The sequence below is a fragment of the Frigoribacterium sp. CFBP9029 genome, assembly GCF_034045305.1.
Taxonomy (GTDB): domain Bacteria; phylum Actinomycetota; class Actinomycetes; order Actinomycetales; family Microbacteriaceae; genus Frigoribacterium.
Window position 1 is genome coordinate 143,753 of the sequence record NZ_JAXCWB010000005.1, and the last position, 56,133, is coordinate 199,885.

A 56,133-nucleotide genomic window follows, 5' to 3' on the forward strand; every position below is an offset into this window, starting at 1 on the left:
CGTCCTGGGTGTCGGTGTCGATGATGGTGATCGGGGTGTCGGTGACGGGGTCGCCGGTGTCGTCGGTGATGGTGCCGACGATGTCGACCGTGTCCGGTTCGGGGTCGACGGGTGCGGCGGGCTGTTCGAGTTCGAGGGGCGGGTTGGGGTCGCCGGCTGCGGGGGTGGTGAATTCGATGGGGCGGTCGGTGTCGCCGTCGACGATGATCGTGTAGTCGGTCTCGGGGGCGAGGTCGGGTGCTTCGAAGGTGCCGGTGTCGTCGGTGGTGGTCTCGATGGCGACGTCCTGGGTGTCGGTGTCGATGATGGTGATCGGGGTGTCGGTGACGGGGTCGCCGGTGTCGTCGGTGATGGTGCCGACGATGTCGACCGTGTCCGGCTCGGGGTCGACGGGTGCGGTCGTGGCCGAGAAGGCGAAGTCGAGGTCGGCACGGTCGCCCGCGACCAGCGAGAAGTCCTGCGTCGTCGCACCCGACGAGCCGTCGGGCGGAGTGATCGTGACGGTGTAGCCGGGTGCCGCGGTCAGGGCGGGGAAGGCGTAGCGCCCGTCGGCGTCGGTCGTCGTCGTCGCGACGACGCGTCCGGTGGCGTCCGCGACCGTCACCGCGCCTCCTTCGTACGGCGTCGTCGTGCCGTCGACGGTGCTCTGCGCGACACCGGATGCGGCGAACGTCTTCGTCGCGAACCAGGTCTGGTAGATCGGTCGCCCCGAGCGCTGCTGGTACGTGATGGTCAGACTCGACAGCGCGACGGTCGGGCTGAACCAGCCGGTGGCGCCCTCGGTGTCCGCGGCTGCGGCGTTGCCGGTCAGGGTCGCGGTGGCCGGATCCCAGCTCGGCACGTCGCCGGTGCCGCCGCCGGCGCACGAGGGGCTGCCGGCGAGTCCGCACGAGTTGTAGACGCCCTGGAACCCCAGGGCGTCGGAACCGACGGGCGCTCCCTCGGCGTCCAGCGCGGTGATCGTCGCCTGGTCGGCGTCGACGTCGCCCAGCACGAACGACCAGCCGGCCGTGGGGGTGGCCGAGGCGAAGGTGTACGTGGTGACCGAGGCGGCCTGCGGGGTGGGGGAGTCGCGCATGGGTCTGAGGTTCAGGTACGTGGTGCCGCGGCTGGTGCCGTACTCGAGGCCGGGCGGGGTGTTCGGACCCTGCCAGCCGCTCGCACCGCTCGGGACGGTCGCCGACGAGGCGTTCGTGGTGAACGACGTCGCGGGGAACCCGCCGTCGAGTGTCATGGTGCCGACCGAGCCGGTGCCGGACGCCAGGCGCTCGACCGTGAAGTCCCCCCAGTCGCCGCCTTGCGCCGCGGAGGCGGTGGTCACCCCGCCGAGCGCCGTCGCGACCGAGACGAGGACGGCGACGCCTGCGGCGGCCATGCGGCGTCCCGTGCCGCGGAGGGGTGATCCCGAGCCGAGGAGGCGCGGTTCGGCTGGTGCGGACTTCTCGCGGCTCAAGGATGCTCCCGTCGGGAGCGACCCCCGGCCGCCCCAGTCTGCGACGCGTCCTGATACGCGCCACGAAACCGACGTTAGTTCAATTCCTGCCGGAGCGCGCGCCCCCCGGCCGATGGACGACGACGCGGCACCGTCGACCGCACCCGCGAGGGTGAGGCGCACGGTGCCGCTCGTCGTCAGACGTCGTCCTGGGGTGCTACGAGTGCTTCTTCACCTTCGAGACCGCGTCCTCCGCGTGGCTGGCGACGTCGCGCTTGCCCTTCTTGTCGGCGCGCTTCTCCTTGAGGGAGCGGACCGCCGTCTTCGCGCTGTCCTTCTTCGCTGATTTCTCTGCCATGGTGTCGCCTCCGTACCTGGACCTCCATGGCCCGGTCGCTGGAGCCTAGGCGTGCGGGCGGCCGCGGGGCGCACCGGCAGGCGGGTTGGCAGCTTCGGGGCCTCGCCGTGTCGGCGGCTGCCGCTACCGTAGTCCCCGCCCGAGCACCCCGCCCGATCCCCGAGAGACCGACATGAGCGACGACCTCACCGCCCCTGCGACCGTGCGTCCGCCCGGTGCGGCCCTCACCCGCAGCGAGCGTCTCGACGACCTCCCCTTCACCTCGAAGCACCGACGTCTGCTGGCTGGCTCCGGCATCGGCTGGGCCCTCGACGCGCTCGACGTCGGGCTGCTCTCGTTCGTCATCGCGCAGCTGGCCGTGGTGTGGAGCGACCAGGCCGGGCAGCTCGCCTGGGTCGCCTCGGCCGGGTTCGCCGGCATGGCGATCGGGGCGGCCGTCGGCGGCTCCCTCGCCGACCGCCTCGGCCGCAAGACGGTCTTCGCCCTGACCCTGCTGCTCTATGGGCTGGCCACCGGCCTGTCGGCGCTGTCGTGGTCGGTCGGCGTGCTGCTCGTGCTGCGCTTCGTCGTCGGGCTCGGTCTGGGCTCCGAGCTGCCCGTCGCCTCGACGCTCGTCAGCGAATTCTCGCCGCGACGCATCCGCGGCAGGGTCGTCGTGCTGCTCGAGGCGTTCTGGGCCGTCGGCTCGATCGGCGCCGCCCTCGTGGGGTACCTGGTCATCCCGACCAGCGACGACGGCTGGCGCTGGGCGCTGCTGATCGGGGCCGCGCCCGCCCTCTACGCGGTCTTCGTGCGGCTCCGCATGCCCGAGTCGGTGCGTTTCCTCGAATCGAAGGGCCGGCATGCCGAGGCCGAGCGCACCGTCCGCGGCTTCGAGGAGGCCGCGGGGGTGCCGGCACCAGCCCAGCCGGCCACCGAGCCGCCCGCGGCCGTCAGCAGGCCGACCCGCGCCTCCTTGGCACAGCTCTTCGGGGCGGGCATGGCGCGTCGCACGGTCGCGATCTGGGTCGTCTGGTTCATGACGAACTTCTCGTACTACGGTGCCTTCGTCTGGCTGCCGACCCTGCTCGTCGCCGCCGGGTTCCCGCTCGTGCGGTCGTTCGAGTACGTGCTGATCATCACGCTCGCGCAGCTGCCGGGCTACGCGGTCTCGGCCTGGCTGATCGAGAGGTGGGGGCGTCGAGGCACCCTCGCGTCGTTCCTGCTGGGGTCGGCGGTGGCCGCCGGGTTCTTCGGCTTCGGAGCGGTCAGCGGCAGCGTCGCGCAGATCCTGATCTCGGGCATGCTCCTGTCGTTCTTCAACCTCGGCGCGTGGGGAGCGCTCTACGCCGTGACCCCCGAGCTCTACCCGACGGCCCTGCGCGGCACGGGCGCCGGGTGGGCCGCTGGGGTGGGGCGCATCGCGTCGATCGTCGCGCCGCTCTCGGTGCCGCCCGTGCTCGCCCTCGGGGGTCCGCCCACGCTCTTCGTGCTGTTCGGTGCGGTGTTCGTGGTCGGCGCGCTGGCCGCGACGCAGCTGCCCGAGCTGCGCGGAACCCGGTTGGCGGAATGAGCGCCCGACGGCGGCCCACTCGGTCGCGGCGGCCGCTCGGGCGTCGCCGTCCGCTGACGCGGCGGAGGGCTCTCGGACTCCTCGTGGTGCTGCTGGCCGGGGTCGTCCTCGTGGCGTTCCCGCGCCTCCTCGGCGACGGGGCGGGCGTCGATCCGGCGGGTGGATCCGCCGGTGGCCCAGGAGGCGCGGGTCGAGAGGCCGTCCCGACCAGCGTCCCGTCCGGTGCGGCCGAGGCCGTCGTCGAGCGCGTGGTCGACGGCGACACCGTGGTCGTCCGGGTGCGGGGCGAGCGTGAGCGGATCCGGCTGATCGGCGTCGACACCCCGGAGACCGTCAAGCCCGACGCGCCCGTCGACTGCTTCGGGCCCGAGGCGAGCGCCGAGACGACCGAGCGGCTGCCCGAGGGGGCCACGATCTGGCTCGAGTCGGACGCCTCGCAGGGCGACGCCGACCGGTACGACCGGCTGCTGCGCTACGTCTGGTCGCCCGACGGCACGATGCTCAACGAGCACCTCATCGCCGACGGCTTCGGACGCGAAGACACCTACGACGACCCGTACCGCTACCGAGACCGGTTCGTGGCGGCCGAGGCCCGTGCCGAACGCGACCGCACCGGGCTCTGGGGCGCCTGCCGCTGACGCGAGTGCGTGCGTGCGTGCTCGTGCGCGTGCCCGCTCGTGCGTGTGCGTGTGCGTGCTCGTGCCCGCTCGCGTGCGTGCCGGTGCTCGCGCGTGCGTTTGGCCCCCCGGGTTCGGCGGGTTCCCGTCATCCGCGGCGGGTCAGCGCTGACCCGCCCCCGATGACACCGACCCGCCGATACCCGGTTCGCCGGCCCGCCGCAGTCCGGGCCACCAGAATCGATCGCCCAGCAGGAAGACCAGGGCGGGCACGAGCACGGTCCGCACGACGAGCGTGTCGAGCAGCACGCCGATGCAGACGATCACGCCCACCTGCGTCAGCGCCACCACGGGCAGCACCCCGAGCACGGCGAAGACGGCCGCGAGCAGGATGCCCGCGCTGGTGATCACGGCCCCCGTCGAGGCGAGGGCGCGCACCATGCCCTCGCGGGTGCCGTGCACCAGCGCCTCCTCGCGGGCCCGGGTCGTCAGGAAGATGTTGTAGTCGACCCCGAGCGCGACCAGGAACAGGAACGCGTACAACGTCACGGCGGTGTCGAGCGCCGGGAACCCCAGCACGTTCTGGAACAGCCACGTCGACGCCCCGAGGCTCGCGAAGAACGTCGCCAGCACCGACGCGATCAGCAGCACGGGCGCGACGAGCGAGCGCAGCAGCAGCGCGAGGATGACGAACACGATCGCGAGGATGATCGGCGCGATCAGGTCGATGTCGGCCTGCGCGGCGACCTTCGTGTCGAAGGCGGTCGCGTCGCTGCCGCCGACCAGTGCTTCTGACACGGCCCCGTCGCCCGCGCCAGCACCGTCGCCCGCGCCCGCGCCGTCGGCGTACGCCGTCCGCAGCCGGTCGATCGTCGCGAAGGCCTCGTCGCTCTCGGGCTCGGCCGTCAGCTGCAGATCGATGCGGGTCAGCCCGTCCGACGATTCTCCGGTGGTCGCGGACTCGACGCCCGCGGTGTCGGCGGCCAGCGCCGTGGCGGCGTCGGCCGAGTCCGTCGGCACGAGCACGACCGTCTGGCTGGTCAACCCGGCCGAGAACGACTCGTCGACGATCACCTGCGCCGACACGGACTCGGGGTCGCCGAGCAGCTGGTCGGTCTGCGACAGTCCGACGGCGTAGCCGCCGAGCCCGAGGCAGAGCACGCCGATGCCCGCCACGGCCGACACGGCCACGACGGCCGGACGACGTGAGACGCCGCGACCGAGTCGATCCCAGAAGCCGCGGCGCGGGGCCGCGTGGTGGGTCGCGCCTCCTGCAGTCGTCTGCGGGTGGTCGACGGCCTCCGAGGAGGCGCGGGGCACGAAGGGCCAGAAGAGCCCGCGACCGCAGACCACCAGTGCCGCCGGCAGCGCCACGAGGGCGAAGACGATGGCGATGACGACGCCGACCGCGCAGGCGAAGCCGAGGGCGCGGTTGCCCGACAGCGACGCGAGCAGAAGGGTCAGCAGGCTCAGGGCGACCGTGCCGCCGCTCGCGGCGATCGCGGGCCCGGCGCTCGTGACGGCGGTGCGCATGGCGCGGTGCCGGTCGGGTTCGCGCAGCAGCTCCTCGCGGTAGCGGGCGACGAGCAGCAGGGCGTAGTTCGTGCCGGCGCCGAAGACGAGCACCGAGAGGATCCCCGAGATCGACGCGTCGATGGTGATGCCCAGGGGCTCGGCCAGGGCGGCGGCGACACGACCGGCGAGCGCGTCGGCGGCGCCGACGACGGCGAGGGGGACGATCCAGAGCACGGGGCTGCGGTAGGTGACGATCAGCAGCAGGGCGACCACGATCACGGTGACGAGCAGCAGCCGGAAGTCGGCGCCGGCGAACGCGTTCGCGATGTCGTCCTGGAACCCGATCGGACCGGTCAGCGACGCCTCGAGGCCGGCGGGGAGTTCGGCGCCGGCCGCGTCGCGGAGCGCCGTCGCCGTGCCCGCGACGTCGGCGTCGGCTTCGTCGGCGTCGAGCGGCACGGCGATCAGCGCGGCCGTCCCGTCGTCGCTGATCTGGGGCCGGACGGCCTGCGGGGCGGTCGACAGCTCGGCGAGGGCGGAGGCGCGGGCCGAGATCGCGGCGAGCGCCCGGTCGTCGAGGGTGTCGCCCCCGTCGCTGAAGACGAGGATGCCGACGGTCGTGTCCGAGCTCGGGAACCGGTCGAGCAGGGCGGTCACCTCGGCGGACTGGCTGGAGGCGGGCACGCCCGAGGGAGGCGCGGCGTCGCCCTCGCTCGACGGCAGGAAGGCGAAGAGGAGGGCCACGGCCACCGCGGTGGCGACCAGGACGGCCCAGGCGGTCCGACGGCCGCTGACGAATCGGGCGAGTGTGCGCACGGAGAATCCTTCGGTCACTGAATGTCTTAGCGGCTAAGACTATTGCAGATCACAGGGGCGTGCGCCACAATCGAGATGCAGGAGGTCCGATGCCCGACCCGACCCACCCCACGACGTCCCCCGTGCCCGCCGGGCGGGCAGCGCGCGACGACGCCGCGCAGCCCTTGCCGCCCGACGGGCCCCGCCCGGCCGACCGGCAGGGGCGGCCCGACCGCTCGCCGCTGGCCGACGACATCGTCACCCACATGCAGCGCCTCACGACCGAGTCGCAGAAGGTGGCGCAGGCCTTCGCGACCCAGCACGGTCTCGGGCACATCGACCTCGAGGCGCTGCTGCACGTCATGCAGGCCGAGCGCGGCGGCGACCCCGTCACGGCGGGGCGGCTCGGCGAACTGCTCGGCGTCACGTCGGGCGCCGCCACCGGGGTCATCGACCGTCTCGAACGCGTCGGGCATGTGCAGCGCAGCCGCGACGACGTCGATCGTCGCCGCGTGCTCGTCCGCTACTCCGACCGCGCGCGTGCCGTGGCGGGCGCCTTCTTCGGGCCGCTCGGCGTCATGAGCGACCGCGTCATGTCCGAATTCGACGAGGGGGAGCTCGAGACGGTCCGCCGGTTCCTCGACGGGATGTCGGGGGCTATGGCCGAGCGTGCGCGCGAGGTGGGCGGCGGCGCGCAGCCGACCCGCGCCTCCTCGGCTGGTGTCGCCGGCAGCGGGTAACGTCGTCCGGGAACTCGGAAGGCAGGTGGCACGTGACCGACCACGTCTCGGCGCTCGACCTCTTCTCGATCGGCATCGGCCCGTCGAGCTCGCACACCGTGGGGCCCATGCGGGCAGCCCGGCAGTTCCTGCTGGCCGTCGAGGCCGATGGGCGTCTGACCGACGTCGCACGGGTCGAGGCCGTGCTCTACGGCTCGCTCGCCGCGACCGGTCTCGGGCACGGCACCCCGTCGGCGGTGCTGGCCGGTCTCGCGGGCATGGACCCCGAGTCGTGCGACCCCGACGTGGTCACCGGCATGCAGGCCTCGGTCGAGCACGGCGGCGGTCTACGGCTGCTGGGTCGTCACCAGATCGCGTTCGCCCCCAACGACCTCCGCATGGCGCCGCTCACGCGCATGCCCCGTCACCCCAACGCCCTGAGCGTCGAGGCCTTCGACGTCGAGGGCTCGAGCATCGCCCGCGAGGTCTACTTCTCGGTCGGCGGCGGCTTCGTCGTCCGCGACGGCGACGACGAGCACGCGGTGCCGACGGCCGAGGCGCCCTTCGCCTTCGTCGACGCCGACGACCTCCTCCGGCTCTGCGACGCCGAGGGGGCGTCGATCGCCGAGCTGGCCTGGCGCAACGAGGTCGCGCTGCACGGTGCCGAGGCGGCCTCGGCCGGTCTCGACGCGCGGTGGGCCGCGATGCGGGCCTGCGTCGACGCCGGTCTCGAGGCGACGGGGGTGCTCCCGGGCTGGATGAAGGTGCCGCGGCGTGCCCGGCAGTTCGCGTCGATGCTCCGTCAGCACGAAGAGCGGGCGACGAGCTACGCCCTCGGCGGCTCCGCGATCGACCAGGGCCGCGCCTCCTCGCTGCTGGCCTCCGATCTGCCCGCTCAATGGCTGCAGGCCTACGCGATGGCCGTGAACGAAGAGAACGCCGGCGGCGGGCGCGTCGTCACGGCGCCGACCAACGGGGCGGCCGGCATCATCCCGGCGGTGGCGTACTACGCGATGCGGTTCCACGGGGCGACCGACCACGAGCTCGCGCGCACCTACCTGCTGACCGCTGCCGCGATCGGGTCGCTCTACAAGCGCAACGCCTCGATCTCGGGTGCGGAGGCCGGCTGCCAGGGCGAGGTCGGGTCGGCGTCGTCGATGGCCGCCGGTGCGTTGACGGCGCTGCTCGGCGGCACCCCGCGCCAGATCGAGAACGCCGCCGAGATCGCGATGGAGCATCACCTCGGCCTCACCTGCGACCCCGTCGGCGGGTTCGTGCAGGTGCCGTGCATCGAGCGCAACGCGATCGCCGCCGGCACGGCCGTAGCGGCGACCCGCATGGCGCTGCTCGGCGACGGCAGTCACGTCGTCAGCCTCGACACCGTGATCGAGACGATGCGCCAGACCGGTCGCGACATGAAGGACAGCTACAAGGAGACGAGCCGGGCGGGTCTCGCGGTCAACGTCATCGAGTGCTGAGTTCGTGCTGAGTCGCGTCCCGCACGCCGTCATCGAGTGCTGAGTTCGTGCTGAGTCGCGTCCCGCACGCCCATGAACCGCGTTCGCGACGATGAACCGCGATATATCCCGGTTCATCTTCGCGAACGCGGTTCTTCGTCACCGGTCGCCGGGCCGAGTCGACCCACGCCGAGCCGTCCAGCCGAGGAGGCGCGGGTGATGTCGGCGGCCGCCGCTAGCCTCGTCGCATGACACCGCCTCGCCGCTCCGCCGCCCGTTCCGTCGCGTCGGTCGAGCACGGCACCGACGCCCCGCGCCTCGACCCGGTCGACCCGCGCGGCCTCGTCGACGTCGGCTCGGACGGCACTGACACCGGCACCGGCACCGGCACCGGCACCGGCACTGGCACCGACCACCCCAGCACCGATCTGCCCGGGCCGCACGACTCGCGCGAGCTCGAGCGCTACGTCGGCGCCGACCTGACCGACCGAGACCTCGAGGGCACGTCGTTCAGCGAGTGCGTCTTCGAGTCGCCCCGCCTCGGCGCCGCCCGGCTGCGCGGGGCGCGCTTCGTCGAGTCGGTGCTCAGCGACTCCTTCGCCCCCGAGCTCGCGGCGTCGCGCAGCACCTGGCACGACGTGCGGGTCGAGCGACCGCGGTGGGGGTCGGCCGAGCTGTTCGACGCCGACCTGCGGTCGGTCCGCATCGTCGGCGGCAAGATCGACTACCTCAATCTGCGCGGCGCGCGCCTGACCGACGTCGTCATCGAGGGGTGCAGCATCGGCGAACTCGACCTCGGCGGGGTCACGGCGCTGCGGGTCGCGTTCGTCGACTGCCGGGTCGGCACGCTCGACGTCACCCGCGCCTCCTTGGCTCATACCGACCTGCGCACGACGTCGTTCTCGCGCATCGACGGTCTCGCCGGTCTCAGCGGCGCCACGATCGACGACGATCAGCTGTCGATGCTCGCCCCCGTCCTCGCCGCGCATCTGGGGCTCGTCGTCGACTGACCGGGGGCGGCGTATTGCCCTGTGCTACGCCCACGTCGAACACCCGGGGTCGCCGGGGGCCCCCGGTGCTATCGTCGCAGGCAGAGCAACGCGCTCCGGGGTCAGTGCAAATCTGAACCGGCGGTCACAGTCCGCGACCCGAGGCACCTCCTCACCGAGGCGCCGAGGTTGAACCGGTGGAATCCCGGTACCGACGGTCATAGTCCGGATGAGAGGCAGCGCGGGCCCGACCACTCGTCAGCGAGCGGTGGGCCGTTGCGACCCTGCGTCGCGTCCCCGGAGTTCACCACGACCGGAGGACGACATGACACGCACCACCGCAACCGCCGCGCGATGCGCCGCGACGGCGTTCGACGGACCCGTGGGGGCTCAGCCCCTCACCGGGTCCCCCGCGATCGTGCGCGGGGCGGTGCGCTGACGTGTTCACCGGTCTGGTCGAAGAGCTCGGCAGCGTCGTCCGCATCGACGATCAGGGCGACAGCGTGCGGTTGACCGTGCGCGGCCCTCTCGCGGTCGCCGACGCCGACCACGGCGACAGCATCTCGGTCAGCGGGGTGTGCCTCACCGTGGTCGAGCACGACGACGAGACGTTCACCGCCGACGTCATGCGGCAGACCCTCGTCATGAGCACCATCGGGTCCTTCGGCCCCGGCGACGCGGTCAACCTCGAGCGGGCGGCACGGGTCGGCGACCGCCTCGGCGGGCACATCGTGCAGGGCCACATCGACGGCACCGCGCGGGTCGTCGAGATCGAAGACGGCGAGGCCTGGCGTCGCGTGCGCTTCGACCTCGCCGACGATCTCGCACCGCTCCTGGTCGACAAGGGGTCCGTCACGCTCGACGGGGTCAGCCTCACGGTCAGCGCCATCAGCGAGCCGGGGGCCCCGAGCGGGTGGTTCGAGGTCAGCCTCATCCCCGAGACGCTCGCCGTGACGACGCTCGGCGCCAAGACCGTCGGCGACGCCGTCAACGTCGAGACCGACGTGCTGGCCCGGCACGTCCGTCGCATGCTCCGGCTCGACGCGCTCGCAGCGCCGGTCACGCCGGTCACGCCGGTCACGCCTGCCGCGCCTCCCGCACCTTCCGAGTCCGCCGCACCCGCCGCACCCGACCACCTCACCGCTACCGACCCGACCGCCGGCGAGGCCCGACCGTGACCGGGCTGCCGACCGCGACGACCGAGGAGGCGCGGGTCGGCCCGACCACACCCCTCGCGTCGATCGAGACCGCGCTCGAGCACCTGCGGCGCGGTCGACCCGTCATCGTGGTCGACGACGAGTCGCGTGAGAACGAGGGCGACGTCGTCCTCTCGGCCGAGCTCGCCTCGCAGGAGTGGCTGGCCTGGACGGTGCGCGTCTCGTCGGGCTTCGTCTGCGCCCCGATGACGAACGCCGAGGCCGACCGGCTCGACCTGCCCCCGATGGTCGCCCGCAACGAGGACGACCGCGGCACGGCCTACACGGTCAGCGTCGACGCGGCGACCGGCGTGACCACCGGGATCAGCGCCTCCGACCGGGCCACGACCCTGCGCGTCCTCGCGTCGGCGTCGAGCGTGCGCGACGACCTGCACCGCCCCGGTCACGTCATCCCGCTGCGGGCACGCGACGGGGGAGTCCGCGAGCGCGACGGCCACACCGAGGCCTCGGTCGATCTGATGAAGGCGGCGGGGCTGCGCCCGGTGGCCGCCATCAGCGAGATCGTGGCCGACGACGGCGAGATGATGCGCCTCCCCGGCCTGCTCGAGCTCGGAACCCGCGAGGGCGTCCCCGTCATCACCATCGCCGAGCTGATCCTGTGGCTCGGCGACCGGGACCTCTCGGCTCCCGACTCGACCGGCACCACCGACATCACCGGCACCACCGACACTCTCACCGAAGGAGACCGCGCATGAGCGGCGAAGGCTCACCCACCGAACTCGAGGTCGACGGGACGGGCGTGCGCGTCACGATCGTCGCCGGCACCTGGCACCAGACGATCAGCGACGGCCTGCTGGCCGGGGCGCTCGCCGCGGCCGAGCGACTGGGCGCCACGGCCACCGTGCTGCGCGTGCCGGGCAGCTTCGAGCTGCCGGTCGTCGCGAAGGCGGCCCTCGAGTCCGGGGCCGACGCGGTCGTGGCGCTCGGCGTGATCATCCGCGGGGGCACGCCGCACTTCGAGTACGTGTCGGACGCCGCGACCTCCGGGCTCCTGCGGGTCAGCCTCGACACGGGCAAGCCCGTCGGTTTCGGGGTGCTCACCCTCGACGACGAGCAGCAGGGGCTCGATCGCGCCGGTCTGCCCGGCTCGAAGGAGGACAAGGGCGCCGAGGCCGCCCACGCCGCCATCGCCACCGCCGTGCAGCTGCGAGCCCTGGCCGCGCCCCGGTCCTGACGGCCGAGGGCTGGGCCCGAGGCCCTGACCCCCAGGCCCTGACCCCCAGGCCCTGACCCCCAGGCCCTGACCCCGAGGGTCAGGGCCCGAGGGCCATGCCCTCGTGGACTAGGCGAGCACCTCGTCGAAGAAGGCGCGCATCTGCGCCCACGAGCGTCGATCGGCCACGGCCTGGTACTGCGCCCCGTGCTCGGGCGAGTCGACCTCGGGCACGGCGAACGCGTGCATGGCGCCGCTGTAGGTCACGATCTGCCAGTCGGGTGCGCCCGCGTTCCGCAGCTCGTCCTCGAACGCGACGACGGCCTCGTCGGGGACGACCGGGTCGGCCGAGCCCGTCATCACGAGAATCGGCGCGCTGACCGCACCGGGCAGCGCGGGTGCACCGGTCGACAGGCCGCCGTGGAACGCCGCGACCCCGGCCACGGGCGCCCCGGCCCGGGCGAGTTCGAGCGCGGCCGATCCGCCGAAGCAGTAGCCCATCACGGCGATGCGCTCGGGGTCCACACCGGGCTCTGCGCGCAGTCGTTCGAGGCTGGCGAGGAGGCGTGCGCGGAGGGCCGGCACGTCGCCGTACCAGCGGCCCGCCTCGGCGGCGGCGCCGTCGGGCCCGGGGCGGACGCCCTGGCCGTAGACGTCTCCGGCGAGGGCGACGTAGCCGAGCCGCGCGAGCATCTGCGCGCGCACCTTGACGTGGTCGACGACACCGAACCAGTCGTGCAGCACGAGCACTGCGGGGCGCAGCTCCGACTCCGAGGAGGCGCGGGGCGGCGTCGCGAGGAACCCTTCGAGATCGGTCGCTCCGTCCCGGTACACGACGTCGCCCGATTCGACGCCTCCCGGGTCGGGCACCGTCGCAAGCAGTCGTTCGAGATCAGGGGAGAGGGGGGTCAGGGGTGCTTCGCTGTCGGTCACGCCGTCACGGTACTCCGGCCCGCTCGACCGTCGCCGCGCCGCCTCGGCACACAGCCGGCTGAACCCCGACGCGCCCGCCCGGTTCCTCCTCGGCACGGCAGCGGCAGCGGCTCGCAGGGGCCGCGCGTCGCGTCAGCCGACGAGCCGGGTGACCGCCTGCCGCACGACCTCGCAGCGGCGTTCGTGCGGCCCGGTGTGCAGATTCGACGCGTCGGGGGTGACGAACCAGGCGAGCACGAGGCCGAAGACCATCGTCAGCAGCTCGTCGGCATCCCACTCGGAGGGGATCGCGCCGGCCTGCTGAGCCTCACGGACCGCCCGTCGACGGTCTTCGAGCTGATCGTGGTCGACGACGCCGGGGCTGGGCAGCGACACCCCCTCGATCTGCCCCCAGAGCAGCAGGCGGGCGTCGTCGGGGTGGGTGGCGAGGTGGTCGTAGAGGCGGGAGGCCCAGCGGGGCAGATCGTGGGCGTCGAAGGGGATGGCGGCGAGCCAGCGATCGATGCTCTCACCGAGTGTCGCGTCGAACAGCTCGCGCTTGGTGGCGAAGTGCGCGTAGAGCCGTTCTTTGCTCGCCTCGGCCTCGCGGGCGATGGTGTCGATGCGGGCCCCGGCGAGACCTCGGGCGGCGAACTCCGACCGCGCGGCCTCGAGCAGGCGCTCTCGCGGAGGTGTGGGGCGACGGGGCATCCCCAGATCATATGGCCGTCGGGCGGTGCCCTGTGCACGACCCGGAGCGGCCGAGGAGGCGCGGTGTCAGCGGCCGCCGCCGGTCGCGTCGGCCGAGCGTGCCATCGGCACGTGCGGGATCTCGTCTTCGATGAACTCGGCGCCGTCGAGCACGAACCCGAACCGCGCGTACCAGTCGGCGAGGTGCGCCTGGGCGTCGAGCCGCACGAGTCGCCCCGCGCACCGGTCGAGCGCCAGGCCCATCAGCTGGGCGGCCAGCCCGCGACCTCGCGCCGTCGCAGCGGTGGCGACCCGCCCGATGCGACGGTCGTCGCCGTCGTGCAGCAGGCGCAGGGTGGCCGCCACCCGGCCGTCGACCTCGGCCCAGAGCATCGTGGCGTCGGGCTCGAGGTCGCGCCCGTCGAGCTCGGGGTAGGCGCACCGCTGTTCGACGACGAAGACGTCGACGCGCAGCTTCAGCAGCTCGTAGAGGGTGACGGGCGGCATGTCGGCGAGGGGCGCGGTGTGGAGGGTGACGTTCACGGGATCAGGGTATCGGCGGCCCCCGACACCGCGAGCGCGACGTCCTCTTCTCCCGGTGACGCGCCTCCTGTACCCCCGCCTCGTACCCCGATCCCCTGGGCGGGTGTGTCGTTCCGGCGGCGGACGGTGCCAGCGGGTGAAGCTGACGGGGGTAGACGGGTGATTCTCCCCCCTGGGCCTCACGTCCCGGCCCGTGGCGTGATGGTGTTGTAGGTCGTCCGGACCGACCCACCCGGCCCGACCGATCAGACCCGACCCGACCCGACCCGACCCGACCCATCCGACTCCGACCGACCGACCCCCGCGCGAACGCGATCGCGCCCCGTGGAAGACGCATGTCCCCCGACCACTCCGACCCCCTCACCCCGTCCGACCCGGTGGCGCCGTCCGACCCGGCCGCCCCCGCCGTCGACCCGACCGATCCGATCGATGTCCTCGACGCGGGTGATCTGGCGAGATCCGCTGGTGAGCCACGCACGAGGGTGGTGGTCTTCGGCGACGTGCTCGACGACGTCATCGTCACCGCCGCGACGCCGGCGGCGACGGGCACGGACACGGAGGCGCTGATCCGGCACCGCGCGGGTGGCGCCGCGGCGAACACGGCGGCGTGGCTCGGTTCGCTCGGCGGCGAGGTCGACTTCGTCGGGAGGGTCGGGGTCTCCGACCGGCACCGGCACGCGCAGCTGCTGGCGGACGCCGGCGTGCTGCCCCGGCTGAGCTACGACGCCCACGACTCGACCGGCACGGTCGTCATCACCGTCGAGGGCGAGGTGTCGTCGATGTTCACCGACCGGGGGGCGAGCGCCGCACTCGATCCCGACGACGTCCCCGACGAACTGCTCGAGTCCGCGGCCGTGCTGCACGTCACCGGCTACTCGGTGGTCCACTCGCGCACTCCAGTACCGCTCCGCCGCCTCATGACCAGAGCGCGCGAGGCGGGCGTGGCGGTCTCCGTCGACCCGGGCAGCAGCGGTTTCATCGGCCGGTTCGGCGTCGCGGCGTTCCTCGACGCCATCGAAGGAGCCGACCTGTTCTTCGCGAGCCCGGCCGAGGGTCGGCTGCTGACCGGTCTCGACGACGAGCACGGGATCGCCACGGCCCTCGCCGAGCGCTTCGGCGTGGTCTGCCTCGTGCAGGACGACGGAGGCGCGGTGCTGGCCCGACACGGACGCTCGGTCGTCGACGTGCCCTCGGTGACGACCCGCGTGGTCGACCCCGTGGGAGTGGGCGACGCGTTCGCCGCCGGGTTCATCGACTCGTGGCGGACGACTCGCAAGCCGGGCGTCGCAGCCCGTCGGGGCGCCCGCGCCGCGGCCCGGGCCTTCGCCGTCGCCGGAGGCCGCCCGCCCGCCTGACGCCGACGGCGTCGGTGCGCGGCCCCCCCGGGCGTCGGTGCGCGGCTCGGCCCCGGCGTCGGTGCGCGGCCCCGCCCGGCCTCAGTGCGCCGTCTCGGCCCGGACGGTGAGGGTCTGCACCCGGGGCGGGGCCTCGGGCGTGAGACGGATCTCGAAGCGCAGCAGACCCCGTGACCCGGCCCGTCGCCAGACCAGGTGCGAGGGCGCCTTCGACTCGTCGTCGGCAAGGGGCTCCGCCGAGGTCGGCGCGAGGCCGCCGACCGACTCGACGGCCTCGCCCCAGGTGCGTCGGCGTCGCTCGAGGGGGATGTCGAGCTCGATGTTCTCGGCGAGCCAGTCGCCCGGTTCGCCGCCGCCGAGCACCAGCTCCTCGACCGCGTCGCGGGCGGCGAGGGTCTCGGGCCACGGCCGCACGCGGCTGCCGACCCCGGTGCCCTGCGCGGCCGTCTCGGCGAGCAGGCCGTCGAGCGCGAGCGTGATCGGCACCGACACCTGGGCGTAGGTCGCGTTCTCGAATCCGACGGCACCGACGCCGGTGGCGGGGTGCCAGCGCATGTGCGCAGAGAATCCGGGGTAGCCGCCGGAGTGCGAGACGATCGTGCCGTGGTCGGGGTGCTGCTCGACGAAGAGGCCGAGGCCGTAGCCGCCCGGGTGCGCGCCCAGCCCCGGGACGAAGCGCTGCAGCTGCTGCATCTCGCGTCGGGAGGCGCGCGACAGGATGCCGTCGAGGTCGCCCTCGCCGTCGGGGTCGAACGCCGAGCCGAGCCAGCGGGCCCAACGAGCGAGATCGTCGGTGGTGCTGAAGAGACCGCCGATCGGCGAGAAGGCGCCGGGGCCCGAGAACGGCAGAGGCTCCCAGCCGTCGCCGACGCGTCGGTGTCCGATCGCCAGACCGCCGGCGGCGGGCACGTCGTTCGTGAAGCCGGTGGAGTCGAGACCGAGCGGCGCCAGGACGTCCTGCTCGACGACCTCGCGGTACGGGCGACCCGAGGCCTCGGCGACGACACGGCCCAGCAGGGCGTATCCGAGGTTCGAGTAGGCGAACGCGGTGCCGGGGACGCTGTCGAAGCTCAGCCCGCGACGCAGCAGCGCGTCGAGGCCCTCGTCGGTCAGCGACTCCTGTCGGTCGCCCCACGGGTCGTCGGTCGGGAACCCGGCCGACATCGTCGCGAGCATCCTCAGCGTGGGCACGGGCGAGTCGGCGGTCGGCAGGGCGACGTCGGCGAAGGCGGGCACCCAGTCGGTCACGGGTGCGTCGAGGTCGAGGGCCCCGGTGTCGCGGAGCGCCAGCAGCACCGTCGCCGTGAAGCTCTTCGTGCACGAGGCGATGCGGTACGCGGTGTCCGGCCCGGGCGCGGCACCGTCCGCGCCGTCACCGCCGAGCGTCCCGGAGGCGCCCCGGTGGGTCACCCCGTGCCGGTCGAAGGTCGCCCAGACCGCGCTCGGCGCCTTCCGCTCCGCCCGCCGGGCGGCGAACACCGCATCGATCCCGGAGGCGCGGGTCGGCTCGGTCACGACTGCTCACCCTCGGACGACGTGCGACGCATCGTCTCGTACGCGTCCAGAGCGGCACGTCGCGAGGCCTTGAGATCGACGAGCGGCTCGGGGTAGTCCTCGTCGTCGATCTCGGGCACCCACTGCCGGATGTAGTCGCGGTGCTTGTCGAACTTCGTCGCCTGCAGCTCGGGGTTGAACACCCGGAAGTACGGTGCCGCATCCGCGCCCGAACCGGCGGTCCACTGCCAGTTGGCGGGGTTGTTGGCCTCGTCCGCGTCGACGAGAGTGTCCCAGAACCAGGCCTCGCCGACGCGCCAGTCGACGAGCATGTTCTTGATCAGGAAGCTCGCGGTGACCATGCGCACCCGGTTGTGCATCCAGCCGGTCGTCCAGAGCTGGCGCATGCCGGCGTCGACCAGGGGGATGCCCGTGCGGCCCTGACGCCAGGAGTCGATCTCGCTCTCGGGCACGTCGGCCCACGGGAAGCGGTCGAACTCGGGTCGGTAGCTGACCGTCGCGAGATCGGGCGAGGTGAACAGGATCGTGTGGTTGAACTCGCGCCAGACGACCTCGCGGAGGAACGACTGGGCGCGCTCGCGCGATGCGTCGGGCAGCGCCCCGCGCATCCGGTGCCAGATCTGGAACGGGCTGATCTCGCCGAACCGGAGGCGCGGCGACAGTCGACTCGTCGCCTCCTGCGCCGGGAAGTCGCGGTCCCCGTAGTCGGCCAGCGCGCCGGTCGCGAACGCCTCGAGCGTGTCGTGGGCTGCGGCCTCGCCAGGGGTCCAGGTGTCTCGGAGACCCGCGGCCCAGTCGGGTCGGGTCGGGAGGAGGCCCCAGTCGTCGAGCGGGTCGCTCGCGACGTCGGCGGGCGAGGTCAGGGCATCGGGCTCGTCGAGGGGGTGACGCGGCTCGGGTCGGTCGAGGCAGGCGCGGTAGAACGGCGTGAAGACCTTGAAGGGCTGCCCCTGCCCGGTCTGGATCGTCCAGGGCTCGAACAGGAGGTTGGCCTGGAAGCTGTCGGCGACGAGACCGCGGTCGCGCAGCGAGGTCTTCAGCCCGGCGTCGGCGTCGCGCGCAGCCTTGCCGTAGCGGCGGTTCCAGTAGACGGCCCCGGCCGACACGTCGTCCACCAGGCGCGGGATCTCGACCGCCGCGGCGCCCCGACGGAGGGTCAGACTCGAGCCCTTGGCTCGCAGATCGGCGTCGAGGGCGGTGAGGCTGTGGTGCAGCCACCATCGTGAGGCGCCGCCGAGGGGTCGGATGCCCTCGGTGTCGTCGTCGAGCAGGTAGAGCACCACCACGGGCTCGCCCCGGTCGACGGCGGCGTTCAGCGCCGGGTTGTCGGCGAGGCGGAGGTCGTCGCGCAGCCAGACGATCGAAGGGGTGCTCATGCGGGGTGCTCCTGATCGGCGCGGGTGGCCGAGCCGTCGCCGAGTCGGAGCCTCGTGCACAGGTCGGTGAGGGTGACGAGCTCGTCGTGGTCGAGGCTGCCGCCGACGCGGCGACGGATGGTCGCGGCGTGGCTGATCGCCGTGCGCCGGTAGAGCTCGTAACCGGAGTCGGTGAGGGCGACGATGATGCCGCGAGCGTCGCCCGGGTCGCTGAGCTTCTCGACGATGCCCCGGGCGGTGAGCCGGTCGACCAGTCGACTGATGCTCGGCTGGGTGAGCAGGAGGTGCCGGGTCAGATCGCGGATGCGGGCGCGCCGCTCGGGCTGACTCGACAGGTTGAACAGCACGTCGTACTCGTTGAACGAGATCTCCTGCGTCGGGAAGCAGTCGGTGAGTTCGCGCATCACGCTCACCTGCGCCCGGAAGAGCGCCTCCCAGGCGCCGACGGCCACGGATGTCTCGCTCATCTCTACCTCGCGTTCGTTTCCGTCGAGTCTACGAAAGCGCGGGGGTGTCCGTCCGCCACCGACGGTGCACGACAGAGGGCCGGTCGCCCAGTGGCGACCGGCCCTCATCCCTTGCACCGAGAGTGTCCTGCGATCTCATTCCACCTCGGCCGCCACAGCAAACGGCCTCGGTTCGATCAACCTATAACGAATCGGTAACGGCGGTCTAGCCCTGAAGCCAAGGATCAGCTGGGAACACGACCCGTCGCCGGTCGACCGGGCACGAGGCGCCGCCGGGTCGACTCAGAAGACGTCGGGCGACGGTGTCGAGGCGTGGCGGATCGACACGTCGGCGTGGCGGTCGAAGCGGTAGCCGGCCCCGCGGACGGTGCGGACGATGTCCTCGAAGGCGCCGAGCTTCGAGCGGAGGCGGCGGACGTGCACGTCGATGGTGCGCTCGTTCGGCACCTCGTCGTCGCCGTCGGCCCAGAGGCTCGAGATCAGCTCGGCGCGCTCGATGGTGCGGCCCTCGCGCAGCACGAGGTACTGCAGCAGCTCGAACTCCTTGTAGGTCAGCGGTGCGACGTCGCCGTCGAGCAGCAGGCGCTTGCGCGAGATGTCGACGACCACGCCGCCGCGGGCACCGGGCTCGTCGTCCTCCTCGACCTCCTGACGACGTGCGGCGAGCGCCGACGGGTCGTGCAGCGCCAGGCGCACGACGTCGACGTCGCGTCCGCCCGATCCGGTCGGTGCGAGGGCGACCGCGGCGTGGGTCTCGGCCGAGGGGGCGATCGAGGCCACGAGCGCCTTCAGCTGCGAGACGATGTCGCCGAGGTCGGTGCCGTCCGCGGCGGCCTTCAGCTCGTCGATGCCGACGTAGAGCACGAAGCCGCGTGCCTCCTGGCCCTCGGGCAGTGCCCGTGCTCGCCGCGCAGCGGGAGGTGCGACGGCCGCCGGGGCCGTCGCCTCGACGGAGTCGTCCACCGGCGGGACGGCGTTCAGGTGCCGGGCGGGGGCGATGGTGCGGGCGGAGGGGGCGGCGACGGGGCGGTCGAGGGTGAGGGACATGGGTACGCGGATCCTTGCGTGCGGGTGAGCGGTACCTCGGCGACGGTGACGCCATCGTTCGTCGCGGGTATCGCTCGGTTCGTGTCGGTGTCCGCTGCCGGTCAGGCGGTCGGCGGACGGTCGATGTCGTGACATCGGGGGGATGCGCGTCGGAGTGGTGACGCGGATGCATCCGGGAGTCGACGGCTCAGCAGCGGGGTGGGGCTGCGAGCTCAGCGTGCTGCGGAGGCAGCGACGGCGACTCGGCGAGGTGTGGCCGGATCAGGCACACATTCGACACAGGACGGCGTGCATCGGCATCATCATGCCGGTGCTCCCGGGGGCCTCAACGGAGGTCGGGATGAACACGCTGTCAGTCATGGGTTGATTGTGTTACAGCGTGCGTCGCGCTGTCAAGCACCATGCGGCGGGCGGCCTGGCGGGCCCGGGGGCCGCAGCCGGCGCGACGACGACGAACCGCGCCTCCGGAGGTCGGAGACGCGGTCCGGAAGCCCGCAGGAGGCGCGGGTCGGGAGGTCGGGTCAGGCGAGGCCGTAGAGGCGGTCGCCCGCGTCGCCCAGCCCGGGCACGATGTAGCCCTGCTCGTTCAGCCGCTCGTCGACGGCGCCGAGCACGACGTGCACGTCGCGGCCGGCCATGGCCTTCTCGACGGCGGCGAGGCCCTCGGGTGCGGCGAGGATGCAGACGGCCGTGACGTCGACGGCGCCGCGGTCGAGCAGGTAGTCGATCGCCGCGATCAGCGAGCCGCCCGTGGCGAGCATCGGGTCGAGCACGAAGCACTGGCGGTTCGAGAGGTCGTCGGGCAGGCGCTCGGCGTACGTGGTCGGCTCGAGCGTCTCCTCGTCGCGCACCATGCCGAGGAACCCCACCTCGGCCGTCGGCACCAGCTTGGTCATGCCCTCGAGCATGCCGAGACCGGCGCGGAGGATCGGCACGACGAGCGGCCGGGGCTGGCTGATCTCGAGACCGGTCGTCGGGCCGACGGGGGTGACGATGTCGACGGGCGAGGTGCGCACGTCGCGCGTGGCCTCGTACGCCAGCAGGGTGACGAGCTCTTCGGTCAGGGCCCGGAAGGTCGGTGCCGGCGTGCGCTTGTCGCGGAGCACGGTCAGCTTGTGGGTGATCAGGGGATGGTCCGCTACGTGCACTCGCATAGGCTCAACGGTAGCGGAGTCGACCGGCCCGCACCCGCCCGCCGAGAGGTCGCCGCCGCGTGATCGCGCATCCCCCCGAGTTCGACGTCTGGATGGGCCTGGCGCTCGCCGAGGCCGACGCCTGCCGCGTGTCGGACGACGTGCCCGTCGGTGCGGTCGTCGTCGACGCGTCGGGGGCCGTGATCGGCACCGGTCGCAACGAGCGCGAACTGCGCCAGGACCCGACGGCCCACGCCGAGGTGCTCGCCCTCCGCGACGCCGCACGCGCCACCGGCGACTGGCAGCTGACCGGCGTCACCCTCGTGGTCACGCTCGAGCCGTGCCCGATGTGCGCGGGGGCGATCCTCGCGGCGCGGGTGCCGCGCGTCGTCTTCGGCGCCTGGGACGACAAGGCGGGCGCGACCGGCAGCGTCTACGACATCGCGCGCGATCGTCGGCTGCCGCACCGCTCGGAGGTCGTCGCGGGCGTGCGCGAACCCGAGTGCCGGGCCCGCCTCGACGACTTCTTCGCCGCGCGCCGCTGAGTCCGTCTCGCCGGGGGAGCCGAGGAGGCGCGGTGTCAGTCGGCCGCGCGGATCACGATCGCGTCGGTGGGCGGGTCGACCCGACCGGGGCGCACCCACACGTCGGGCTCGATGTAGATCACCCGGGCGATCGGCACCGCGGCGCGGATGCGGGTCTCGACGGCGTTGATGGCGCTCGAGACGTCGGCGAGCACGGTGCGACCGGGCATCGACACCTTGACGCCGACCAGCAGCTCGTCGGGGCCGAGGTAGAGCGTCTTCATGTGGATGATCGACTCGACGTCGGACCCGTCGGTGATCGCGGCGCGGATCTTCGCGACGTCGTCGGCCGAGGCCCCCTCGCCGACCAGCAGGCTCTTGGTCTCGATGCCGAGGATGACCGCGACCGCGACCAGCAGCACGCCGATCGCGAGCGTGCCGATGGCGTCGAAGACGCCGTCGCCGGTGATCCAGGTGAGCACGACGCCGATCATGGCGAACGAGAGACCGAGGAGCGCCGCGGCGTCCTCGAGCAGCACGACGGGCAGCTCGGGCGCCTTCGCGCGGCGGACGAACGACACCCAGCTCTGCTGGCCCTTGCTCGGGCGCGACTCGCGCACGGCGGTGCGGAGCGAGAAGCCCTCGAGGGCCAACGAGACGGCGAGCACGAGCACGGGCAGCCACGGCACCTCGAGCGGGTGCGGTTCGCGCAGCTTCTCCACGCCCTCGTAGAGCGAGAAGACCCCGCCGACGCTGAACAGGATGATGGAGACGACGAAGGCGTAGACGTAGCGCTCCCGCCCGTAGCCGAAGGGGTGCTCGGCGTCGGCGGCCTTCTTGGCCTTGCGCCCGCCGAGCAGCAGGAGCACCTGGTTGCCCGAGTCGGCGAGCGAGTGCACGCCCTCGGCGAGCATCGACGACGAGCCCGAGAAGGCCCAGGCGATGAACTTCGTGACCGCGATGCCCAGGTTGGCGCCGAGCGCCGCGATGATCGCCTTGTTGCCGCCGGATGTGCTCATGTCGTGATCCCCTCGAGTCGCCAGGGTCGATCTTAGGATGGCCTGATGGTCACCATGCTCCCCACCACAGCGATTCTCGGCGCCGGCTCGATGGGAGGCGCGATCCTCTCCGGTCTGCTGCGACCCGGTGTCGTCGTCGACGGCGGCATCCGGGTCACCAACCGGTCGGAGGCGAAGGCGGTCGCGCTGCGGCACGGCGCCGTCACCTCGCTCGCCACCGAGAGCGATCCGCGCGCGAACGCGTCGGCGGTCGTCGGGGCGAAGCTCGTGCTCATCGGTGTCAAGCCGCACATGGTGGTCGACCTCCTGACCGAGATCGGCTCGGCGCTCGACCCCGGGGCGGTCGTCGTCAGCCTGGCGGCCGGCGTCACGATCGAGACGATGGAGGCGGCCCTGCCGCCGACCGTCTCGGTGCTGCGCTCGATGCCGAACACCCCCTCCGTCGTCGGGCTCGGGGTCACCGGGCTGAGCGCCGGTTCGCGGTCCACCGACGACGACCTCGCGCTGGCCCGCACGCTCTTCGAGGTCGTGGGCGAGGTGGTGGTGGTCGACGAAGACCGCATCGACGCGCTCAGCACGATCTCCGGGTCGGGGCCGGCCTACGTCTTCCTCCTGATCGAGAAGCTCCAGCAGGCGGCGATCGGGCTCGGCTTCACCCCGGCCCAGGCGGCCACGATGGTCCAGGGCACGTTCCGCGGGGCGAGCGAGCTGCTCGCCGCGAGCGACGTCGGGCCGGCCCCCGACGCGCCGGCCGAGCTGCGCCGCCGGGTGACCAGCCCGGGCGGCACGACCGAGCGGGCCGTCGCCGTGCTCGACGCGGGCGGGCTCGCCGACCTGTTCGACCGGGCGACGGCGGCGGCACTCGAACGCAACCGCGAGATCGCGGCCGGTCGCTGACCCGGCCGACCCGCGCCTCCTCGGCTGCGGTCTCCACGAGATCGCCGCGACCGCGGCATCCGGGCCCTGGCGGGGTCAGCCCTCGAGCGCCGCGAACCTCTCGATGGCGGTGCTGTCGCCCGACACGATGATCAGGTCGTGGTTGCTGATGACGGTCTCGGGGGTCGCCTCGCTGAAGGCGCCGCCGGGGCTCTTGACGCCGACGATGGTGACGCCGTACTTCTTGCGGATGTTCGAGGCCGCGAGGGTCGAGCCGCGCACCGGCTTGGGCGGGTACATCTTGACGATCGCGAAGGCGTCGTCGAACTCGATGTAGTCGAGCATGCGACCCGAGACGAGGTGCGCGACGCGCTCGCCGGCCTCGCGCTCGGGGTAGATCACGTGGTTGGCGCCGATCCGGGCGAGGATCTTGCCGTGCGACTGGCTGATCGCCTTCGCCCAGATCTGCGGCACCTTGAGGTCGACGAGGTTCGCGGTGATGAGCACGCTCGCCTCGATCGACGAGCCGACGGCGACGACGGCGATGCTGAAGTCCTGGGCGCCGATCTGCTTCAGCGCGTCGATGCTGCGCGCGTCGGCCTGGACGGCGTGCGTCACCCGATCGGCCCACTTCTGCACGAGACCGGCGCTGGTGTCGACGGCGAGCACGTCGCGGTCCTGGCGTTCGAGCTGACCCGCGGTCGCCGCACCGAAACGGCCCAGGCCGATGACGAGGACGGGGGCGTCGTGCTTGATCTTGTCAACCAACGATCGGTCGCTCCTCGGGTCGGGTGAACAGCTGGCGCCGTTGGCTGGCGGCCAGGGCGACGGAGAGTGTCACTGTACCAACGCGGCCCATCCACATCGTGACCGCGAGGATGTACTTGCACGAGTCGGGCAGGTCGGCGGTCAGACCGGTCGACAGGCCCGACGTCGCGAAGGCGGAGATCACCTCGAACAGCACGTGCTCGAGCGGCTCCTTCGTGATGTGCATGATCAGGATGCTCGCGACCGCGACGATCGTGGCGCCCCAGAGCACGACGCTGACCGACAGTCGCAGCACGTCGCTCGGGATGCGCCGCCCGAAGGCCTCCATCGAGCGGTTGCCCCGCGCCTCGGCGAACGCCGCCAGGAAGAGCACGGCGAGGGTCGTGACCTTGATGCCGCCGGCCGTCGAGGCCGAGCCGCCGCCGATGAACATCAGCATGTCGGTCACCAGCAGCGACGAGCCGTTCAGATCCGAGATGTCGATGGTCGAGAAGCCGCCCGATCTCGTCATCTGACTCAGGAAGAGCGACTGGAAGATCGTCGGGAACGCCGCGATGCCGCCGAACGTGTCGGGGTTGTCGAACTCGAGCACGATGAACAGCAGGGCGCCGGCGAACAGCAGGATGAAGCTGGTGACGAGCGTCAGCTTCACGTGCACCGACCAGCGGCGGGGGTGCCAGGGGTTGCGGGCCAGGGCGTAGATGACGGGGAACCCGATGCTGCCGAGGAAGACGCCGATCATGATCAGCGTCAGGAACCAGTAGTCGTGGGCGAACGGCGCGAGCCCCTCGGCGTTCGGCGAGAACCCCGTGTTCGTGAAGGCCATCGCCGAGTAGTAGAAGCTGTCGAGCACCGCCTCGCCGATCGGGATGCCGTCGATCACGAGACGTGGCAGGAGCAGCACCGCGATCACCGCCTGGATGACGGCCGAGCTCAGGGCGACCGTGGCGAGCAGCCCGCCGACCTCGCCGAGGCGCACGGCCTGCCCCTCGGGCACCGGGCCGGCGTGCACGCGCAGCGGATTGCTGTCGGAGGCGGCCATCAGCCGGGCGCGCAGCCCCAGCTTCCGAGACACCACCAGGCCCATGATCGAGGCGAGCGTCAGCACGCCGATGGCGCCGATCTGCACGCCGACGAAGATCACCACGTGGCCGAAGACCGACCAGTGCGTCGCCATGTCGACCGTCGCGAGACCGGTCACGCAGATGACGGAGACCGCCGTGAACAGCGAGTCGACGAGGGGTGTGGACCGCCCGTCGGCCGCCGCGACGGGCAGCGAGAAGATCGCCGTGAACAGCAGGATCAGACCCGTGAAGATCATGATCGCGAAGCGCGCGGGTGAGTGGCGACCGATGTCGTCGACGTAGTCGGTGATGCGGCGGACCGGCCCGCGGGACGCGACCCGGAGGGGTCCCTGCCGGATGGTGCGCGGGATGCGCCGGGAGGCGGGGGAGGGGCGCGTCACCCGTGCATGGTACTCCGGGCCGGTCGTCGTTACTGTGGCTGCATGCCTGACCTCTTCGCCGTGATCGCCGACGGGACCCGCCGAGACCTGCTGGCCGTGCTGCTCGAGGCCCGCGTCTCGGGCGAGTCGGCCACCGGCGACGTGTCGGTCGGCGAGCTCGTCTCGCGCCTCGGCATCAGCCAGCCGACCGTGTCGAAGCATCTGCGGGTGCTCCGTGACGCCGGGCTCGTGCATGTGCGCGAGGGCGGGCAGCATCGCTTCTACGGCATCGACACCGCACCGCTCGAGACCGTCGAAGACTGGCTCATCCCGTTCCTCGGCGTCGAGGTGGAGATCGACACGGCCGCGGGCGGGGCGTTCGCGGCGTGGGCGGGGGCCAGCGTGCCGGCCCCGTTCCGTCGGGCGGCCGAGAGCATCCCCGACGCGGGCGACGTGGGCAGCTCGCTCGGCCGTGCGGTCGCCGATGCGCAGCACCGCGCCTCCTCGGCCCTGCACGACGCGTCGAGCGCGCTCGACGAGCGCGTGATCGAGCCCGTCCGCAAGCGACTGGGTCGCGGCGGCGTCTGAGCGTTGCACGAGGTCACGTGCGCCCCTAGAGTGACCATCAGGCACACGAGTCACATGCGTGCGCCTGCACCCACTCGGGGAGTCCGGGTCGGACACGAGGGGGAGACATGGCGGACGGCCTGTCGGACGTGAGGTTTCTCACCGTCGCCGAAGTGGCGGACATGATGCGCGTGTCGCGGATGACCGTCTATCGCATGGTGCATTCGGGAGAGCTGCCGGCCATCCGGTTCGGGCGCTCGTTCCGTGTGCCCGAGTCGGCGGTGGCGGCCGTGCTGCGCACGGGCATCGCCGACGTCGGCTGACTCGACTTCGACTTTCGGCAGTCGCCCTAGTAGACTGCCCCGAGGTATTTTTCCGCGGTTCTGATTCGGACCCGGTCGGTCCAATCCAGAAATCAGTGAGGTCTCTATGGGTTCTGTCATCAAGAAGCGTCGTAAGCGCATGGCGAAGAAGAAGCACCGCAAGCTGCTTCGCAAGACTCGTCACCAGCGACGCAACAAGAAGTAGTCGCAACATCGTCGATGCCCCCGCAGGCCCTGTGCCGGCGGGGGCATCGTCGTACCCGTCGGCGGGTCGTCGACGGGTTCCCCGCTTGCTAACGTGGCAGACGTGAGCGCACCGACCATCACCCTCCTGACCAAGCCCGGCTGTCACCTCTGCGACGAGGCCCGTACGGCGCTCGACGGTGTCCTCACCGAGACCGAGTTCGCCGGTGCGGGCCTCGGCTACGACGAGAAGAGCATCCTCGACGACGTCGCGCTCGAGGCCGAGTACGCCGAGGAGATCCCCGTCGTGCTGATCGACGAGCGGGTCCACACCATCTGGCGCATCGAGCCCGAGCGACTCCGCGCGGCCCTGCGCCGGTCCACCGCCGGCTGAGCCGGCCCACCGACGAGAAAGGACGACCCTCCGCCGAACGTGGCGGTGGGTCGTCCCTTCGATCCTCTCGGGCGTCGCGCCCGTGGCCGGCGCCTACGGGGTCAGGCGGCTGGGGCCACGGAAGAGGTACGTGACCTCGCGGAGATTCGGCTGGTGCAGCATGAGCATCAGCACGCGGGCCAGGCCCATGCCGAATCCGCCGTGCGACGGGGCGCCGTAGCGGAAGAAGTCGAGGTAGCCGCCGAGCTCCTCCGGCTTCATGCCCTTCTCGCGGATCTGGGCCTCGAGCACGTCGACGCGGTGCTCGCGCTGGGCGCCGGTCGTGATCTCGGTGCCGTTGTAGATGAGGTCGTAGCTCTTCGTGAGCTGCGGGTCGTCGTCGTGACGCATGTGGTAGAACGGCCGGATCGACGCGTCGTAGTCCGTGAGGAACACGAAGTCGTGGTCGAACGTCTCCTTGACGTAGGCGGCGATCTGACGCTCGCCCTCGGGGTCCATATCGGCGTCGGCACGGGGCACGACGTAGCCGCGGTCGGCGACGATGCGCTTCGCCTCGGCGAGGGGGATCCGCGGGAACGGCGTGGTCGGCACGGTCAGGTCGACGTCGAAGAGCTCCTTGATCTCGGAGCCGTGCTTGTCGACGACCGCGGTGAAGGCGGCGACGAGCAGCTCCTCCTGCATCGTCATGACGTCCTCGTGGCTGTCGACGTAGCTGATCTCGGCGTCGACGCTCGTGTACTCCGTCGCGTGACGCGAGGTGAACGACGGGTCGGCACGGAAGACGGGTGCGATCTCGAAGATCTTGCCGAAGCCGGCACTCTGCGCCATCTGCTTGAAGAACTGGGGGCTCTGCGCCAGGAACGCGCTGCCCTCGAAGTACTCGACCTTGAACAGCTCGGCGTTCGACTCGCTCGCCGAGGCCATGATCTTCGGGGTGTGGATCTCGATGTAGCCGCGCTCGACCCAGTAGGTGCGCATGGCGTGCTCGAAGGTCGTCTGCACGCGGAAGATGAGGGCATTGCGTGGCACGCGGAGGTCGAGGAACCTCCAGTCCATGCGCTTGTCGATGCCGCTGTCGGGGGCGATCGGCGTCTCGGGGTCGGCGGCGCTGTCGACGACGAGGGTGGCGATCTTGACCTCGATGCCGCCGAGCTTGACGCGCTCGTCGTGCTTGAGCTCACCCGTCACCGTGACGAAGCTGCCCTGCGCCAGACCCGAGATGGCGTCGGCGATCTCATCGACCTCGCCGTTCGCGGCGAGCACGTCGGCGGCGGTGCGCGGGCGGACCAGCTGGACGGCGCCCGACTCGTCGCGGAGCACGACGAACTGCACCTTCTTCTGGTCGCGGACGGTATCGACCCAGCCCGCCACCGTCACGGTGCCGTCGGGGAGGGGCGAGAGGTCGCTGATGAGGGTGCGTTCGATCACGAGGCTCGACTTTACAGGGCGGTCGGATCTTTGCGGTTCCCGTGAGGGAGGTGTGCGCGGGGCCTCGACCTAGACTGGAGGGCATGCCCGCCCAGCACATCCACCTCGTCCGGCACGGTGAGGTGCACAACCCCGAGCACGTGCTCTACGGCCGTCTCGACGGCTTCGGCCTCAGTGATCTCGGGCACCGGATGGCCGCCTCCTCGGCCGACATGCTGCAGCAGCAGGGTGCGCCGGTCGTCGCCGTCACCGCGAGCCCCCTCCAGCGCACCCGCGAGTCGGCCGCGCCCTGGGCCGAGCGCTTCGGTCTCACGGTCGCCGTCGACGATCGCCTCGTCGAGCCGGCCAACAAGTACGAGGGTCGTCGGTCCGACTTCACGATCCGCAAGCAGCTCGCCGTCCCCGCCGAATGGCCGTGGATCGTCAACCCGCTGAAGCCGAGCTGGGGCGAGGCCTACGTCAGCATCGCGTCGCGCATGCTCGCGGCCGTCGAAGACGCCTGGGCCTCGGTCGACACCGGCGACGTCGTGCTCGTCAGCCACCAGCTGCCGATCTGGATGGTGCACCGCAGCGTCACCGGCGCCCGTCTGTTCCACGACCCCCGGCGCCGTCGGTGCTCGTTGTCGAGCGTCACGACCCTCGAACGTCGCGGCGACGCCTTCGTCGAGGTGGGCTATCAGGATCCCGCGCGAGACTTGCTCGATTCCGCCGTCGATCTTGGAGCAGTGTGACCACCCGTAAGACCTCCACCACCCGTCGGGCGACCACGATCTCGCGGGTGCTCGCCGGCGCCGCCGTCGTGGCTCTCGCCCTGACGGGCTGCACCTCCCAGAACGACGACCTCGCGGCCGACTTCGGCGACGGCACCACCGAGAACTACATCTCGGGCAGCGGCACCGTGACCGAGATCGCCCCCGAAGACCGCGGCGACCCCGTCGAGTTCACCAGCGAGACCGACACGGGCGAGACGCTGTCCCGATCCGACTACGACGGCGACGTCGTCGTCCTCAACTTCTGGTACGCGGGCTGCCCGCCCTGCCGCGCCGAGGCCCCCGACCTCGAGCAGGTCCACGACGACTACGCCGACGAGGGCGTGCAGTTCATCGGCGTGAACGTCCGAGACCAGGCGGCGACCTCGCAGGCCTTCGCCCGCACCTTCGACGTCGGCTACCCGTCGGTCGTCGACACGAACGACGGGGCCGTGCAGCTGGCCCTCGCCGGCACGATCGCACCGAACTCCGTGCCGACCACGATCGTCCTCGACCAGCAGGGCCGAATCGCCGCGCGCATCCTCGGGGGTCTCGACGGTCCGAGCATCCTCGACACCCTGGTGTCCGACACCCTCGCCGAGCAGTCCTAGGTGTACCAGGGCAATCCCTTCTTCGAGGCGGTGGTGAGCGGACAGCTCGCCGTCGCGCTCCCGGTCGCCCTCCTGGCCGGTCTCATCTCGTTCCTCTCGCCGTGCGTGCTGCCGCTCGTGCCCGGCTACCTCGGCTACGTCGGCGGGCTGACGGGTCGATCGGTCCCCGCGGCCCGTGGCGACGCCGTGCCGACGCCCGACGCCGTGTCGGCCGCCGCCCGCCGCGATCGCCGTCGCGTCGTGCTCGGGGTGCTCCTGTTCGTCGCCGGCTTCACGGTCGTCTTCGTCGGGGCCAACCTCGCGTTCGCGGCCGCCGGCTTCTGGCTGATCCAGTGGCGCGACCTCATCGTGCGGCTGATGGGCCTGGTGGTGATCGTGCTGGGTCTCGTCTTCATCGGGCAGTTCGGCTTCTTCCAGCGCACGCTGAAGCTGCCGGTCACGCCCGCCACGGGTCTGGCCGGGGCCCCGCTGCTCGGCATCGTCTTCGGCATCGGCTGGACACCCTGCATCGGTCCGACCCTGGCCGCCATCACGGCCATGTCGCTCGACTCCGCGTCGCTCGGGCAGTCCGTGCTGCTCGGCCTCTTCTACTGCATCGGACTCGGCGTGCCGTTCCTGCTCGTCGCCCTCGGCTTCGGCTGGGCGTCGCGGTCGATCTCGTTCGTCAAGCGGCACATGCGCGCCGTCAACATCGTCGGAGGTTCCATCCTGATCGTCATCGGCCTGCTCATGGTGTCGGGCCTCTGGTCCGATCTGATGTCCCGTCTCGGGTCGGTGATCGCGAGCTATGGCACGATCGTCTGACCGCGAGCCGCTGACGCCGGCCGACGAGACCGACGCCTCCGCCGATCCGCTGCGGCCGAGCGACCACGTCGATTCGGTCCGGGCTCCGTCCCAGGGCAGGGGCGGCGACGGAGTGACGCAGCCGCGACTCGGCCCGATCGGCTACCTCCGCTTCTTCTGGCGGCAGCTGACCAGCATGAAGACGGCGCTGTTCCTCCTCATGCTGCTGGCGGTCGCCGCGATCCCCGGATCGCTCGTGCCCCAGCGCACCTCCGACCCGAACGGGGTCGTCCAGTACCGCACCGACAACCCCGATCTGTTCCCGATCCTCGACAAGCTCGGCGTCTTCGACACCTACTCGTCGCCGTGGTTCTCGGCGGTCTACCTGCTGCTGTTCATCTCGCTGATCGGCTGCATCATCCCGCGGACGAAGCACCACTTCGAAGCCCTCCGCGCCCGTCCGCCCAAGACCCCGGCCCGGCTGTCGCGTCTCGCCGGCTACCGGACGGTCACGATCGATCAGAGCGGAGGAGGCGCGGGTCGGCCCTCCGTCACCCCCGCCGCCGCCGTCGAGGCGGCCCGTGCGCAGCTGAAGCGCGCCGGCTACCGCACCGAGGTCTTCGCCGACTCGGTCAGCGCCGAGCGCGGCTATCTGCGCGAGACCGGCAACCTGGTCTTCCACGCGGCGCTGGTCGGCGTGCTGCTGACCGTCGGCGTCGGGGGAGGATTCGGCTACGCCGGTCAGCGCGTCGTCGTCGAGGGTCAGACCTTCACGAACGTGCTCGGTTCGTACGACTCGTTCAACCCGGGTCGGTGGTTCGACGACTCGCAGCTCGACCCGTTCAGCATCACCCTCGACCGGTTCACGACCGACTACGAGGAGCAGAACCGCGACGCCCTCGGGCAGGCCCTCGACTACACGGCCGACGTCACGACCCGCACGCAAGACGGTGACGACGACGAGAAGCGTCAGATCAAGGTCAACAGCCCGCTCGCCATCGGCGGCTCGAACGTGTACCTGCTCGGCAACGGCTACGCGGTCGACGTGACGGTGCGCGACGGCGACGGCGACGTCGCCTTCCGAGACACCGTCCCGTTCCTGCCGCAGAACACGAACCTCATGTCGCAGGGCGTCATCAAGGTGCCCGACTCGTCGCCCGAGCAGCTCGGCATGATCGGCTTCTTCTACCCGTCGGCGGTCGACACCGAGTCGGGCATGCTGGCCTCGAACTACCCCGACACGCTCAACCCGGTGCTCAGCCTCAACGTCTACACGGGCGACCTCGGGCTCGACGACGGGGTGCCGCGATCGGTCTACGCCCTCGACACCGTGGGGCTGACCGAGGTGGCGGGTGCCGACGCCGACACGAGCGCCATCCGCGTCACCCCCGGCGAGACCGCCGATCTGCCCAACGGGCTGGGCACCGTGACCTTCGACGGCGTCAAGCGCTTCGCGTCGTTCGACGTGCATCACGACCCGTCGCAGCTGTGGGTGCTGCTCTTCGCCGGCCTCAGCTTCGCGGGTCTGCTCACGGCGCTGTTCGTGCCCCGACGCCGCGTCTGGGTCAAGGCCCGAGACACCGGGTCCGGTCTCGTGCTCGAGTACGCCGGTCTCGCGCGCGGCGAGGATCCGACCCTCGAGAGGGCCGTGGGCGACATCACCCGAACGCATCTGACCGGGCTGGGCGTGCCCGCCGAGGCGGCGAAGGCGGTGGCCTCGGGCGAGACAACCGCTTCGACGTCGAGAGACGACGAGTCGTCGCCCGCACCCGACGGACGTAAGCTCTCCTCGTGACCGCCGACCTCGCCTACTACTCGCTCGTCGCCGTCTACTCGGCGATGGCCATCTACACGATCTCGTTCGTGGCCTACGCGCTCGACCTGGCGAAGCGCTCCGGCGACGCCCAGCTCGCGGCGAAAGAGGCGTCGAGTCTCGACGGCGGTCGCGCGCCGGTGGCCTCGGCCTCGACCGCACGCGGTTCGTCGACCGTGGTGCTCGACCGCCCGGCCACGACCGTCGGCGGTGACACGACCGACTCGTCGGGTCGTCGCCGCCCGTCGCGCTTCGAACGCGTCGCCACGTCGCTGATGGTCCTCGGCCTCGTCGTCCACGTCGCCTCGGTGATCATGCGAGGCGTCGCCGCCGAGCGGGTGCCGTGGGCGAACATGTTCGAGTTCTCGCTGACCGGCACGGCGATCATCGTGGGCGTCTATCTGCTGGTCAAGCAGTTCGTCGACATCTCGTTCCTCGGCGCGTACGTGATGGGTCTGAACCTCATCCTGCTCGCCATCGGCACGGTCAACTACTACGTCGCCGTCGTGCCGCTGCAGCCCGCACTGCAGTCCGCCTGGCTCGTCATCCACGTGCTCGTCGCGATCCTCGGCACCGGGTTCTTCGCCATCGCGGCCGGCCTGTCGATCGCCCAGCTGATCCAGACGCGTCGCGAGCAGGCGAAGCTCGCCGGTCTCGGCTTCATGCAGACGCTGCCCGGCGCCGATCGTCTCGAAGACCTCGCGTACCGCGTGGCGCTCGTCGGCTTCGTCCTCTGGACCTTCACCCTCATCGCCGGCGCCGTATGGGCCGAGCGCGCGTGGGGCCGGTACTGGGGCTGGGACACCAAAGAGGTCTGGACCTTCATCATCTGGGTGCTCTACGCCGGTTACATCCATGCGCGGGCGACGCGCGGCTGGCGCGGTTCGCGGTCGTCGTGGCTGTCGATCATCGGCTTCGCGGCCGTCATGTTCAACTTCTCCGTGGTCAACGTCTTCTTCAAGGGTCTGCACGCCTACTCCGGCCTCTGACCCGCGCCGCGTCTGATCCGCGCCGCCGCCGACCCGCGCTGCGTGCGTCGATCGGGGTCGGGCGGGTTCCCGTCATCCCTGGCGGGTCAGCGCTGACCCGCCCCGGGTGACGGGAACCCGCCGCAGTACGTTTCTGCCACTGCCACTGCCACTGCCACTGCCACTGCCACTGCCACCGCCGCCGCGCCGCCGCCCTCAGCCGGCGAGCACGGCGTAGGAGGCGCGGAGCCGCTCCACCCAGAACTCCCGTCGGTCGTCGCTCGCCGCGTGCCGCCGCAGCAGGTCGACGTCGACGTCGACGCGGCGCACCTCGATCGCTCCGTCCACCGGCAGCAGCGGCGCTCGCGTCACGTCGGCCGCCAGCAGCGCGGCCGTTCCCAGTCCGCAGTCATGCCGCAGCTCGGGCATCGCGGCGGCGAGGTGGGCGCCCATGCTCAGCCCCACCGAGGTGTCCAGGGCGCTCGACACGACGACCGGCAGCCCGGCGGCGGCGACGATGTCGAGCGCGGCCGTGATCCCGCCGAGGGGCTGCGCCTTGATCACGAGCAGGTCGGCGGCCCCGGCCCGGGCGACGGCGAGCGGGTCGGCGGCCTTGCGCACGCTCTCGTCGGCGGCGACGGGCACGCCGAGCCCGGCGGTGCGACGCCGCAGCTCCGCGAGCTCGGGCACCGTGGCGCACGGCTGTTCGACGTACTCCAGGGCGTACGGGGCCAGGGCGACCAGCGCCTCCTCGGCCTGCGCGACCGTCCATGCGCCGTTCGCGTCGATGCGCACGCGACCGGTGTCACCGATGTACTCGCGGGCGGCGGCGACGCGGGCGACGTCGTCGCGCAGCGTCTCGCCGGGGTCGGCGACCTTCACCTTGGCGGTGCGGCAGCCGGGGTAGCGGTCGAGCACCGTCCGCACCTCGCCGGGAGCGACGGTCGGCAGCGTCGCATTGACGGCCACCGAGGAGGCGCGGGTCGGGTGCTCGACGCCCCACCCGAAGTCGATGGTCGCCGCCAGCCAGGCGCTCGCCTCGGCGGGGCCGTACTCGACGAACGGGCTGAACTCGGTCCAGCCGTTCGGGCCCTCGACGACGAGGGCCTCGCGGGCGTCCAGGCCTCGGAACCTCGTGCGGAGCGGCAGCTGCACGACGTGCGCGTCGTCGAGCAGATCGGCGAGCGGGGGGAGGCGCGGCGCGGCGCGCGGGGTGGGGCTGCTGTTCGACACGGGGCCAGTCTCGCACCGCGGGCTCGACCCCGGGCGGCCCCTGGCGCACCCTGGGGTTGGGTAGCATCGTGGGCCATGGCCGCAGCAGAGAACGACCCGAACGACCCGACCACCCGCCCGGCCGCACCGGAGGGCCTCGACATCCTGGCCAACGACGCCTCGGGCGTCGAGGTCGGCGATCGTCCTGCGGCATCTCGGCGTCTCGGTCTCGTGACGTTCGTGCTGGCGCTCGCTCTGCTGGCCCTCGACGGGATCGCGGTGGCGCTCCTGGCCGGAGACCTGGTCACCCCGGCCGCGACGATCGCGCTCGTCACGATGCTGGCCTCGATCGTCGTCGGGGTCGTCGCGCTCGTCGCGGTCGTCCTCCGCCGCGGTCGCTGGTTCGCCGTGGCGGCGGTTCTTCTCAGCGTGCTGGCGAACCCGTTCGTGCTCGTCTTCCTGCTCGCCCGGGTGCTCCCCGCCTTCTGACCCGCGCCGCGGTCACCCGCACCCGATCACCCGCACCCCGGCGTCGGCGGCCGGTCGTAGGCTGGGGCGCATGAGCGACGCCGTCTCCGACCTGTTCGACCCCACCGAGTGGCGAGAGGTCGACGGGTTCGACGGCCTCACCGACATCACGTACCACCACAGCGTCGACGGGCGGGTGGCGAGGGTCGCGTTCGACCGGCCCGAGGTCCGCAACGCCTTCCGTCCGCACACCGTCGACGAGCTCTACCGGGCGCTCGATCACGCTCGGATGAACAGCCGCATCGGCGTCGTCCTGCTGACCGGCAACGGGCCGAGCGCGAAAGACGGCGGGTGGGCGTTCTGCAGCGGCGGCGATCAGCGCATCCGCGGTCGCGACGGCTACAAGACCGAGGGCGATCAGGCGAACGTGGCCGACCCGGCGTCGGCGGGTCGCTTGCACATCCTCGAGGTCCAGCGCCTCATCCGCTTCATGCCGAAGGTCGTCGTCGCCGTCGTGCCGGGCTGGGCGGCCGGCGGCGGTCACTCGCTGCACGTCGTCTGCGATCTGACGATCGCCAGCCGCGAGCACGGCAGGTTCAAGCAGACCGACGCCGACGTCGGCTCGTTCGACGCCGGCTACGGCAGCGCCTACTTCGCGAAGCAGATCGGTCAGAAGTTCGCCCGCGAGGTGTTCTTCCTGGCCGAGGAGTACAGCGCCGACCGCGCATACGAGATGGGCGCGGTCAACCGCGTCGTCCCGCACGTCGACCTCGAGCGCGAGGCCCTCGCGATGGCGCGCACCATCCTCACCAAGTCGCCGACGGCGATCCGCATGCTCAAGTTCGCGTTCAACGCCACCGACGACGGCATCGTCGGGCAGCAGGTCTTCGCGGGGGAGGCCACGCGCCTGGCCTACGGCACCGACGAGGCCGTCGAGGGTCGCGACTCGTTCCTCGAGAAGCGCGAGCCCGACTGGTCGCCGTTCCCCTGGCAGTACTGATGCCCATCGTCGACGCCGGGCTCGCGGGTCGGGCGTCGCGAGGCCGGCACCGCGAGCCGAGGAGGCGCGGCGCATGACCCGCTCCCTCCGCCCGATCGATGCCCGTGACCAGGGCGCCGTGCTCGAGGCCCTCCGGGTCGCCCTGGCAGGTGGCCCGGCCGTCGCGCCCCGCACCGACGACCGGGTGCCCGACGACCTCCCCGCGACCGTCCCGGTGGCCGTCGCGCTCGTCGTCGAGACGAGCGGGTCGACCGGTCACGCGAAGCGCGTCGCCCTCTCCGCCGACGCCCTCCTGGCCGGGGCCGCCGCCGCCGACCAGGCGCTGTCCGGTCCGGGTCAGTGGCTGCTCGCCCTGCCCGCCCACTACATCGCCGGTCTGAACGTGCTCGTGCGGTCGATCACCGCCGGCACCGAGCCGGTGCTGCTCGGGCCGGGCGGCTTCGATCCGCGCGCCTTCGCCCGGGCGGCCCGGCGACTCGACCACCCGGTGCGCTACGTCTCGCTCGTGCCCGCGCAGCTGGCGGCCCTGCTCGACGCCGCCGAATCGGAGCCGGGGTCCGAGGCCGCAGAGGCCGGGTCCGCACCCGACGACGCCGGTGTCGCCGGGGCGCTGCGCGGGTTCGCGGCGGTCCTGGTCGGGGGGCAGGCGACGCCGGCGTCCCTGATCGCCCGAGCGCGCCTCCTCGGCGTCCCGATCGTCCGCACCTACGGGGCGAGCGAGACCTCGGGGGGCTGCGTCTACGACGGGGTGCCCGTCGGTCGCACCCGGGTCGAGATCGTCGACGGGCAGATCGAGCTGAGCGGGCCGTCGCTGTTCGACGAGTACCTGGCCGACCCCGAGCGGACGGAGGCGGCGCTCACGACGCGCGACGGCCTCCGCTGGTACCGCACGGGCGACCACGGCACGGTGTCCGACGAGGGCGTGCTGACCGTGACGGGACGCCTCGACGACGTCATCGTCTCCGGCGGCGAGAAGGTCTCGCTCGGGGTGGTCGAGCGCGTCGTGCGCGAACGACCCGGCCTCGACGCCGCCGTCGTCGTGCGCTCCCCGCACCCCCGGTGGGGCGAGGTGCCCGTCGTCGTGACCACGGGCGCGGCGCCCGATCTGCTCGAGCTGCGGCGGGCGGTCGTCGAGCGTGCAGGGCGGGCGGCCGCGCCCGATCGCGTCGTCGTCCTGGCCGCGCTGCCGCTCCTCTCGAGCGGCAAGCCCGATCGTCGCGCCCTCGAGCGCGCGGTCGGGGGCGACCGGCCGAACTAGAATCGGGCCGTGGCGAAGACGAAGAGCAAGAAGGCACGACCCGGCGGACGACCCGGCGGGCGACCCGGTCGGCAGCCCGCGCGGCGGGTGACCGCCCGCGACTGGATCGGCGGCGCTCGTCTGCGCACCCTGCCCCTGGCCGTGGCGCCGGTCGCGCTCGGCACCGGCGTCGCCGAGGCCAACGGGTCGAGCGACCTCCTCCTCGCCGTGCTGTGCCTGGTCGTCGCCGTCCTCCTGCAGATCGGCGTCAACTTCGCCAACGACTACTCCGACGGCATCCGGGGCACCGACGCCTTCCGGGTCGGGCCGTCGCGGCTCACGGCCTCGGGGGCCGTCCGTCCCCGCAGCGTCCTCCGGGTCGCGCTCGGCTCGTTCGCCGTCGCCGCCGCGGCCGGTGTCGCCGTCGTGATTCTCTCGGGTCACTGGTGGCTGCTCGCCGTGGGGGCCGCCGCCGTCGTCGCCGCGTGGTTCTACACCGGCGGCAAGCGCCCCTACGGCTACAACGCCCTCGGCGAGGTCTTCGTCTTCGTGTTCTTCGGCCTCGTCGCGACCGTCGGCACGACGTACGTCCAGCTCGACCGGTTCCCGGCCGACGCCTGGATCGCGGGCGTCGCATCGGGGCTCTTCGCCTGCGCGGTGCTGATGGTCAACAACATCCGCGACATCCCCCAAGACGCCGCCGCGGGCAAGCGCACCCTGGCGGTCGTGGTCGGCGACCCGGTCGCTCGGGCGCTCTACGCGCTCTTCCTGCTGCTGCCGTTCTTGATCCTGGCGTACTTCGGGTTCCTGTACTTCGATGCGCCGTACGTCTACTTCACGCTGATCGCGGCCATCCCCGCGGCCATCATCGGCGTCACCGGTCGCACGCCGCGCGAGCTCATCCTCGCCCTGCAGCTGTCGTCGCTGACGGCGCTGCTGTGGGCGTTGGCGCTGTCGGCGGTCCTGTACTTCTAGGCTGCGGCCCGACTGCGCTCCGCTCGACGCTCAGACGTCGTCGCGGTCGGAGCGGCGGATCTCCTCGTCCTCGGCGATGTCGTCGCCGTGACGCGTCTCGGGCTTCGATCGACGCTCGGCGAGGTCGAGGGCGACACGACGTCGGAGCGGTGCGAAGAAGATGTACGAGACGCAGAGTCCGACGATCGCCGCGACGATCGTCGCGATGTAGGGGTCGATGCGGATCACGAGCAGGACGGCCAGCGCCACTGCGAAGATCCCGAGACGGATGAACGTGTACTTGACCCAGGGTTTCACCCGGCGATTCTACGGCGGCGAGACCGTGCCCCAGCCGGGTGGATCACAGGTCGGCCACGGAAGGGCCCACGGTCAGGATCCGCACCGGGACGCCGCCTATAGTCGAGGAATGGTGAGGTTGTACGTCGTTGGCATCGTGATCGCCGCTGCCTTCATCATCTACGCCCTGGTCGACTGCCTCTTCGCGGACGCCTCCAGGTTCCGTGCTCTGAACAAGCCCCTCTGGGCGTTGATCATCGTCGTCCTGCCCGTGATCGGCGCCATCCTCTGGTTCCTCCTCGGCAAGAACCGCAAGAACCGGCAGCCCGAACGGCGCCGGTTCGTCGCTCCCGACGACGACCCCGAGTTCTCCGGTCGCTCGGCCTCCAACATCAGCGATCTCGACCGCGAGACCACCGACGAGCGCATCCGTCGCCTCGAGCAGGAGCTCTCGGAGCTCGACGAAGACGGCAAGACGGGCACGGCGTAAGCCGGCCATGTCCAGCGACCGCGACGATCAGTCGAGCGGCAGCCCCGCGACGGATTACGCCGTCGAGCTGCTGTCCGCCCTCGTCGACGTCGGCGTCCGCGATGTCGTCCTCAGCCCCGGCTCCCGTTCGCAGGCGCTGGCGCTGGCCGCCGCCGAGCTCGAGCGCTCGGGGCGGATCCACCTCAGGGTCCGCATCGACGAGCGATCGGGGGCGTTCCTCGCCCTCGGGCTGGCCGTCGAGACCGGCGCACCCGTCGTCGTGATCACGACCTCGGGCACCGCCGTCGCCAACCTGCACCCGGCCGTCCTCGAGGCCCATCACTCCGGGGTGCCCCTGGTGCTGCTGACCGCCGACCGACCGACCGAGCTGCGGGGCATCGGCGCCAACCAGACCACCCACCAACCCGGTCTCTTCGGTCGCGCGGTCGCGTTCGTCCGCGACGTCGAGGCTCCCGTCGAGGGGCCGGTCGACGTCGACGCCGTCCGCGCCCTCGCGCACGACGCCGTCTCCGCCGCCCTCGGCCACCGGCAGGCGGCCGGGGGTTCGCCGTACGGCGATCTGCCCGCCCCCGGGCCGGTGCAGCTGAACATCGCCTTCCGAGAGCCCCTGTCGGCGCCCGTCGTGCGGATCCCCGACGCCCGCCCCGATGCGGTGACCCGCGCCTCCCCGGTGTCCCGTCTCGCCCTCGAGGTCGACAGGGTCCCGTCGACGATCGTCGTGGCAGGTCACGCGGCGACGGACGAGGCCGAGCGAGTCGCCCGTGCCCTCGGTGCGCCGCTCGTGGCCGAGGTCTCGAGCGGCGCGCACTTCGGCCCCAACCTGGCGCTGGGCTATCGGGCGCTGCTCGGCGAGCACGCGTTCGGCGGCGCAGTGCGACGTGTGATCGTCTTCGGTCACCCCACCCTCACCCGGCAGATCCCGGCACTGATCCAGCGGTCCGACGTCGAGGTGATCGTCGTCCGCGGCTCGTCGCCCGAGGCCTACGACCCGGGCCGCGACGCCCGCGTGGTCGACGCCGTCGATATCCCCGAGGGCGCCGCGGCAGTCGAGCCACGGCGGCACGGCCGACACCAGATCGACACGGCGGCGGTCGGCGACGCCGCGGCCCTGGCGACGGCCACCGCCACGGTGACGGCCACGGGTGCCGCCGCCGACGGCCCGTCGCCCGAAGACCGCCCGCATCGCGCCTGGGTCGGTCGCTGGGTCCAGGCCGGACGACTCGTGGTCGGCGACGACGAGTCCGCGCCCGACCTCGAGTCGGCCACGAGCGACGAACCCGCCGAGCGGGCCGCGTTCCTCCGCGGCGAGGTGGCGCTGCTGCGTCGTGAGGTCTCCCGTCGCGCCCTGGCCGAGACCCTGTGGCGCGTCACCTGGCCCCACGACCGACTCGTGCTCGGCGCGTCCCGGCTGATCCGCGAGGTCGACGAGGTCGTGCCCGGCAAGCGCATCCCCGTGCACGCCAACCGGGGTCTCGCGGGCATCGACGGCACGATCGCCACCGCCACCGGCATCGCCTACGCGAGTCAGCTCGACGAGTCGCGCCCGGGGGTCACGCGGGTGCTGCTCGGCGATCTCACCCTGCTCCACGACGTCGGTTCGATGCTCTTCGGCGACGGCGAGGTGAGACCCCGCCTGCAGGTGATCGTCGGCAACGACGGCGGGGGGACGATCTTCGACGGGCTCGAGGTGGCGGCCACGGCCCCCGCCGACGCGATGACCCGTGTGCAGTTCACCCCGCACAGCGTCGAGCTGTCGGCCCTGGCCGCGGCCTACGGGTGGCAGTACTCACGCGCGGGCACCCGGGCCGAGCTCGACCGTGACCTCGCCCGACGCTGGGACGGCCCTGTGCTGATCGAGGTCCCGCTCGTCCGCTGACCCGCCGACGGCGGCTCGATGTCCGGCCTCCGGGCGGCCGGCTCACGGCCTCCCGCGGTCTTGGTCCCCGCTTCACGCCCGAGTCGTAGGCTCGACCCATGGCCAAGACCTGGACGACCCCGCCCGCCGTGTCCCTCCGAGCCGACGACGCCGTCGACCTGGCGGCGATCGATCCGTCGTCGACGCCCGGGTTCGCGGGAGACAAGCAGTACGCCGCGCAGTCGCTCGAGTCCGGTCGTGACACTCTCGGCGACCTGCAGGAGAGATTCTTCGCCTCCAGCCGCCATGGCGGCGACAAGGGTTCCGTGCTGCTCGTGCTGCAGGGCATGGACACCGCGGGGAAGGGCGGCATCGTCCGTCACGTGGTCGGAGCCTTCGATCCTCAGGGCGTCGCGCACCACGCCTTCAAGACCCCGACGGAGGAGGAGCTCGCGCACGACTTCCTGTGGCGCGTGCGCCGCGAGCTGCCGGGCCCGGGCATGATCGGCGTCTTCGACCGGTCGCACTACGAGGACGTCCTGATCGGCAAGGTGCGCCGCCTCGCCTCGCCGGAGGAGGTCGAGGGTCGTTACGACGACATCGTCGAGTTCGAGCGCGAGCTGGCCGAGGCCGGCACGACCGTCGTCAAGGTGATGCTGCACATCTCGTCCGACGAGCAGAAGTCGAGGCTGCGCGAACGACTCGACCGCCCCGAGAAGAACTGGAAGTACAACCCCGGCGACCTCGACGAGCGCCTGCTCTGGAACGACTACCAGGAGGCCTACCAGACCGCGATCAGGCGGACGTCGACCGACTCGGCTCCGTGGTACGTCGTCCCCGCCGACCGGAAGTGGTACGCCCGGGTGGCCGTGCAGCGCCTCCTGATCGACGCCCTGGCGGCACGCCGCCCGGAGTGGCCGAGCGCCGAGTTCGACGTCGAGCTCGAGAAGACCCGCCTCTCGTCCACCTAGGCGCTCGACGCCCCGCGGGTCACCCGCGCGCGGTCGTCTCAGCTCGGGGTCGCCCGTTCTAGGTCGCCCGCGCGAGGTCGTCTCAGCGCGGGGTCGCCTCAGCGCGGGGCCGCCCGCAGCGACGCCCCCGTGCCGCGCGGCAGGCGGAGACCCTCGACGATGCTGACCAGAGCCAGAGCCGCCAGCACGATCAGGGCGATGCGGTAGCCGGTCGGGTCGCCGACGCCGGTCGTCCCCAGCACGCCGTCGGCGATGCGGACCACCAGAGCTGTCAGAGCGACCCCGAGTCCGACGGCGAGCTGGCCGGTGATCGACGACAGCGCGTTCGCCGCACCGAGGCGCTCGGGCGGCACGTCGGCGAACTGCAGCGTGTTGTAAGCGGTGAAGCCGACCGAGCGGAACACCCCGCTCGCGAGCAGCACCAGGGCGATGACCACGGGCGACGTCTCGGCCGTCACGAGGGCCGCCCCCACGAACGTCGCAGCGAGGCCGACGGTCGAGACGGTGACGATCGGGATGACCGCGAAACGCCGCAGCAGCGGCGTCGTGAACGGCTTGACGCCGAGGTTGCCGACGAAGACCCAGGTGAGCATCAGACCGGCCTCGGCGGGCGACCACCCGAAGCCGTCCTGCAGCAGCAGGGGCACGACGAAGGGCACCCCGTTGACGACAGCGCGGTAGACCGAGCCGCTGAGGTTCGTCACCCGGAACGACGGGATGCGGAACGCCGTCAGATCGAGCAGGGGGTGCGCCACCCGACGGAACCAGCGGCCGGCGGCGAGCACCAGCAGCACCGCGAGCACGAGCAGCCCCGCGCCCGTGACGGCGGTCGGGGCGCCGCCGAGCAGCTCGAAGGCCACCACCCCCGACACGACCGCGGCGACGACGAGGCCGAGCCCGACGACGTCGAGACGGGCGCGCGGGGCACGAGGCACGGCCGGGATCACGCGCCACGCGGCGACCAGCAGCGCCGCCCCGACGGGCACGTTCACGAGGAACACCCACTGCCAGCCGAGGTGCTCGGTGAGCAGGCCGCCGACGAGCGGCGCGATGACCGGTGCCACCAGGGCGGGCCAGGTGAGGTACGCGATGGCGCGGATCAGCTCCGACTTCTCGGTGCTGCGCAGCACGATCAGGCGCCCGATCGGCACCATCATGCTGCCGGCGAGACCCTGGACGGCACGCGAGGCCGTCAGCGAGACGAGGTCACCGCTGAGCGCGCAGGCGAGCGAGGCGACCGTGAACAGCACGATCGCGGCCAGGAACACCCGACGTGCGCCCCACCGCTCGGCGAGCCAGGCCCCGAGCGGGATGAACGCCGCCACCGCGACGAGATAGCTCGTCACCGCGATCCCCACCTCGGCGGGCACGACCTCGAAGTCGCGGGCGATGGAGGCGGTGGCCGTCGACAGGATCGTGGCGTCGAGGTTCTCCATGAAGAACGCCGCGGCCACCACCAGCGCCACCGGTCGCGACCACGACCCGGGTGCGGACTCCGCGTCGAGCGGGCCGGGCCCCGCGGGATCCCGAGGAGGCGCGGGTGGCGTCACTGCGCGAACGCTCCGACCACGGGCTGGAACTTCATGCGGGTCTCGGCGACCTCGCGATCCGGCACGGAGTCGGCGACGATGCCGGCCCCGGCGAAGGCCCGCACGGTGCCGTCGGGGGAGACCTGGGCGCAGCGGAGCGCGATGGCCCACTCGCCGTCGCCGTCGGCGCCGACCCAGCCGACCGGGCCGGCGTAGCGACCGCGGTCGAACGGTTCGAGCTCTCGGATCAGAGCCAGCGCCTCCTGGGTGGGGGTGCCGGCGACGGCGGCCGTGGGGTGGAGGGACGCGATCAGGTCGAGAGAGCTCGACCCGTCGGTGAGGCGGCCTCGCACGTCGCTGGCGAGGTGCCAGAGATTCGGGAGCTTGAGGGTGAACGGCTGCTCGGCCGTGACGATGCCGTCGGCATGCCGACCCAGCGAGAGCAGGAGACTGCGGAGCGCGTACGAGTGCTCGTCGAGGTCCTTCGGCGAGGTCGCCAGAGCGTGGGCCGCGCGCTCGTCGCTGGCCGCGTCGACGCCCCGAGCGGCACTGCCGGCCAGCACGCGCGCCGTCACCTCCCCGCGCTCGGTGCGGACGAGCGTCTCGGGGCTCGCGCCGATCAGCCCGTCGACCGCGAAGGTGTAGCAGTCGGGGTAGGCCGTCAGGAGGGTCGCCGCGACGAGGCGCAGATCGGCCTCGGCGGGGATCCGCCCGACCAGGTCGCGGGCCAGCACGACCTTGCTGACGTCGCGGTGCTCGATCGCCTCGACGGCGCGGGCGACGGCGTCGGCGTAACCCGCGGCCGACAGGTCGCCGTCGGTCAGTCGCAGCCGGACGGAGGCGCCCACCGGCATGGCGGCGGGCGTCGCGGCACCGTCGACCCTCGTGATCCAGGCGACGCCGTCGCGACGACCCAGCACGATGCGAGGCACGATCAGGACGCTCGTGTCGGTCGACTCGTCGTCGAAGGCGAACGAGCCGAAGGCGATCAGACCGCTGCCGGCGACGCCCACCTCGTCGTCGACGGTGGCCCGGGCGGCGACCTCGCGCCAGGCGTCGGCCGCGTCGGTCATGCGGGTCGGACCGGTGAACTCGAGCCGGAGGGCCTCGCCGATGCCGGCCATCCCGGCACCGCCCCGGACGAAGATCAGGGGGTCGCGTCGATCGACGACGTCGAGGAGGGGGCTGATGTGGTCGATCCGCGTGCTGCGCACGGACAACGACGGGGCTCGGAACGACGGGAGGTCCACCGCGACAGACTACTCGCGGAGCGTGCTTCACACTCGGGCTATGCACCGGAGGTGCCGGTAGGATCGCTCCTCGTGACCAAGGCCGACATGAACAAGCAACCCGCAGAGGTCGCGTCGATGTTCGACGGCGTCGCCGCGAACTACGACCGCACCAACGACGTGCTGTCGGCCGGCAACGCCGTCCTCTGGCGCGTGGCCACCGTGAAGGCCATCGGGGCGGGCCCCGCCGACAGGGTCCTCGACATCGCAGCGGGCACGGGCACCAGCTCGGCGGCCATCGCCAAGCGCGGTGCCGAGGTCGTCGCCCTCGACTTCAGCCACGGCATGGTCGAGGTGGGGCGGAAGCGCCACCCCGAGATCGAGTTCATCGAGGGCGACGCCGAGAAGCTGCCCTTCGACGACGCGACCTTCGACGCCGTGACCATCTCGTTCGGCCTCCGCAACGTCAACCGCCCCCAGGTGGCGCTCGCCGAGATGAACCGGGTCCTCAAGCCCGGCGGCCGCCTCGTCGTCTGCGAGTTCTCGACACCGCCCTTCGGTCTGCTGCGCGCCGCCTACCGCGCCTACCTCCGCTTCGGCATGCCGTTCATCGCGCGCTTCGCCAGCAGCAACGGCCCGGCCTACACCTACCTCGCCGATTCGATCGCCCAGTGGCCCGACCAGCAGGTGCTCAGCCAGTGGCTGCGCGGTGCGGGCTTCAGCCGCGTCGCCTACCGCAACCTGTCGTTCGGCATCGTCGCGCTGCACCGCGGTCGCAAGCCGTCCGCTCCGTCGACCCGCGCCTCCTCGAAGAAGCGGGCGACCTCGTGAGCGCGGGTGGGCCGACGACCCACCGCAACAGCCTCGGCACCTCGCTCGGGCTCGGCGAGAAGCTCTTCGCGACACCGGCCGAGCGGCGCTTCGTCGCGGCCGTCGACAGCGGGCTCGAGCTCGTCGAAGAGGGTCTGCTCCGCGAGATCGCCTTCGCCGACGAGATCGCCGACGCGACCACCCGCTACCTGCTCGCCGCGGGCGGCAAGCGGGTGCGTCCGACCCTGACCCTCCTCATCGCCCAGCTGGGCGACGGCGCGACGCCCGGCATCGTCGCCTCGGCCCAGGCCACCGAGATCACGCATCTCGCGTCCCTGTACCACGACGACGTCATGGACGAGGCGCAGATGCGCCGCGGGGTGCCGAGCGCGCAGGCCGTATGGGGCAACAACGTCGCCATCCTCAGCGGAGACCTGCTCTTCGCCCGGGCCAGCACCATCGTCTCCGGTCTCGGCCAGGAGGCGATCCTGCTGCAGGCCGAGACGTTCGAGCGGCTCTGCCTCGGTCAGCTGCACGAGACGATCGGGCCCCGCGAAGGCGACGATCCGATCGCCCACTACATCGACGTGCTCGCCGACAAGACCGGCTCGCTCATCTCGACGGCGGCCCGCGCCGGCGTCATGTTCAGCGGCGCACCGCGCGAGTACCTCGCGCCCGTCGCCGAGTTCGGCGAGAAGATCGGCATCGCCTTCCAGCTGATCGACGACGTCATCGACCTCTCCGACCAGCCCGCCGAGACGGGCAAGAAGGCCGGCACCGACCTTCGCGCCGGTGTCGTCACGCTCCCCGTGCTCTATCTGCGCGAGCTCGCCCGCACCGACCTCGAGGCCTCGGCGCTGCTGTCCGAGATCGACCGCATCGTCGAGGCGACCCACGGCGACGTCGACGGGGCCGAGATCGACGAGTCCGCGCGCAACGCCGCCGAGACCACCCTCGACGACGAGTTCGCCGACGTGGTCCGGCGTCTGCGCGAGCACGACGTCACCGAGCGCACCCGCCTCGAGGCCCACCGGTGGGCGCGCGAGGCGCTCGACGCCCTCGCCCCGCTGCCCTCCGGCCCGGTGAAGAAGGCCCTGACCCGCTTCGCCGATCGAGTGGTCGAGCGGTCCGCCTGACCGGCGCCGCCCCTCCTCGTCCCCGAATCACGCATCACCGTCAACCCGCTCGCATCGCCGAGCCCCTCAGCGAGAGAGAGAACACCGTGACCACCTTGCGACTGGCCATCGTCGGAGCCGGACCAGCCGGCATCTACGCAGCCGACATCCTGCTCAAGGCGCCCAAGGGCTTCGACGTCCAGATCGACCTGTTCGAGCAGCTGCCCGCGCCCTACGGCCTCGTCCGGTACGGGGTCGCGCCCGACCACCCGCGCATCAAGGGCATCGTCAACGCCCTGCGCGACGTGCTCGACAGCGGCGACATCCGCGTCTTCGGCAACGTGCGCTACGGCGTCGACATCACCCTCGACGACCTGAAGAAGCACTACAACGCCGTCGTCTTCTCGACCGGTGCCATCCGCGACGCCGATCTCGACGTGCCCGGCATCGAGCTCGAGGGCAGCTACGGCGCCGCCGACTTCGTCAGCTGGTTCGACGGTCACCCCGACGTCCCCCGCACCTGGCCGCTCGACGCCTCCTCCGTCGCGGTCGTGGGCGTCGGCAACGTCGCGCTCGACGTCTCGCGCATCCTCGCGAAGCACGCCGACGACCTCCTGCCGACGGAGATCCCCGACAACGTCTACGAGGTGCTCAAGGCCTCGCCCGTCACCGACGTGCACGTCTTCGGGCGGCGCGGCCCTGCGCAGGTCAAGTTCACGCCGCTCGAGCTGCGCGAGCTCGGCGAGCTCCGCGACGTCGACATGATCGTCTACGACGAGGACTTCGACCACGACGAGGCGTCGAAGACGGCCATCGCGACCAACAAGCAGGTCTTCGTGATGGACAAGGTGCTGAACCAGTGGCGTCAGCGCGAGGTCGGCGAGGCCTCGCGTCGTCTGCACCTGCACTTCTACGCCAAGCCCGTCGAGATCGTCGGCGACGAGCAGGGGCGCGTCTCGGCGTTCCGCTACGAGCGGACCCGGCCCGACGGCCAGGGTGGCGTCGAGGGCACCGGCGAGGTGCGCGACGTCCCCGTGCAGGCGGTCTACCGGGCCGTGGGCTACTTCGGCTCGCCGCTCGACGGCATCCCGTTCGACGAGCGCCGCGGCGTCATCCCGAACCATGAGGGCCAGGTGATGGACGACGACAACCAGATCGTCCCCGGCGTCTACGCCACCGGCTGGATCAAGCGCGGCCCCGTCGGCCTCATCGGTCACACGAAGAGCGACGCGATGGAGACCGTCTCGCACGTCATCAACGACCAGGCCAGCTGGTGGCAGCCCGCCGAGACCGACCCCGAGGCCGTCCCCGCGCTGCTCGCCGAGCGCGGCGTCGCCTACACCGACCTCGAGGGCTGGCACCGCCTCGACGAGCACGAGCAGGCGCTCGGGGCCGCCCACGAGCACGAGCGGGTCCGCGTCAAGGTCGTCCCCCGCGACGAGATGGTGCGCGTCTCGCGCGCCGAGGCCGGGCAGACCGCCTGACCCGCGCCTCCTGAGTCCGCACGTCCGGGCCGCCCTGCGACCGTGCTGGCCGCGGGCGGCCCGTGGTGCGTCCGGCGGGACCACCGTCGGAGGGTGTCGCTAGGCTGTCCGGCATGGCAGATAGTTCTTTCGACGTGGTCAGCAAGGTCGACAAGATGGAGGTCGACAACGCCCTCCATCAGGCGCAGAAGGAGATCGAGCAGCGCTACGACTTCAAGGGCGTGGGCGCGTCCGTCGATTACAGCGGCGAGAAGCTGCTGCTGAAGGCGAACACCGAAGAGCGGGTCAAGGCCGTGCTCGACGTGCTCGAGTCGAAGTTCATCAAGCGCAGCATCAGCCTCAAGCACCTCGACGCGGGCGAGCCGTTCGCCAGCGGCAAGGAGTACCGCATCGAGGCCGCGCTCAAAGAGGGCATCGAGCAGGACCAGGCGAAGAAGATCGGCAAGATCATCCGCGACGAGGCGCCGAAGAGCGTCAAGAGCCAGATCCAGGGCGACGAGCTGCGCGTGCAGTCGAAGAGCCGCGACGACCTGCAGGCCACCATGGCTCTGCTGAAGAAGGCCGACCTCGAGGTCGATCTGCAGTTCGTCAACTTCAGGTAGTCGATGGAGATACCCACGTGGGTGGCCCCCACCCTCGCCGTGATCGGCATCGTCGTCGACATCGCGATCCGCGTGTTCGCGATCGTCTACGTGCCGATCAACCGGAGGCCGCAGACGGCCACCGCGTGGCTCCTCGCGATCTTCCTGATCCCGTACGTCGGGTTCGTCCTCTTCCTCCTCATCGGCAGCAGGCGTCTGCCGCGGCGTCGCCGTGAGAAGCAGGCGGAGATCAACAAGTACATCGTCGAGACCACCGAGGGCATCGAGCGGGTCAAGCGAGACCACCCCTGGCCCGCCTGGCTCGACACCATCGTCGAGCTGAACCGCACGCTCGGCGCGATGCCCCTCGTCGGCGGCAACACGGCCGAGCTGCACTCCGACTACCAGGCCTCGATCGACGCGATGGTGGCCGCCGTCGACGACGCCGAGCGTTGGGTGCACGCCGAGTTCTACATCACGAGTCTGGACGCGACGACCGAGCCGTTCTTCGTCGCCCTCGAGAACGCCCGGCGTCGCGGTGTCACCGTGCGGCTGCTGATGGATCACATCGCCAGTCGCGGGTACCCGGGCTACCGCAAGACGCGTCGACGCCTCGACCGCATCGGGGTCGAGTGGCGACTGATGCTGCCCGTGCAGCCGTTCAAGGGCAGGTACCAGCGGCCCGATCTCCGCAACCACCGCAAGCTGCTCGTGATCGACGGCACGGTCGCCTTCACCGGCTCGCAGAACATGATCGAGCGCGGCTACCAGCGGCGGAAGAACCGCCGTCGCGGCCTCACCTGGAAAGACTTCATGGTGCGGTTCGACGGGCCGATCGTCGCCGGCATCAACGCCCTCTTCGTCACCGACTGGTACAGCGAGACCGACGAGCTGCTGCTGCGTGAGACCGACCCGGTGCACGTCGCCGACTCGGTCGAGACGATCGACTGCCAGGTCGTGCCGAGCGGCCCCGGCTTCGAGGGCGAGAACAACCTGCGGCTGTTCAACTCGCTGCTCTACAGCGCGCAAGACCGCATCATCCTCACGAGCCCGTACTTCGTGCCCGACGAGTCGATGCTCTACGCGGTCACGACGGCCGCGCAGCGCGGGCTCGACGTGCAGCTCTTCGTCAGCGAGATCGGCGACCAGCCGGTCGTCTACCACGCGCAGCGCTCGTACTACGAGGCGCTGCTGCGTGCCGGGGTGCGAATCTTCCTCTACCGCTCGCCGACGGTGCTGCACGCGAAGCACGTCACGATCGACGACGAGGTGGCGGTGGTCGGCTCGAGCAACATGGACATGCGCTCGTTCAGTCTCAACCTCGAGATCTCGGTCATGATCCGAGGGAGGCGCTTCGTGCGCCAGCTGCGCGAGGTCGAGCAGGAGTACCGCGAGGCGAGCCACGAGCTCCTCCTCGACGAATGGCTGGCCCGGCCGTTCCGGTCGAAGGTGCTCGACAACGTCGCCCGTCTCACCTCCGCCGTGCAGTAGCCCACGCCCCCGCGCCGGCGCGGGGGAGCGGCGGGTGGTCCACGGGAGGGTCGAAAGGCTGTATATTTGTCTGGCGCCTCCGGTCGGTGAACACACGGGCTGGGTGTGCATGGCAAGTTACCCAAGCGGCCAAAGGGATCTGACTGTAAATCAGACTGCTCAGCATTCGGGGGTTCGAATCCCTCACTTGCCACACACGGAACACCGAGCAACACCTCGAACGGACTCGATCACTCGAGTCCGTTCGTGTTTCACGACTCGACCCCCCTCAGGAGGCACCGTGCCCGAGAATCCCGAGCGCGACATGCCCGACTCCGAGCGGCCAGGGCTCGGGGAGTCCGGGTTCGACGGCCAGGCCGTGTCCGCCCTCCTCGACGTGGCCCGCTCGGTCGCCACCGACGCCGCGGCGCTCGCCGCCCGACGCCGCTCCGAGGGCGTCGAGGTCGCCGCGACGAAGAGCAGCCTCGTCGACGTGGTCACGCACACCGACCGCGAGGTCGAGGAGTTCATCCGTGCGCGGCTCGCGCGCGAGCGCCCGGGCGACGGGTTCTTCGGCGAGGAGGGCGAGCCCGACGACTCCCGCACCGGGCTGACCTGGGTGGTGGACCCGATCGACGGCACGGTGAACTTCCTCTACGGGATCCCGCAGTGGGCGGTCAGCGTCGCGGTCGTCGAGCACGGCCCCGATCCGAGCTCGTGGCGTGCCCTCGCCGCCTGCGTCGTGAATCCGCTCGCCGGTGAGACCTTCGAGGCATCGAGGGGAGGAGGCGCGTGGTCGTCGGGTCGTCGCCTCACGGTCTCGACCCCCTCCTCCTTGTCCCAGTCGCTCGTGGGGACCGGCTTCTCGTACGACGCCGACAGGCGGGTCGAGCAGGCCGCCGTGCTCGGCCGGTTCATCGGGAGCGTCCGCGACATCCGTCGCATGGGGGCGGCATCGCTCGATCTCTGCGCGGTCGCCGACGGACGTCTCGACGCCTACGCCGAACGAGGATTGAAGCCGTGGGATCACGCGGCGGGCGCGCTCGTCGCGGCCGAGGCGGGGGCCGTCGTGGGCGGCGAGGGCGACGCCCCGGCCGATGAGCGGCTGACGGTCGCGGCGGCGCCCAGCATCTCCGACGCGTTCCGCGACGCCCTCGCCGACGCCGGTTTCTGATCGTCGGACACCGGGCGCGGCTAGCCATTCGTTCACCGTTCGGCTACCCTGGACTGGTTCGTTACTTTTCCGTGACATGTTCTACGGGGTAGCGGCCGAGAAGAAGAGGGAGCACCCGCCTCTCCGTCCCGACAACCCCGAGGATCCATCAGACGTGTCGAAATACCAGAACATCTCCGAGCCCGCCGGCGACGGAACCCCGTCGCTTCGAGCAGAGAACGATCTTCTGGTCACCGTCTCGGACGCCCCGACGGCGAGCATCACCATCCCGACCTTCGCGACGCGCCGTGAGCTCCGCGAGGCCGAGCGTGCCGCCGCGGCCCTCGCCGCACCGACCATCGCCGACGAGTCCGAGACGGCCCGCCTCGCATCGTCCGCGGCCGCCGTCGGCGTCGGCGTCGAACGGGGCACCGCCGCCGCAACCGGCATCTCGTCGCCCGTCGTCGCAGCGCCTGACGTCGCACCCGTCGTCCTCGAGGGCGAGTCGGCGTCCATCGTCACGAACGACGCCGCCACCGTCCCGGCCCCCGACTCGCGTCGGGCCCGTCGCGCTGCCGAGGCCGCAGCCGCCGCCTCGGCTCGCAAGCGCTCGCCTCGCACCGTCTCGTCCACCGCAGCGACTCCCGCCGTCGGCGCGGCAGCCACCGGGCGTCGCACCGGCCCCGCCCGCAGCTCCGGCAGCGCAGCAGGTCGCAGCGGCGCCGCCCGCAGCACCGCAGCGCGCAGCACGTCCTCGAGCCGCGCCTCCTCGGCCCGCACGTCGGCAGCATCCGCGACCACCGCCTCCCGCGGCTCGTCGTTCTCGCGCACCTCGCAGCGCGTGACCGTCGTCGGCGCCATGCTGTTCGCGAGCGCGATGCTCGTGGCGACCTCGGTGCCGGCCAACGCCTTCTTCGTCGACACCCCTGAGCTGACCGCGGCCAAGAAGGCCGCAGGTGCTCAGAGCTTCGTCGCCGCCGGCGCCGCCCCCGAGGCCAGCGTCTCGCGCGACGGCTACTCGGTCAGCACGATCGTGGTCAACGAGTACGCCTCGACCAGCTCGAGCACGTTCACGAACGATGTCGCCGGCACCGTCCAGTGGCCCTTCCAGACCGGTGTGCCGATCAGCAGCGGCTTCGGCGCGCGTCAGGTCAGCAACTGCAGCTTCTGCTCCACCTTCCACCAGGGTCTCGACTTCATCCCGGGTGCGGGCTCGCCGATCCAGGCGATCGCCGACGGCACCGTCAGCGCCGTCACCGGTCCGTCGGGCGCCTTCGGCAACCACGTCGAGATCGAGCACGTCGTCGACGGCCAGAAGGTCACGTCGACGTACTCGCACATGCAGTCCGGCTCGGTCGAGGTCTCGGTCGGAGACACGGTCACCGTCGGTCAGATCATCGGCGCCGTCGGCAGCACCGGCAACAGCACCGGCGCCCACCTGCACTTCGAGATCCACCTCAACGGCGTGCCCGTCGACCCGTACCCCTGGCTGACCGCCAACACCAACTGATCCGACCGGCACGAGCCGACGCAGGCCGGTAGGCCGGCACGAGCCGAAGCAGGCCGGTCGAGCGGCGCGGCGAGGAACGGCACCACGAGAAGACCCCCGGGCAGTCCGCCCGGGGGTCTCGTCGTTCAGCGCGTCAGGATCACACGTCGGTCTCGCGCAGCCACACCGCGGCGTTCGGCGGCAGGGCCGGTCCGTCGAGGCTCATCGTCGACAGCAGCACGTCGCCGAGGGGCAGCTCGACGGCCACCTCGCCCAGGTTGGCGAGAACCGTCACGCCCGCGCTGCGGAACGCCACGACCTCGTCCGAGTAGTCGTCGAGCCAGACGAGGTCCGACGTGCCGAGGCCGATCTCCGAGCGCAGCCGGAGCGCCAGGCGGTACAGCTCGAGGGTCGAGCCCGTCACGCCGGTCTGCTCGTCGCGGGCGTAGGTCGACCAGTCGCTCGGCTGGGGCAACCAGGAGGCGCCGGTCGAGTTGAACCCGAAGGCCGGCGCCGCGGACTCCCAGGGCAGCGGCACGCGGCATCCGTCTCGCCCGTATCGTTCTCCGCCCGTGCGGAACCAGGTCGGATCCTGTCGGCTCTCGTCGGGGAGGTCGATGGCCTCGGGGAGGCCCAGCTCCTCACCCTGGTAGAGGTACGCGCTGCCCGGCAGGGCCAGCATGACGGCCGTCGCGGCCCGGGCCCTGGCGAGACCGAGCTCGGGGATCGGGAGCCCGGCGCTGCGCGGGCCGATGCCGTGGCCCTGGGGGTTCTCGGCGGTGAGGGCGAGGCGACTCGCGTGCCGGACGACGTCGTGGTTGCTCAGCACCCAGGTGCTCGGGGCCCCCACGCTCGAGAACACCTCGATCGAGGAGTCGACGACGCGGCGGATCTCGCTCGCCGACCAGCCCGTCTCGAGATACGAGAAGTTGAAGGCCTGGTGCATCTCGTCGGGGCGGACCCACTCGGCCAGTCGTGAGAGAGGCTCGACCCAGGCCTCGGCCACGAGCACGCGATCGCCCTCGTACTCGTCGAGCACCTTCCGCCACGAGCGGTAGATCTCGTGCACGCCGTCCTGGCCCCAGTAGGGCGGGGGAGCGGAGTCGCCCTGACCGCCGCCCATGCTGCCCGAGTCGGCGGGGGGCGTGTAGTCGGGCAGGCCCTCGGCCTTGATCATGCCGTGGGCGACGTCGACCCGGAATCCGTCGACGCCGCGGTCGAGCCAGAAGCGCAGCACGTCGACGAACTGCTCGCGCACCCAGGGGTCGGTCCAGTCGAGGTCGGGTTGCGACGAATCGAAGAGGTGGAGGTACCACTGACCGGCCGTTCCGTCGGCCTCGGTGATCCGCGTCCAGGCCGGCCCGCCGAAGATCGACTCCCAGTTGTTCGGGGGGAGCTCGCCGTCGACGCCGCGGCCGTCGCGGAACAGGTAGTGCCCTCGCTCGACCGAGCCCGGCTCGGCCGCCAGCGCCGCCTGGAACCAGGCGTGCTCGGACGAGGTGTGGTTGGGCACGACGTCGACGATCACCCGGAGGCCGAGGTCGGTGGCGCGTGCGCGCAGGGCGTCGAAGTCGGCGAGCGTGCCGAACAGGGGGTCGACGTCGCGGTAGTCGGCCACGTCGTAACCGGCGTCGCGCTGGGGCGACCGGTAGAACGGCGACAGCCAGACGGCGTCGACCCCGAGGTCGGCGAGGTCGCCGAGTCGCGAGGTGATGCCGGGCAGATCGCCGACGCCGTCGCCGTCGGAGTCGGCGAACGATCGGGGGTAGACCTGGTAGATGACGGCGGAGCGCCACCATTCGCCGCCCTTCTCGGACGAGGCGGCGGGGGCCTCGTCGAGTGCGGTCGGCGTGTCGGTCTCGGAGTCTGCGGGGGCGTCGAGTGTGTCGCCCGTGGGCTCTGCTGAGGACATGAGGCCACGATACGGCAGGGCCTCGACCCGCCATCCGCTAGCGTGCAATCACCACCCGACCACGATTGGCGCCGACCGTGACCCCTCAGAGTGTCCCTCCGACCGTCGAGCCGTCGCCCGCGGCCTCGCAGCCCGACGAGACGCCCTTCCCGCTCGCCCTCGGCACGAACGTCTTCGGCTGGACGGTGGGCGCACCCACCGCGTTCGAGGTGCTCGACGTGTTCGTCGGAGACGGCGGACGCATCATCGACACGGCCGACGTCTACTCCGCCTGGCTGCCGGGCAACGTCGGCGGCGAGTCCGAGACGATCATCGGGCGGTGGATCGCCCGACCCGGCAACCGCGAGCGGGTCGTGCTGAGCACCAAGTGCGGCCAGCATCCCGAGGCTCCGGGTCTGACGCGCACGAGCATCCGGATGGCCGTCGACGCCTCGCTCCGTCGTCTGCGCACCGACTACATCGACTACTACTTCACCCATTTCGACGACGACGAGACCCCTCTCGACGAGACCGTCGGCGCCCTCAGCGAGCTCGTCGACGAGGGCAAGATCCGCCACCCCGCCGCGTCGAACTACACCGGCGCGCGCCTCCGCCAGGCGCTCGCGATCGCCGATCGGGACGGCCTGCATCCGTTCGCGGCGGTCCAGGCCGCCTACAACCTCGTCCGCCGGGCGGACTACGAGAGCGACGTCCAGCCGCTCGTCGACCACTTCGGTCTCGCCGTCCTCCCGCACTCCTCGTTGGCCAGCGGGTTCCTCACCGGCAAGTACCGCGGCGACGCCGGTCGAGGCGACTCGCCGAGGGGCAATCGCGCGCTCAGCTACGTGACCCCACAGAACCTCGCCATCGTGGAGGTTCTGGCCGACATCGCCGAGCGGCAGCGGGTCGTACCCGGCGCCGTCGCCATCGCGTGGCTGGCCACGCGGCAGAACGTCATCGGAGCCCTGGCGAGCGCCCGGACGACGATCCAGCTCGAAGGTCTGCTCGACGCGGCCCACGTGGAGTTCTCCGACCACGACCTCGAGACGCTCGAGGCCGCGTCGACGCCGATCCCCTCGACCTGAGACCGGTTCCCGGGTCAGAGCCCGACGACGACCTTCGCGTCCGAGTCCCATCGCCGCATCGACACGAGACGGCTGGTGGAGACCCGCCCGGCGTCCGTCGCCTCCTCCGCCTCCTCCGCCTCGGAGAGGACCTCGACGGCCCGCGCGAGCTGGTCGGGGGACAGCCGCGAGGCGAGCGTGAGGTGAGGCATCCAGCGACCGGGGGTGGCGTGGTCGACCGGCGCCGCGCCTCCTACGCTCTCGTGCACGTCGCGGTGCAGATCGAGCAGATCGGCGGTCGGCACGATTGCCCGGGCGAGCACCAGCCCCCGCGGGGGTCGGCCGAAGACGATCAGGCCGGCGAACGCGACCGGCAGGGGCAGCGCCGAGGCGATCCGCCGGAGGCGCGGGTCGGCCCGGTCGTCGAACCCGGCCGCCACCGAGACGGAGATGTGCGGTGCGTTGGTCGCCCCCGAGTGGTGCGCGAGCGAGGGCAGACCGGCGTCGGCCAGCACCTGCCACGAGTCGCGGACGGCGCGGTC

The 56,133-nt window shown here is 71.9% G+C and carries 55 protein-coding genes, 1 tRNA gene, 1 pseudogene and 1 riboswitch (1 of these 58 running past the window's edge); of the genes and pseudogenes, 36 read left to right on the forward strand and 21 right to left on the reverse strand.

The window, feature by feature from the left end:
* Both SOM11_RS08790 and SOM11_RS08795 read right to left on the reverse strand, forming a co-directional pair.
* Window positions 1-1,453 (reverse strand): carboxypeptidase regulatory-like domain-containing protein (locus SOM11_RS08790; RefSeq protein ID WP_320477802.1); only part of this gene is annotated, 1,453 nt, incomplete at its 3' end.
* Between the two features lie 196 nt (window positions 1,454-1,649).
* Entirely contained in the window at window positions 1,650-1,790 is a 141-nt protein-coding gene (locus tag SOM11_RS08795; RefSeq protein WP_320477803.1) for a hypothetical protein, read from the reverse strand.
* A 172-nt stretch (window positions 1,791-1,962) separates the two neighbouring features.
* On the opposite strand from SOM11_RS08795, the gene SOM11_RS08800 reads away from it, so the two are divergent.
* A complete protein-coding gene (locus SOM11_RS08800) occupies window positions 1,963-3,342 on the forward strand; it encodes an MFS transporter (RefSeq protein WP_320477804.1) in 1,380 nt (459 codons plus the stop codon).
* Window positions 3,343-3,425: 83 nt separating this feature from the next.
* On the forward strand, window positions 3,426-3,980 hold the full coding sequence (locus SOM11_RS08805; protein ID WP_320477805.1) for a thermonuclease family protein: 555 nt from the start codon (window positions 3,426-3,428) through the stop codon (window positions 3,978-3,980).
* 141 nt (window positions 3,981-4,121) lie between these two features.
* On the opposite strand, the gene SOM11_RS08810 is transcribed toward SOM11_RS08805, so the two are convergent.
* Window positions 4,122-6,290, reverse strand: a complete 2,169-nt coding sequence (locus tag SOM11_RS08810) for an MMPL family transporter (protein ID WP_320477806.1) — start codon at window positions 6,288-6,290, stop codon at window positions 4,122-4,124.
* An 89-nt stretch (window positions 6,291-6,379) separates the two neighbouring features.
* On the opposite strand from SOM11_RS08810, the gene SOM11_RS08815 reads away from it, so the two are divergent.
* From SOM11_RS08815 to ribH, 6 genes and pseudogenes are all read left to right on the forward strand, one after another.
* Window positions 6,380-7,009: a MarR family winged helix-turn-helix transcriptional regulator gene (locus SOM11_RS08815; protein ID WP_320477807.1), complete on the forward strand. Its 630-nt coding sequence runs from the start codon at window positions 6,380-6,382 to the stop codon at window positions 7,007-7,009.
* A 32-nt stretch (window positions 7,010-7,041) separates the two neighbouring features.
* Entirely contained in the window at window positions 7,042-8,466 is a 1,425-nt protein-coding gene (locus tag SOM11_RS08820; RefSeq protein WP_192058867.1) for an L-serine ammonia-lyase, read from the forward strand.
* A gap of 227 nt (window positions 8,467-8,693) precedes the next feature.
* A complete protein-coding gene (locus tag SOM11_RS08825) occupies window positions 8,694-9,455 on the forward strand; it encodes a pentapeptide repeat-containing protein (protein WP_320477808.1) in 762 nt (253 codons plus the stop codon).
* Window positions 9,456-9,542: 87 nt separating this feature from the next.
* Window positions 9,543-9,680: riboswitch (FMN riboswitch) on the forward strand.
* Window positions 9,681-9,874: 194 nt separating this feature from the next.
* A complete protein-coding gene (locus tag SOM11_RS08830; protein ID WP_320477809.1) occupies window positions 9,875-10,612 on the forward strand; it encodes a riboflavin synthase in 738 nt (245 codons plus the stop codon).
* A pseudogene (gene ribB, locus SOM11_RS08835) lies at window positions 10,609-11,268 on the forward strand (3,4-dihydroxy-2-butanone-4-phosphate synthase); the annotation flags it as partial. The gene SOM11_RS08830 and the pseudogene ribB, both read left to right, overlap by 4 nt.
* 74 nt (window positions 11,269-11,342) lie before the next feature.
* Window positions 11,343-11,825 carry a 6,7-dimethyl-8-ribityllumazine synthase gene (ribH, locus tag SOM11_RS08840; RefSeq protein WP_320477810.1) on the forward strand — a complete coding sequence of 161 codons (483 nt, stop codon included), beginning with the start codon at window positions 11,343-11,345 and terminating at the stop codon, window positions 11,823-11,825.
* A 108-nt stretch (window positions 11,826-11,933) separates the two neighbouring features.
* On the opposite strand, the gene SOM11_RS08845 is transcribed toward ribH, so the two are convergent.
* The 3 genes from SOM11_RS08845 to SOM11_RS08855 all read right to left on the reverse strand — a co-directional run bounded on the left by SOM11_RS08845 (window position 11,934) and on the right by SOM11_RS08855 (window position 13,949).
* Entirely contained in the window at window positions 11,934-12,737 is an 804-nt protein-coding gene (locus tag SOM11_RS08845) for a dienelactone hydrolase family protein (RefSeq protein WP_320477811.1), read from the reverse strand.
* 132 nt (window positions 12,738-12,869) lie between these two features.
* The gene (locus SOM11_RS08850; RefSeq protein ID WP_192058858.1) at window positions 12,870-13,427 is read right to left on the reverse strand and encodes a TetR family transcriptional regulator; all 558 of its coding nucleotides are present in this window, start codon (window positions 13,425-13,427) and stop codon (window positions 12,870-12,872) included.
* A gap of 66 nt (window positions 13,428-13,493) precedes the next feature.
* Window positions 13,494-13,949, reverse strand: coding sequence for a GNAT family N-acetyltransferase (locus tag SOM11_RS08855; protein ID WP_320477812.1), 456 nt, complete (start codon window positions 13,947-13,949; stop codon window positions 13,494-13,496).
* Between the two features lie 335 nt (window positions 13,950-14,284).
* Here SOM11_RS08855 and SOM11_RS08860 point away from each other — a divergent pair, with 335 nt between their 5' ends.
* Window positions 14,285-15,304: a carbohydrate kinase family protein gene (locus tag SOM11_RS08860; protein WP_320477813.1), complete on the forward strand. Its 1,020-nt coding sequence runs from the start codon at window positions 14,285-14,287 to the stop codon at window positions 15,302-15,304.
* Between the two features lie 81 nt (window positions 15,305-15,385).
* Here SOM11_RS08860 and SOM11_RS08865 read toward each other — a convergent pair whose 3' ends face one another.
* The 5 genes from SOM11_RS08865 to upp form a co-directional block, all read right to left on the reverse strand.
* Entirely contained in the window at window positions 15,386-16,819 is a 1,434-nt protein-coding gene (locus tag SOM11_RS08865) for a serine hydrolase domain-containing protein (protein ID WP_320477814.1), read from the reverse strand.
* The gene (locus SOM11_RS08870; RefSeq protein ID WP_320477815.1) at window positions 16,816-18,195 is read right to left on the reverse strand and encodes a deoxyribodipyrimidine photo-lyase; all 1,380 of its coding nucleotides are present in this window, start codon (window positions 18,193-18,195) and stop codon (window positions 16,816-16,818) included. The genes SOM11_RS08865 and SOM11_RS08870 overlap by 4 nt, the downstream gene beginning before the upstream one ends.
* On the reverse strand, window positions 18,192-18,662 hold the full coding sequence (locus SOM11_RS08875) for a MarR family winged helix-turn-helix transcriptional regulator (protein WP_192058851.1): 471 nt from the start codon (window positions 18,660-18,662) through the stop codon (window positions 18,192-18,194). Before SOM11_RS08875 ends, SOM11_RS08870 begins: the two co-directional genes overlap by 4 nt.
* A 282-nt stretch (window positions 18,663-18,944) precedes the next feature.
* Window positions 18,945-19,709 (reverse strand): winged helix-turn-helix domain-containing protein, encoded by a 765-nt coding sequence (locus SOM11_RS08880; RefSeq protein ID WP_192058848.1) that lies wholly within the window; start codon window positions 19,707-19,709, stop codon window positions 18,945-18,947.
* 521 nt (window positions 19,710-20,230) lie between these two features.
* Complete coding sequence (upp, locus tag SOM11_RS08885) at window positions 20,231-20,863, reverse strand: uracil phosphoribosyltransferase (protein WP_192058846.1); 633 nt, start codon at window positions 20,861-20,863, stop codon at window positions 20,231-20,233.
* 92 nt (window positions 20,864-20,955) lie between these two features.
* Here upp and SOM11_RS08890 point away from each other — a divergent pair, with 92 nt between their 5' ends.
* Window positions 20,956-21,387: a nucleoside deaminase gene (locus SOM11_RS08890; RefSeq protein ID WP_192059292.1), complete on the forward strand. Its 432-nt coding sequence runs from the start codon at window positions 20,956-20,958 to the stop codon at window positions 21,385-21,387.
* 35 nt (window positions 21,388-21,422) lie between these two features.
* Here SOM11_RS08890 and SOM11_RS08895 read toward each other — a convergent pair whose 3' ends face one another.
* Complete coding sequence (locus SOM11_RS08895) at window positions 21,423-22,385, reverse strand: cation diffusion facilitator family transporter (protein WP_192058844.1); 963 nt, start codon at window positions 22,383-22,385, stop codon at window positions 21,423-21,425.
* A gap of 45 nt (window positions 22,386-22,430) precedes the next feature.
* On the opposite strand from SOM11_RS08895, the gene proC reads away from it, so the two are divergent.
* Window positions 22,431-23,282 carry a pyrroline-5-carboxylate reductase gene (gene proC, locus SOM11_RS08900; protein ID WP_320477816.1) on the forward strand — a complete coding sequence of 284 codons (852 nt, stop codon included), beginning with the start codon at window positions 22,431-22,433 and terminating at the stop codon, window positions 23,280-23,282.
* Between the two features lie 75 nt (window positions 23,283-23,357).
* Here the strand turns inward: proC and SOM11_RS08905 are convergent, their stop codons facing one another.
* Together SOM11_RS08905 and SOM11_RS08910 are read right to left on the reverse strand one after the other, a co-directional pair.
* Window positions 23,358-24,029 carry a potassium channel family protein gene (locus SOM11_RS08905; RefSeq protein ID WP_192058839.1) on the reverse strand — a complete coding sequence of 224 codons (672 nt, stop codon included), beginning with the start codon at window positions 24,027-24,029 and terminating at the stop codon, window positions 23,358-23,360.
* Complete coding sequence (locus tag SOM11_RS08910) at window positions 24,022-25,464, reverse strand: TrkH family potassium uptake protein (protein WP_371740669.1); 1,443 nt, start codon at window positions 25,462-25,464, stop codon at window positions 24,022-24,024. The genes SOM11_RS08905 and SOM11_RS08910 overlap by 8 nt, the downstream gene beginning before the upstream one ends.
* A 72-nt stretch (window positions 25,465-25,536) precedes the next feature.
* On the opposite strand from SOM11_RS08910, the gene SOM11_RS08915 reads away from it, so the two are divergent.
* The 4 genes from SOM11_RS08915 to SOM11_RS08930 all read left to right on the forward strand — a co-directional run bounded on the left by SOM11_RS08915 (window position 25,537) and on the right by SOM11_RS08930 (window position 26,940).
* Window positions 25,537-26,061 (forward strand): ArsR/SmtB family transcription factor, encoded by a 525-nt coding sequence (locus SOM11_RS08915; RefSeq protein WP_192058837.1) that lies wholly within the window; start codon window positions 25,537-25,539, stop codon window positions 26,059-26,061.
* Window positions 26,062-26,168: 107 nt separating this feature from the next.
* Entirely contained in the window at window positions 26,169-26,363 is a 195-nt protein-coding gene (locus SOM11_RS08920) for a helix-turn-helix domain-containing protein (protein ID WP_192058835.1), read from the forward strand.
* Between the two features lie 106 nt (window positions 26,364-26,469).
* The gene (locus SOM11_RS08925) at window positions 26,470-26,568 is read left to right on the forward strand and encodes a 30S ribosomal protein bS22 (RefSeq protein ID WP_003792170.1); all 99 of its coding nucleotides are present in this window, start codon (window positions 26,470-26,472) and stop codon (window positions 26,566-26,568) included.
* A gap of 102 nt (window positions 26,569-26,670) precedes the next feature.
* Window positions 26,671-26,940 (forward strand): glutaredoxin family protein, encoded by a 270-nt coding sequence (locus SOM11_RS08930; RefSeq protein ID WP_243215821.1) that lies wholly within the window; start codon window positions 26,671-26,673, stop codon window positions 26,938-26,940.
* A gap of 93 nt (window positions 26,941-27,033) precedes the next feature.
* Here the strand turns inward: SOM11_RS08930 and aspS are convergent, their stop codons facing one another.
* Window positions 27,034-28,368 (reverse strand): aspartate--tRNA(Asn) ligase, encoded by a 1,335-nt coding sequence (aspS, locus tag SOM11_RS08935; RefSeq protein WP_192058830.1) that lies wholly within the window; start codon window positions 28,366-28,368, stop codon window positions 27,034-27,036.
* A gap of 83 nt (window positions 28,369-28,451) precedes the next feature.
* Between aspS and SOM11_RS08940 the strand changes: the two genes are divergently transcribed.
* From SOM11_RS08940 to ccsB, 5 genes are read left to right on the forward strand one after another with little or no spacing between them, the layout of a single operon-like run.
* Window positions 28,452-29,099, forward strand: a complete 648-nt coding sequence (locus SOM11_RS08940) for a histidine phosphatase family protein (RefSeq protein ID WP_192058828.1) — start codon at window positions 28,452-28,454, stop codon at window positions 29,097-29,099.
* The gene (locus tag SOM11_RS08945) at window positions 29,096-29,728 is read left to right on the forward strand and encodes a TlpA disulfide reductase family protein (protein WP_320477820.1); all 633 of its coding nucleotides are present in this window, start codon (window positions 29,096-29,098) and stop codon (window positions 29,726-29,728) included. Before SOM11_RS08940 ends, SOM11_RS08945 begins: the two co-directional genes overlap by 4 nt.
* A complete protein-coding gene (locus SOM11_RS08950) occupies window positions 29,729-30,532 on the forward strand; it encodes a cytochrome c biogenesis CcdA family protein (protein WP_320477821.1) in 804 nt (267 codons plus the stop codon).
* Window positions 30,516-32,306: a cytochrome c biogenesis protein ResB gene (gene resB / locus SOM11_RS08955; RefSeq protein WP_320477822.1), complete on the forward strand. Its 1,791-nt coding sequence runs from the start codon at window positions 30,516-30,518 to the stop codon at window positions 32,304-32,306. Before SOM11_RS08950 ends, resB begins: the two co-directional genes overlap by 17 nt.
* Complete coding sequence (ccsB, locus tag SOM11_RS08960; protein WP_374231442.1) at window positions 32,303-33,313, forward strand: c-type cytochrome biogenesis protein CcsB; 1,011 nt, start codon at window positions 32,303-32,305, stop codon at window positions 33,311-33,313. Before resB ends, ccsB begins: the two co-directional genes overlap by 4 nt.
* A gap of 195 nt (window positions 33,314-33,508) precedes the next feature.
* Here the strand turns inward: ccsB and SOM11_RS08965 are convergent, their stop codons facing one another.
* Complete coding sequence (locus SOM11_RS08965; RefSeq protein ID WP_320477823.1) at window positions 33,509-34,525, reverse strand: o-succinylbenzoate synthase; 1,017 nt, start codon at window positions 34,523-34,525, stop codon at window positions 33,509-33,511.
* Between the two features lie 75 nt (window positions 34,526-34,600).
* Between SOM11_RS08965 and SOM11_RS08970 the strand changes: the two genes are divergently transcribed.
* From SOM11_RS08970 to SOM11_RS08985, 4 genes are all read left to right on the forward strand, one after another.
* Entirely contained in the window at window positions 34,601-34,993 is a 393-nt protein-coding gene (locus SOM11_RS08970; protein ID WP_320477824.1) for a hypothetical protein, read from the forward strand.
* A 70-nt stretch (window positions 34,994-35,063) separates the two neighbouring features.
* Window positions 35,064-35,972 carry a 1,4-dihydroxy-2-naphthoyl-CoA synthase gene (locus SOM11_RS08975; protein ID WP_243215415.1) on the forward strand — a complete coding sequence of 303 codons (909 nt, stop codon included), beginning with the start codon at window positions 35,064-35,066 and terminating at the stop codon, window positions 35,970-35,972.
* Between the two features lie 73 nt (window positions 35,973-36,045).
* On the forward strand, window positions 36,046-37,230 hold the full coding sequence (locus SOM11_RS08980; protein WP_320477825.1) for an AMP-binding protein: 1,185 nt from the start codon (window positions 36,046-36,048) through the stop codon (window positions 37,228-37,230).
* A gap of 9 nt (window positions 37,231-37,239) precedes the next feature.
* The gene (locus tag SOM11_RS08985) at window positions 37,240-38,184 is read left to right on the forward strand and encodes a 1,4-dihydroxy-2-naphthoate polyprenyltransferase (protein WP_192058814.1); all 945 of its coding nucleotides are present in this window, start codon (window positions 37,240-37,242) and stop codon (window positions 38,182-38,184) included.
* A gap of 30 nt (window positions 38,185-38,214) precedes the next feature.
* Here SOM11_RS08985 and SOM11_RS08990 read toward each other — a convergent pair whose 3' ends face one another.
* The gene (locus SOM11_RS08990) at window positions 38,215-38,481 is read right to left on the reverse strand and encodes a DUF4229 domain-containing protein (protein WP_192058812.1); all 267 of its coding nucleotides are present in this window, start codon (window positions 38,479-38,481) and stop codon (window positions 38,215-38,217) included.
* Between the two features lie 109 nt (window positions 38,482-38,590).
* On the opposite strand from SOM11_RS08990, the gene SOM11_RS08995 reads away from it, so the two are divergent.
* The 3 genes from SOM11_RS08995 to SOM11_RS09005 all read left to right on the forward strand — a co-directional run bounded on the left by SOM11_RS08995 (window position 38,591) and on the right by SOM11_RS09005 (window position 41,776).
* The gene (locus SOM11_RS08995) at window positions 38,591-38,950 is read left to right on the forward strand and encodes a PLD nuclease N-terminal domain-containing protein (protein ID WP_192058810.1); all 360 of its coding nucleotides are present in this window, start codon (window positions 38,591-38,593) and stop codon (window positions 38,948-38,950) included.
* Between the two features lie 7 nt (window positions 38,951-38,957).
* Complete coding sequence (menD, locus tag SOM11_RS09000; protein ID WP_320477826.1) at window positions 38,958-40,826, forward strand: 2-succinyl-5-enolpyruvyl-6-hydroxy-3-cyclohexene-1-carboxylic-acid synthase; 1,869 nt, start codon at window positions 38,958-38,960, stop codon at window positions 40,824-40,826.
* Window positions 40,827-40,924: 98 nt separating this feature from the next.
* A complete protein-coding gene (locus SOM11_RS09005) occupies window positions 40,925-41,776 on the forward strand; it encodes a PPK2 family polyphosphate kinase (RefSeq protein ID WP_320477827.1) in 852 nt (283 codons plus the stop codon).
* A gap of 98 nt (window positions 41,777-41,874) precedes the next feature.
* Here the strand turns inward: SOM11_RS09005 and SOM11_RS09010 are convergent, their stop codons facing one another.
* Together SOM11_RS09010 and SOM11_RS09015 are read right to left on the reverse strand one after the other, a co-directional pair.
* Window positions 41,875-43,326: an MFS transporter gene (locus SOM11_RS09010; protein ID WP_320477828.1), complete on the reverse strand. Its 1,452-nt coding sequence runs from the start codon at window positions 43,324-43,326 to the stop codon at window positions 41,875-41,877.
* A complete protein-coding gene (locus tag SOM11_RS09015; RefSeq protein ID WP_243215409.1) occupies window positions 43,323-44,555 on the reverse strand; it encodes an isochorismate synthase in 1,233 nt (410 codons plus the stop codon). The genes SOM11_RS09010 and SOM11_RS09015 overlap by 4 nt, the downstream gene beginning before the upstream one ends.
* A 72-nt stretch (window positions 44,556-44,627) precedes the next feature.
* Between SOM11_RS09015 and ubiE the strand changes: the two genes are divergently transcribed.
* From ubiE to SOM11_RS09055, 8 genes are all read left to right on the forward strand, one after another.
* Window positions 44,628-45,365, forward strand: a complete 738-nt coding sequence (gene ubiE / locus SOM11_RS09020; protein ID WP_243215408.1) for a bifunctional demethylmenaquinone methyltransferase/2-methoxy-6-polyprenyl-1,4-benzoquinol methylase UbiE — start codon at window positions 44,628-44,630, stop codon at window positions 45,363-45,365.
* The gene (locus SOM11_RS09025; protein ID WP_192058802.1) at window positions 45,362-46,480 is read left to right on the forward strand and encodes a polyprenyl synthetase family protein; all 1,119 of its coding nucleotides are present in this window, start codon (window positions 45,362-45,364) and stop codon (window positions 46,478-46,480) included. Before ubiE ends, SOM11_RS09025 begins: the two co-directional genes overlap by 4 nt.
* An 86-nt stretch (window positions 46,481-46,566) precedes the next feature.
* A complete protein-coding gene (locus SOM11_RS09030; protein WP_192058800.1) occupies window positions 46,567-47,943 on the forward strand; it encodes an FAD-dependent oxidoreductase in 1,377 nt (458 codons plus the stop codon).
* 113 nt (window positions 47,944-48,056) lie between these two features.
* Window positions 48,057-48,545, forward strand: a complete 489-nt coding sequence (locus tag SOM11_RS09035; RefSeq protein WP_192058798.1) for a YajQ family cyclic di-GMP-binding protein — start codon at window positions 48,057-48,059, stop codon at window positions 48,543-48,545.
* A 3-nt stretch (window positions 48,546-48,548) separates the two neighbouring features.
* A complete protein-coding gene (gene cls, locus SOM11_RS09040) occupies window positions 48,549-50,015 on the forward strand; it encodes a cardiolipin synthase (RefSeq protein ID WP_320477829.1) in 1,467 nt (488 codons plus the stop codon).
* Window positions 50,016-50,126: 111 nt separating this feature from the next.
* A tRNA-Tyr gene (locus tag SOM11_RS09045) sits at window positions 50,127-50,208 on the forward strand.
* Between the two features lie 111 nt (window positions 50,209-50,319).
* The gene (locus SOM11_RS09050) at window positions 50,320-51,168 is read left to right on the forward strand and encodes an inositol monophosphatase family protein (protein WP_320477860.1); all 849 of its coding nucleotides are present in this window, start codon (window positions 50,320-50,322) and stop codon (window positions 51,166-51,168) included.
* A gap of 154 nt (window positions 51,169-51,322) precedes the next feature.
* Window positions 51,323-52,657, forward strand: a complete 1,335-nt coding sequence (locus SOM11_RS09055) for a M23 family metallopeptidase (protein WP_320477830.1) — start codon at window positions 51,323-51,325, stop codon at window positions 52,655-52,657.
* 139 nt (window positions 52,658-52,796) lie between these two features.
* Here SOM11_RS09055 and SOM11_RS09060 read toward each other — a convergent pair whose 3' ends face one another.
* Complete coding sequence (locus SOM11_RS09060) at window positions 52,797-54,548, reverse strand: glycoside hydrolase family 13 protein (protein WP_320477831.1); 1,752 nt, start codon at window positions 54,546-54,548, stop codon at window positions 52,797-52,799.
* Between the two features lie 77 nt (window positions 54,549-54,625).
* On the opposite strand from SOM11_RS09060, the gene SOM11_RS09065 reads away from it, so the two are divergent.
* On the forward strand, window positions 54,626-55,612 hold the full coding sequence (locus SOM11_RS09065; RefSeq protein ID WP_192058789.1) for an aldo/keto reductase: 987 nt from the start codon (window positions 54,626-54,628) through the stop codon (window positions 55,610-55,612).
* 14 nt (window positions 55,613-55,626) lie between these two features.
* On the opposite strand, the gene SOM11_RS09070 is transcribed toward SOM11_RS09065, so the two are convergent.
* On the reverse strand, window positions 55,627-56,133 hold the 3' portion of the coding sequence (locus SOM11_RS09070) for a 2'-5' RNA ligase family protein (RefSeq protein ID WP_320477832.1). Its footprint extends 36 nt past the window's final position; only the last 507 of its 543 coding nucleotides appear in the window; its start codon lies off the right edge, out of view; the stop codon is at window positions 55,627-55,629.

Coding starts and splice junctions, on each gene's coding strand:
- SOM11_RS08795 (WP_320477803.1), bottom strand. CDS start 1,790: ATGGCAGAGAAATCAGCGAAGAAGGACAGCGCGAAGACGGCGGTCCGC.
- SOM11_RS08800 (WP_320477804.1), top strand. CDS start 1,963: ATGAGCGACGACCTCACCGCCCCTGCGACCGTGCGTCCGCCCGGTGCG.
- SOM11_RS08815 (WP_320477807.1), top strand. CDS start 6,380: ATGCCCGACCCGACCCACCCCACGACGTCCCCCGTGCCCGCCGGGCGG.
- SOM11_RS08825 (WP_320477808.1), top strand. CDS start 8,694: ATGACACCGCCTCGCCGCTCCGCCGCCCGTTCCGTCGCGTCGGTCGAG.
- ribH (WP_320477810.1), top strand. CDS start 11,343: ATGAGCGGCGAAGGCTCACCCACCGAACTCGAGGTCGACGGGACGGGC.
- SOM11_RS08850 (WP_192058858.1), bottom strand. CDS start 13,427: ATGCCCCGTCGCCCCACACCTCCGCGAGAGCGCCTGCTCGAGGCCGCG.
- SOM11_RS08860 (WP_320477813.1), top strand. CDS start 14,285: ATGTCCCCCGACCACTCCGACCCCCTCACCCCGTCCGACCCGGTGGCG.
- SOM11_RS08870 (WP_320477815.1), bottom strand. CDS start 18,195: ATGAGCACCCCTTCGATCGTCTGGCTGCGCGACGACCTCCGCCTCGCC.
- SOM11_RS08875 (WP_192058851.1), bottom strand. CDS start 18,662: ATGAGCGAGACATCCGTGGCCGTCGGCGCCTGGGAGGCGCTCTTCCGG.
- SOM11_RS08880 (WP_192058848.1), bottom strand. CDS start 19,709: ATGTCCCTCACCCTCGACCGCCCCGTCGCCGCCCCCTCCGCCCGCACC.
- upp (WP_192058846.1), bottom strand. CDS start 20,863: ATGCGAGTGCACGTAGCGGACCATCCCCTGATCACCCACAAGCTGACC.
- SOM11_RS08890 (WP_192059292.1), top strand. CDS start 20,956: ATGGGCCTGGCGCTCGCCGAGGCCGACGCCTGCCGCGTGTCGGACGAC.
- SOM11_RS08895 (WP_192058844.1), bottom strand. CDS start 22,385: ATGAGCACATCCGGCGGCAACAAGGCGATCATCGCGGCGCTCGGCGCC.
- proC (WP_320477816.1), top strand. CDS start 22,431: ATGGTCACCATGCTCCCCACCACAGCGATTCTCGGCGCCGGCTCGATG.
- SOM11_RS08915 (WP_192058837.1), top strand. CDS start 25,537: ATGCCTGACCTCTTCGCCGTGATCGCCGACGGGACCCGCCGAGACCTG.
- SOM11_RS08920 (WP_192058835.1), top strand. CDS start 26,169: ATGGCGGACGGCCTGTCGGACGTGAGGTTTCTCACCGTCGCCGAAGTG.
- SOM11_RS08925 (WP_003792170.1), top strand. CDS start 26,470: ATGGGTTCTGTCATCAAGAAGCGTCGTAAGCGCATGGCGAAGAAGAAG.
- SOM11_RS08940 (WP_192058828.1), top strand. CDS start 28,452: ATGCCCGCCCAGCACATCCACCTCGTCCGGCACGGTGAGGTGCACAAC.
- resB (WP_320477822.1), top strand. CDS start 30,516: ATGGCACGATCGTCTGACCGCGAGCCGCTGACGCCGGCCGACGAGACC.
- SOM11_RS08970 (WP_320477824.1), top strand. CDS start 34,601: ATGGCCGCAGCAGAGAACGACCCGAACGACCCGACCACCCGCCCGGCC.
- SOM11_RS08975 (WP_243215415.1), top strand. CDS start 35,064: ATGAGCGACGCCGTCTCCGACCTGTTCGACCCCACCGAGTGGCGAGAG.
- SOM11_RS08980 (WP_320477825.1), top strand. CDS start 36,046: ATGACCCGCTCCCTCCGCCCGATCGATGCCCGTGACCAGGGCGCCGTG.
- SOM11_RS08995 (WP_192058810.1), top strand. CDS start 38,591: ATGGTGAGGTTGTACGTCGTTGGCATCGTGATCGCCGCTGCCTTCATC.
- menD (WP_320477826.1), top strand. CDS start 38,958: ATGTCCAGCGACCGCGACGATCAGTCGAGCGGCAGCCCCGCGACGGAT.
- SOM11_RS09005 (WP_320477827.1), top strand. CDS start 40,925: ATGGCCAAGACCTGGACGACCCCGCCCGCCGTGTCCCTCCGAGCCGAC.
- SOM11_RS09035 (WP_192058798.1), top strand. CDS start 48,057: ATGGCAGATAGTTCTTTCGACGTGGTCAGCAAGGTCGACAAGATGGAG.
- cls (WP_320477829.1), top strand. CDS start 48,549: ATGGAGATACCCACGTGGGTGGCCCCCACCCTCGCCGTGATCGGCATC.
- SOM11_RS09050 (WP_320477860.1), top strand. CDS start 50,320: ATGCCCGACTCCGAGCGGCCAGGGCTCGGGGAGTCCGGGTTCGACGGC.
- SOM11_RS09060 (WP_320477831.1), bottom strand. CDS start 54,548: ATGTCCTCAGCAGAGCCCACGGGCGACACACTCGACGCCCCCGCAGAC.